Here is a 54,571-nt window from a genome sequence, read left to right on the forward strand (position 1 = left end):
GGCGTTCAAGGCCGCGGGCTATGGCGATGTGCATGTGTTGGAGATCATTCTGGCGATGGCCGTCAAGACGATCAGCAACTATTCCAACCACGTCAATCACACCGATGTGGACGAAGTCTTCGCGCCCTTCACGGTTGACAAGTCGGTCGAACCCGCCTGAGATCCGGTGTCTGCGCCCTCAAGGATTGGGGGCGCAGAACAATTCGTAGACCACTTCGAGCACCTTGCGCGGGCGATCATCCGCGAGGCTGTAATAGATGGCCTTGCCGTCACGCCGCGCCGTCACCAGCCCTTCGAGACGCAGGCGGGACAATTGCTGGGATACTGCGGCCTGCCGCGCCGAGAGCAGCGTTTCCAGTTCGGTCACCGACCGCTCGCTGGACACCAGATGACAGAGAATCATCAACCGCCCCTCGTGGCTGATCGCCTTGAGGAAATTGGCGGCCTTGGTCGCGTTGTCGACCATGCGGTCCATTTCGGCGGCGTCGAGCGTGTCATCGAGAACGGGAAGCGGCATTTTCCGTGAATCCTGATAATGATTTATGTGTACTTAGGGCGTTTTTGCGGAATGTGCAAAAGCTGGCCGTGCCTGCGCGCGAAAAAGTGAGTCGATGTGGCGCAGAAATCGCCATCGCCCGTGCCCCCCTGCTACAAAATCGAGCGATGCCCTTGCAGCCCCTTGGGCGCAACACTAAGACTCCTTTAGGAACTGACCGGCTATGGTCGGAGTGATTGACAAAGCCTGACGGCAACGGTCGGGCGCAGGACAGGCGGGCTGTAATGAAAGACCCTATGGACATCTACATGAACACCCTTGTTCCGATGGTGGTCGAACAGACCAGCCGGGGCGAGCGGGCCTATGATATTTTCTCGCGCCTTCTCAAGGAGCGGATCATTTTCCTGAGCGGCCCGGTGCATGACGGCATGTCGAGCCTGATTGTGGCACAACTCTTGCATCTCGAGGCTGAGAATCCGTCCAAGGAAATCAGCATGTATATCAACAGCCCCGGCGGGGTCGTGACCTCGGGACTGTCGATCTATGACACGATGCAATATATCAAGCCCAAGGTCAGCACGCTGGTCGTGGGCCAGGCGGCGAGCATGGGAAGTCTGCTCTTGACCGCGGGCGAGCCGGGGATGCGGTTTTCCCTGCCCAACAGCCGCGTCATGGTTCACCAGCCCTCGGGCGGGTATCAGGGGCAGGCAACCGATATCATGATCCATGCGCGCGAGACGCAAAAGCTCAAGGATCGGCTGAACGAGATTTATGTCAAGCACACCGGCCAGACCCTGAAAAAGGTCGAAGAGGCACTGGAGCGGGACAATTTCATGTCCCCCGAAGAGGCCAAGGCCTGGGGTTTGATCGACGAGATCGTGGCCAATCGTGACAAGGGTGACGAGGCGGCGAAGTAAACGTGATCCGGCCCGAGGGCGGGCCGGATATTTTCAGATTGTGGTGCCATACGGCCTGACTTAAGCTGAAGGGTAGCACAGATCACAGACGAGGCCCCGCGCGGGGCGCGCGGACGGCAGACGGCGCAGGGCCCGAAAGGTACGGAATGGCGAATAACTCAGGCGGCGACAGCAAGAACACGCTCTATTGCAGCTTTTGCGGCAAAAGCCAGCATGAGGTGCGCAAACTGATCGCCGGACCGACCGTGTTCATCTGCGATGAATGCGTCGAGCTTTGCATGGACATCATCCGCGAAGAGACCAAGAGCGCCGGTATCAAGTCGAGCGAGGGGATTCCCGCGCCGCGCGATATCTGCAAGGTGCTGGATGATTACGTGATCGGTCAGGCCCGCGCCAAGAAAGTTCTCTCGGTGGCGGTGCACAACCACTACAAGCGGCTGAACAATTCCGGCAAGAGCGATATAGAGCTCAGCAAATCCAACATTCTGCTGATCGGCCCCACGGGCTGTGGCAAGACCCTGCTGGCGCAGACGCTGGCGCGAATCCTCGATGTGCCCTTCACAATGGCCGATGCCACCACGCTGACCGAGGCGGGCTATGTGGGCGAGGATGTGGAGAATATCATCCTCAAGCTGTTGCAGGCCTCTGAGTATAACGTGGAGCGGGCGCAGCGCGGCATCGTCTATATCGACGAGGTCGACAAGATCACGCGCAAGTCCGAGAATCCCTCGATCACCCGCGACGTGTCGGGCGAGGGCGTGCAGCAGGCGCTCTTGAAGCTGATGGAGGGCACGGTCGCCGCCGTGCCGCCGCAGGGCGGACGCAAGCATCCGCAGCAGGAATTCCTGCAAGTGGACACGACCAATATTCTCTTCATCTGCGGCGGGGCCTTTGCCGGTCTCGACAAGATCATCGCGCAGCGCGGCAAGGGCAGCGCCATGGGCTTTGGGGCCGATGTGCGTGACAATGATGCGCGTGGCGTGGGCGAAATCTTTACGGATCTGGAGCCGGAGGACCTGCTCAAGTTTGGCCTGATCCCGGAATTCGTGGGTCGTCTGCCGGTCATCGCCACGCTCGAGGACCTCGATGAAGATGCGCTTGTGACGATCCTGACCCAGCCCAAGAACGCGCTGGTCAAGCAGTACCAGCGCCTGTTCGAGCTTGAAGGCGCGCAACTGAGCTTTACCGAGGATGCGCTCAAGGCTGTGGCCAAGCGCGCCATCGCCCGCAAGACCGGTGCGCGCGGCCTGCGCTCGATTCTCGAGGATATTCTGCTCGACACGATGTTCGAGTTGCCGAGCATGTCCCATGTCGAGGAAGTGCTGGTCAATGAGGAGGCGGTCAATTCCGATGCCGCGCCTTTGATCATCTACGCAGAGAGCAAGGGCAAGAAGGAAGGCGCCAGCGCAGGCTGACCGCGATACCCCGTCCAGTCCTGTCTAAAGAAACGGCCCGCAACATCAGGTTGCGGGCTCTTTCATTTCGGCTGCATCACGGCCTGCGGTGTTGCGGGCACTGGACCTTCGCTGTCAAATCCGCCATATCGGAAACGAATGATGTCGGAGGGTCGAATGGGCATTCTCAACACCTTGCTGCGCGCCGTTACCTGGTGGAACGGTCAGACGCTCAACACCCAGATCTATACCTGGCGCAATGGCGTCAAGGTGGGAGAGGATGCGCAGGGCAATGCGTTCTATCGCACCCGTGACGACAAGCGCCGTTGGGTGATCTTTAATGGCGAGGCCGAGGCGAGCCGGGTTGACCCCGATTGGCACGGCTGGCTGCATCACACCTACAAGGAGCCGCCGACCGACAAGCCGCTTGCGCACAAGCCTTGGGAAAAGCCGCATACAGAGAACCTGACCGGCACACCGCTGGCCTATGCGCCTGCCGGGTCCATCCGCCGCGTAGCCCCCGCAGAGCGACGCGATTACGAGGCGTGGTCGCCGGAATAGGGACGGAAATATGTCTGAGAGTAAAACCGAGGTTCTGGTCGGCGGTGTCGTATTGGCTGTTGCGATCGGATTTCTGGTCTATGCGGGCAAGACCACCGGCATGACCACGGGCAGCGCGCGTGAGTATCAGTTGAGCGCGAGCTTTCGCAGCGCCGATGGCGTGAGCGTGGGCACCGATGTGCGTTTGGCCGGAGTCAAGGTTGGCCGGGTCACGCAGATCGCGCTCGACCCCGAGACCTATCGCGCCAAGACGATCTTTACCGTGCAAGAGGGCATAAACGTGCCTGATGACAGCGCTGTTGCGGTCTCTTCCGAGGGGTTGTTGGGTGGCAATTACGTCGAGATCCTGCCGGGCGGGTCGCCATTCCCGGTCGAGCCGGGCTCGGAGATCGAATTCACCCAAGGGTCGGTCAGCCTTGTGTCTCTGCTGATGAAATTCGTCTCGGGCAGCGACGGAGAGACAGCGCAATGAAGGCGCTCTGGCTCGGTCTTGTGCTCTGCCTCGGGGCGGGGGCGGGAACCGCGCAAGAGGCGGCAACGGTTGCGCAGGGCGCGATTCTGCGCGGTCTGGACAAGATCAATGGCAGCGCGCAGGATCTTGACCTCGACAATGGGCAATCGGGCGTGTTCGGCTCGCTTTACGTGGTCTTGGGCGAATGCCGCTATCCGGAGGGCGATCCTGCGGGGGATGCCTTTGCCTATCTCACGATTTCCGAACAGGGCGGCGGTGCGGTGATCTTTTCCGGCTGGATGCTGGCCTCGTCCCCGGCGCTGAACGCGCTGGAGCATCCGCGCTATGACATCTGGGTCCTGCGCTGCAAGACCTGACGCGGGTCGGGATCAAACGGTATCCGGGTGATGTCGGCCTCATCCTCCATCGCATCCTCCAAAAGCGCGCGATATTGCGTGCGCGGAATTTCCACCGCGCCAAGACGCCCCAGATGCGGCGTGATGAACTGTGTATCGAAAAGGCGAAATCCGCAGCGGGCGAGATGGTCGGTCAAATGGGCGAGGGCCAGTTTCGATGCATCCGTGCTCCGTGAAAACATGCTTTCGCCAAAAAAGGCCGCGCCAAGCGCCACGCCATAGACGCCACCCACCAATTGCCCCTCTTGCCAGATTTCGAGCGAATGCCCATGGCCCTGCCGATGCAGGGCCAGATAGGCGCGATGAATCGGGGGGCTGATCCAGGTATCATCGCGGTCGGCGCAACCGCGCAGCACCGCCTCGAAATCGCTGTCGAGTGTCGCGGTGTAGCGTCCCTGCCGCATCCGGCGCGCCAGCGAGCGCGAGATATGGAACCCATCAAGCGGAAGAATGCCCCGCCGGTGCGGATCGACCCAGAACACCTCTGGGTCGTCGCGCCGTTCCGACATGGGGAACACGCCAGAGGCATAGGCCTGTAGCAGCAAAGCGGGGGTCAGGGGTGTCGTCATGGGTCTGCGTATTGAGCCGAGAGCGCTTAAGGGTTTGCTATCTTTTGTCATGTTACAAGACCAAAGGCGATAGAGGCTGATGGATGTGTGATGACGATCATGGGGTATGGGTTCAAACGTCAGGCGGGCGGTGACGCCACTGGCGGCTTTAACCGGGCGCAGGCGCGACATGCGCTGTTGGTGGATGCTTATCGTCATGCGATCGCTGATTCGACGGTGATGCTGGTCGGGGCCGGGGATGGCGCATGGTGCTATGCGCTGGCGGCGGCGGGGGCCTTGCAGGTCGTGGGGATCGAAGCGGAGGCCGCTCTGGTCGAGAGGTTTGGCCGATTGCCCGATGTGGGATTGCGCGAGCGGATCGACCTGCGTTGCGCCGATCCGGTCGAGGAAATCCGATCCGAGGTGCGGGCCGGGCGGCAGTATGATGTGGTCATCCTGCTTGATTTGCTCGAACTGGTGGCCGACCTGCACGATCTCTTTGGTCTGATTCGGGAACTGGATCCGCGCCTCGTGGTGGTGGATGGCCGCTTTGTCGATACTGAGGAGCCGATTCTCTGGATCGACCGCACGCGCGAGGCGGTGGCGGGTCGCGCGCGCCCGGCGCTTGTGCCGGGGCGTGGGGCGGTTGCGATGGTGGCCTATGACACCGGCTTTGATCTCGACTGGATCGACTGGTCCCAGCTTGATCCCGAGGTGCGGCAGGGGCTGGAGGATTACTATATCGCAGGCCCCGGAATGCGCGCGAGTTTCACCCTCACACCGGAACACATAGCATGACTGCGCGCCTCGGCGGATGAGCCGCGTTCAGACCGGGATCATCGAGCCGGTGAGCAGCGCGATATGCGTCTCGACCCCCTCTTTCAGCGCAAAGACATCAGCCTGCACGATCACCAGGCGACGGCCCGGCTTGATCACCCGGCCACGGGCAATCAGGCGCTCGCCCTGCGCCGGGGCCAGAAGATTGATCTTCATCTCGGTGGTCAGCACCTCGGCCTCGTCGGGCATCAGGCTGAGCGCGGCATAGCCGGCGGCACTGTCGCCAATGGCAAAGGTCAGACCCGCATGGCCAAATCCATGTTGTTGGCGGCTGCCGGGCAGAATAGGCGCCTCGATCTCTGTGCTCCCGTCGGACAGCGCCACCAGACGCGCCCCCAATGTGGTCATCATCGCCTGCGCAGCAAAGCTGCGGCGGATTTTCTGTTCAATGTCAGGGGACATTTTCCAAGGCTTTCCCATTGTTTGTGATGTCAGGTCGCGTTGACAGTAAAGTGAACGGCTCTGGCGACGTTAGGTTGGACTGGAGCAATCATGCTGATACATGCATGTATAACGGGAACGGGCAAGGGTGGTAAGTTGAACTGGACTGATCTGCGCCAGCATTTTGTGGACACGTTTTCACTGCTGTTCACGTCTGTCACCTTCTATGTCTGGGCGGCCACTCTGGTTTTTGCGGTCGTGGCAGGACCTTTCGGCAGCTACGATACCATGAGCTGGCCGGTCCGCACCGTTTATTGGGCGATGGTGATCACGGCGGCGATTGTGGTCGGCTTTGCTGCGCGGGCGGCCATGCGGGCGCTGCTGGCGGGACGGTATCCGGCCCTCTTTGATCTGGGGGCCAGTTTTCTTGTCGGGCTGGTCCTCGGTCCGGTGATCTGGCTCTTGCGCGGCTGGATGGATCCGGTGCTGGGCCCCGAGGATTTGAGCGTGCTCAGGATCGAGCTCAACTGCTTTCTCATTGCCTGCGGCGTTTTCGTGGTCCGGCGGCAAATCGGGGCCGAGGCCCCCACCAGCTATTGGGCAGAACCAGAGCCAGAGGCACCGGCGCAAACACGGCTGCATCGGCGGCTGTCCTGCCCCCCCGATGCAGAGATCCATCGCCTCTCGGCCAATAATCACTACGTCGAAGTGGCGACCAGCGCGGGGGTTGAGACACTGCGCCTGCGTCTTGCGGATGCGATTGAGGAAATGGAGCCGGTGGCGGGCATCTGCACCCATCGGTCGCATTGGGTCGCATTCTCGGCCATCAGCGGCACCGAGCGCGAGAGTGGCAGCAAGCTCTTTGTCGTGCTCAAGAATGGCGATCGCGTGCCGGTGAGCCGGAAATACCGCCCCAATCTGGAAGATGCGGGTCTGATCGACAGTCTGGACGCGGTGTTTCAGGGGCGCTGAACGCCGCGCGGCATCGGGACGGCATGGGCCATGGCCCCGGTCAGCACCGCCAGGGCATCGCGCCGCATCAGCCCTGTGAACACCGCATCATCGGACCAGAGCCCGCCGGTATAGGTGCCAAAGGCGGGCAGGATCACCCGGTCGCTGTCGATCAGAAAGGCGGGGCGGCTGAGGCTTCGCCCCTTGAGCGCGAGGCGCACCTTGGGGTGATAATGCCCCGAGATCTCGCCGCTTTGCCCGGCGCGCGCGATATGGCGAAACGTGAGCGGGGGTGCTGGCAATTCGGCCATATGCGCGCCGCCAAGGTCGACGGGACCCGGATCATGATTGCCCTCGATCCAGACCCAGCGTCGCCCGGCCTGCAATTTGGCGATCCACAGCTTTTCCGCGTCGGGCAGGTGACCGGCGGCGGCGCTGTCGTCGAAACTGTCGCCTAGGCAGATCACCGTCGCCGCCCCGGTGCGGCGCAGGTCGCTCTCCAACCGGGTGAGCGTGTCGCGCGTCTCGTAGGGGGGCAGGGGCGGCTCTCCCATCCGCGCCCGGCGCAGCGCCTTGCCAAGATGCAGGTCGGAGACGCACAAGAGATTGCGCGCCTCCCAATAGAGCGCGCCCGAGGGAAGCGCCGTCAGCTGCGTTCCGGCGAGGGTGAATTGGTATCCGTCCATGCGGCATTGGTGGCGCTTTGCTGGTGAAATGGCAAGGCCACCTCAGGGGGCGAGACCGGCCGCCGCAAGGAGCCGCGCGCTTTCTTCGGCCAAAAGCCGCTCTTGCGCCGCCCCTTCGACCGGCATCCGCCCCGCTTCGAGAAAGAGGGGCGCGGCCAGGGGGCTGACGCGCGCCAGTCGCCGCAGGGTCACGCGCCCTGCAACGCGCGTCAGCATTTCCTCGATCCGGCCGAAATCCACCAGCCCGCGCATCGCCTCTTGCCGGGTGATGTCGAGGAGAAGGTGCGCTGGGTCATATTTCACCAGCGTGTCATAGAGAATATCCGACGACATGGTCGCTTGTCGCCCGTTCTTGCGCGCGCCGGGGGTGTTGCGCTGAATGAGACCGGCAATCATGGCCGAGGCGCGAAAGGTGCGTTTCATCACCGCGTTAGACATGAGCCAGCTGTCCAACCCCGCGCGCAGGGCATCGGGGGCCAGAAGCGGGGCGGCATCCGTCACCGGCTCCAGCCCCCAGATCAGCGTGGCATAATCGGTGGCGACAAACCCCAGCGGGGCAAGGCCCGTTTCTTCCATCCGCTTGGTCACCAGGAGGCCCAGCGTCTGCATCGCGTTGCGCCCCGCAAAGCCATAGATGCACAGATGTTCGCGCCCGTCATGGCCAAAGCTCTCTATCAGCAGGCTGTCGGGCTCTGGCATTTGCGACACATGCCGTTGCAGGTGCAGCCAGTCGCGTACAGGCTCGGGCAGATCAGGCCAGTCGGGGGCTGCCAGTATCTGCAGGATACGCGCCGAGAGTTGCGTTGAGGTCGCGAATTTGGTGCCCATATAGGTGGCAATCTTGGGCTTGCGCCCGGGATCGCGACTGACCTCCACCACCATCTCGCGCAGGGATTCAAAGCGCACGATCTGCCCGCCGATGAGAAACGTATCGCCGGGGGTGAGGGTGGCGGCAAAGCCTTCTTCGATCTCGCCCAAGGGCTTGCCGCCGCGTGCCCGCCGCATCCGGACCTTGAGCGTGTCGGTATCCTGAATGGTGCCGATGTTCATGCGGATGAGGCGGGCAGAGCGCGGATCGCGCAATTGCCAGTCTCCATCGGCGCGCTGTTGCAGGCGCTGCCATTGGTCATAGGCCCGCAGCGCATAGCCACCCGTGGCGCAGAAATCGAGGCAGGCGTCGAATTCGGCGCGGCTGAGGGTGGCATAGGCCCCGGCGCCCGTCACCTCTGCAAAGAGGGCATCGGCGTTGAACGGCCCCGCACAGGCGCGGATCAGGATATGCTGGCAGAGCACGTCGCGCGGCCCCGGCCCGCGCGCCTCGCCATCCAGATCGCGGGCGCGCACGGCGTCCAGTGCGGCGCGACATTCCACCACTTCGAAGCGGTTGGCGGGCACGAGGAGCGCCTTGGAGGGCGCGTTGTAGCGGTGATTGGCTCGTCCGATCCGCTGGACAAGGCGTTTGACGTTCTTGGGCGCGCCCACCTGAATCACCAGATCGACATCGCCCCAATCCAGCCCCAGATCGAGGCTGCCGGTGCAGACCACGGCGCGCAACTCGCCGCGCACCATCGCCGCCTCGACCCGTTCACGCTGCACCCGGTCAAGGCTGCCGTGATGGATGCCGATGGGCAGAGCGTCGTCATTGGCGAGCCAGAGGTTGTGAAAGAAGATCTCGGCCTGCGCGCGGGTGTTGTGGAAAATCAGCGTCGTCTTGTGGCGGCGGACCTGATCCAGCACGGCAGGGATGGCATAGGCGGCCCCGCCCCCGGCCCAGGGGGGCGGCTCTGCGGTCGCGAGCATGGCGATGTCTGGCTCCGGCCCCGGATCGGCCGAGAGGATCTCGCAAGGGCTGTTGCCATGGGCCATGTACCGCGCAAGGGCAGGCGGGTCTTCGACGGTGGCCGACAGGCCCACGCGGCGCAGGCCGGGGCAGAGCGCCTGAAGTCGGCTGAGCGCCAGCATGAGCTGATCGCCGCGCTTGCTCTCGGCGAGGGCATGCACCTCGTCGATCACGACCCGTTTCAGCCCCGCGAAAATGCGCGGCGCATCCTCGTAAGAGGTGAGCAGTGCCAGACTTTCGGGCGTGGTCAACAGGATATGGGGGGGATCGGCGCGTTGGCGGCGCTTGGTGTGAGAGGAGGTATCGCCGGTGCGATCCTCGATCCGGATGGGCAGGCCCATTTCCGTGACCGGCGTGGTCAGGTTGCGCCGGATGTCAGCCGCGAGCGCCTTGAGCGGTGAGATATAGAGCGTGTGCAGCCCGGCGTGATCGCCCGTGGCGAGATCCGCCAGCGTCGGCAGGAACCCTGCCAGCGTCTTGCCCCCGCCAGTGGGGGCGATGAGCAGCGTGGCAGGATCGTCCGCCCGCGCCAGCATCTCCGCCTGATGCGGGTGAAGCTGCCAGTTGCGGGCAGAAAACCACGTGGCAAGAGGGGCGGGCAGGGCGCACATGCCCCCTATCTAGCGGTGGGTCGTGGCAAAGCAAAGCGCCCGCTAGAGCGCTGTTCGGGCCGCCAGGCGCATGTCGATCAACCCCATGATCCGCGCAACGCCCGCCTCGGAACAGTGCCCCGTCAACCCCGCCGCGGCCTCGGCCAAAACCGCATCTTCGGCGGCGCGGGCCACACTGGCCAGAAACTGCGCGGCATAGCGCAGGATGTCCGGGGTGCGATCATGGCTGAGAAGGCTGTGCACATGATCGAGATCGTCGCGATAGGCCAGCGGATCGGGATGGATCGTCTCGGCCTGCACCGCGTAGGGGCCAAGAGGCCGCCGGTCGGTGGGCATGTGGCGCAACACCTCTTGCTGAAAGATGCCAAGGCTCGCCACGGGTTTGAGCAAGAACCCATCGGCCCCGGCGCGCCGCGCGCGCGCCTCTGCCCCGGCATCCCCGCTTGTGGCGAGGATCACGCCCACGCGCGGCACGGCGCGGGCGAGGTCGGCAATCAGATCCTCGCCCGGACCGTCGGGCAGGCCCAGATCGACGATCACCACCGACGGGCGATAGACCTGCAAATGGCGGCGCGCCGAACTCAGGCAATCCGCGCGCCGGACGCGCGCGCCGCTGCGGAGGCACATCAGGCGCAGCGCCTCTGACGCGTAGCGGCTGTCCTCGACCGCCAGAACGGTCATGCCCATCAGGGGGCGTTGGGCGTTTGGCACGCGCGGGCGCGCAAGGCTGTCAAGATCGGTCATCGGGCGCATCCTTCTGTCACGATATTTCCGCAGCATGGCCCGGGTGTGGTGAACGCAAGGTTAATGCGTGGGTTGCGTCCCCCTGTCGCTTGTCAGTTCGCGCGTTCATCCCCATAACGGGGGAAATTCATGCAAAAGGATTGCCCCATGATCGGACGCCTCAATCATGTCGCCATCGCGGTGCCGGATCTCTCCGCCGCTGCTGACCAATACCGCCATGCGCTCGGCGCCAAGGTTGGCGCGCCGCAGGACGAGCCGGATCACGGCGTGACCGTGGTTTTCATCGAATTGCCCAATACCAAGATCGAACTGCTCTATCCCTTGGGCGAAAACAGCCCGATCCAGGGCTTTCTTGACAAGAATCCCTCGGGCGGGATTCACCATGTCTGTTATGAGGTCGATGACATCATTGCCGCGCGCGATCACCTGAAATCCACCGGCGCGCGGGTGCTGGGCACGGGCGAGCCCAAGATCGGCGCGCATGGCAAGCCGGTGCTGTTCCTGCATCCCAAGGATTTCAACGGCTGCCTCGTGGAACTGGAGCAGGTCTGATGGGCGTTACCTCGGCCATCGTGCTCTTTGCGGTGATCTGGTTCATGACGTTCTTTGTCGTGTTGCCGATCCGCATCCAGACCCAAGGCGACCTGGGCGAGGTGGTGCCCGGCACCCATGCCGGTTCGCCCGAACATCACCATCTCAAGAAAAAGGCGTGGATCACCACCGGCATTGCCATCGTGCTCTGGATCATCATCGGCGGCACGATCATTTCGGGCGTCATCACCGTGCGCGATCTCGACATGTTCAACCGGATGGGCCCGCCCGCCGCGTCTGAGTAGCGTGGAAGATATGGGTAAAGGTGGCGGCGCCGAGAATCGGGATCAAGAGGTTCACCAGCGGCACTGAGAGCGGCATCGCCATGAGCACGCCTGCCCCCCATATGGTCAGGCGGTGTTTCTTGCGCAGGGTCCTGGCCCCCGCCCGCCCGACCCGGCGCATGGCGACCAGTTGGAAATATTCCATCCCCAGAAGATAGCCGTTCAATCCCCAGAAGATGAAGAGCGCGAAGGGCGTGAAAAGCGCATAGAGAAAGAGCGCCACAACATTGGCGCCTATGATCACGCCCAAGAAGTTGACCGTATCGCGCAGCGCCTCGCCAAAGGGAACGGATTGCGCGGGGGGTAATCCGGGATAGTGGCGATCCTCCACCGCATCGGCCACCGTGTCGAGAAACATCGAGGTGATGGCAGAGGCGACCGGCACCATCAGAAACACGGACAGCACGATCATGAGGAGGAACGACGCCCCGCTCAGGAGGTCGCCGACCCATGTCACCTCGCCCAGAAGCGGCAGGGTGGTGGTGTCGCCCACCGTCGCCTGAATGAGCCAGAGCACGCCGGCGTAGGCCGCAATCAAAAGCGCAAGCGTCAGACCGACGCCGAGAAACAGCACCTTGCGGAATCGCGGATCGCCGATCTGGCCCAGGGCCTTGAAGAAGCTGGCGAAGATCATTCCGAAACCCAAGTCGTGATGCTGTCGATCTCGGGGCGCGGACGCTCGGGCGGGGCGGCGCCTTCGGTGCCGATGTGGATGAAACCGGCGATACGCTCGTGATCCGCCAGCCCAAGGGCGGCGGCGGCGAAGCCCCGGTCATGGCTGGGCCAACCGCTCAGCCAATTGGCCCCCCAACCGGCGGCCAGCGCGGCGTTCAGGAGGCCAAGACAGACACAGGCCGCTGAATAGGTCTGTTCGATGGCCGGGATCTTCTCCGAGGGTTTCGGGCTCTCGATCACTGCCACGGCCAGATGGGCATCGGCGAATTGCGTTTCGGCCTTGGCGATGTCCTCGGGCGATTTGCCCAGCCGCTTGCCGGCCGGTGCCACCAGCCCCGCCAGCCGCACAAGCGCCGCACGCTCCAGCACGATGAGGCGCCAGGGCTCCAGCTTGCCATGATCGGGGACGCGGGTGGCGGCGGTCAGAAGCGGACGCAGCGCGTCGCGGTCCGGGACCGGCAGCCCCAGCGTCTTGGCCGGGCGCGAACGGCGTGAGAGCATGAAATCGAGAGCGGCGGGATTGGGCGTTGGCATCGGTGTCTTTCTCTTGCAAGGCCCCCCACATGTCGGCAAGCGTGCGTCCGTGGTCAAGCCCCGAAGCGGCGATTCCTGTTGGATGGGCGCGCGCCAGCCGGTATGGCACTGTCATGGACATCCCCGATCTCAGCGCGCTGGCCCAGCCCGGCACCACCATCGCCCTGCGCGTCACCCCAAAGGCCGCGCGCAACCGGATCGTCGCGGAAGAGGGCGGGCTGCGCGTCTATGTCACCACCGTGCCCGAGGACGGCAAGGCCAATGCCGCCGTTGTCAAATTGCTGGCCAAGGCGCTCGGCGTGCCGAAATCGCGCCTGACCCTGCTGCGCGGTCACACCAGCCGGGACAAGGTGTTTCAGGTCGACTGATGCTTGCCCGCCATGCCCGCGACCTGCACCCGGGTTCCCCAGCCCACGCAGCTTTCGGCCAAGGATGCGGGCAAGGGCCGGTCGGTAAAGACCTGATCGACATCGCGAATGGACCCGATCCGCACCGGCGCGCTGCGCTGGAACTTGGAATGATCCGCCACCAGAAATACCTCGCGCGAGCGGTTGAGCAGGGTCTGGCCCACCACCACCTCCTGAATGTCGAAATCGAGCATGTCGCCATCCTCGTCCAGCGCGGAACAGCCCAGAATGGCGTAATCGAACTTGAAATTCTCGATGGTGCGCGCGGTCAGGTTGCCCACCAGCCCATTGTCGGACCGGCGCAGCGCGCCGCCCGCCACGACAATCTCGCAATCCTTGTTGGCGAGCAGGATTTGCGCCACGTTCATGTTGTTGGTGACGACCATCAGATTGCGGTGATCCATCAATTCGCGGGCTACCGCCTCGGTCGTGGTGCCGATGTCGAGAAAGACCGAGGCATCATGCGGAATGGCCGCCGCACAGGCGCGGCCAATCGCGGCCTTGGCAGGCTCGTTCAGGCGGCGTCGTTCCTCGTAGAGGATGTTCGATACGCCCGACGGCAGGATCGCGCCGCCATGGACGCGCTCCAGCTTGCCCGCGTTGGCCAGTTCGGTGAGGTCGCGGCGGATGGTCTGAACGGTAACGTCAAAGCGTTCGGCCAGATCCTCGACCGTGACCTTGCCTTCGGCGCGGGCGATTTCCAGAATGTCGGGTTGGCGAAAGCTCTGGGACATGGGCGGCCTTGATTGGTTGCAGGTTCGATTATGTTCGTTTTGTCGCGCGCTGCAAGCAAAGCCTCCGCTGCGTTGCGGCGTAATGGCCGAATCGCGGCTGTCAGGGCATGAGTGACGCAACTTCAGGGCGGGAAATGCGTTCGTTCGCGCCCGAGATCGGGCGTGGTCCTGAAAATTGATGAATGAAATCAAAGGATGAATTAATAAAAGAAACAAAACGAACATTCATTCTTGACCCATGCGGTCAAAAAGTGGTTCGTTTGCGCTCATCTTACGGTGGGAGGGGCGCGTGTCGCAGGACCGCGAGGGCACAGTGATCGACCTGTTCGTCATCGGCGGCGGCATCAACGGCTGTGGCATCGCCCGTGATGCGGCGGGCCGGGGGCTGCGGGTGGAACTGGCCGAGATGAACGATCTCGCCTGGGCCACATCGAGCGCCTCGACCAAGCTTTTCCACGGGGGTCTGCGCTATCTCGAATATTTCGAGATCCGGCTGGTGCGCGAGGCGCTGATCGAGCGGGAAACCCTGCTGCGCGCCATGCCGCATATCAGCTGGCCCATGCGTTTTGTGCTGCCCTATCACCGCGATATGCGGTTCGAGGGCGAAACGCCCACCTCGCGTATTCTCAATCTCGTCATGCCCTGGATGAAAGGGCGGCGGCCTGCCTGGCTGATCCGCCTGGGACTGTTCCTGTATGACCATCTCGGGGGTCGTAAAATCCTGCCCGCGACCTCGACGCTTGATCTGCGCAATGGGCCGGAGGGGGCACCGCTCAAGGACAAGTTCACCCGCGCCTATGAATATTCCGACTGCTGGATCGAGGACAGCCGCCTTGTCGTGCTGAACGCCCGCGATGCCGAGGCGCGCGGCGCGCGCATCCGCACCCGCACCCGCGTGCAATCGGCCGAGCGTGTGGGGGATCTGTGGCAGGTGACGCTCAAGGATCAGGAAACCGGCGCGGTCGAGGTGGTGCAGGCGCGCGCCCTCGTCAATGCCGCCGGACCTTGGGTCAAGGATGTGATCTCGGGCACGCTGCGCCTCAACTCTGCCGAGGGCGTGCGGCTGGTGCGCGGTAGCCATATCGTGACGCGCCGCCTGTTCGATCACGACAAATGCTATTTCTTCCAAGGCACCGATGGGCGGATCATCTTTGCCATCCCCTATGAGGGGGAGTTCACGCTGATCGGCACCACCGATGCCGAACACGGGCAGGCGGATACGCGCCCCGAATGCACGCCGGAAGAGGCCGAGTATCTTTGCCGCTTTGCGTCGGAATATTTCAAGACGCCCGTGACACGCGCCGATATCGTCTGGACCTACTCGGGGGTGCGCCCGCTCTATGACGATGGCGCGAAATCCGCCACCGCTGCCACCCGCGACTATGTGCTCACGCTGGCCGAGGGGCCGGGTGCGCCGCTTCTGAACATCTTTGGTGGCAAGATCACGACGTACCGCAAACTGGCCGAGGCGGCGCTGGCCAAGCTGTGCCAGTTCTTTCCGGATGCCGGCGCGGATTGGACCGCAGGCGTCGCCCTGCCGGGGGGAGATTTCCCCGTTGACGGGTTCGACCGGCTGACCGAGAATCTGCACCGGGCCTATCCGTTTCTCACGGAGGCATGGGCGCGGCGGCTGGTGCGCGCCTATGGCACCGAGGCGGTGGATATTCTGGGCGAGGCGCGCGAGGCCGCCGATCTTGGTCCCGATTTCGGCGCCACCCTGACCGGGGCCGAGGTGCGCTGGCAGATGGATCATGAATACGCCCGCACGGCGGCGGATGTGGTCTGGCGGCGCACCCGTCTGGGCCTCAAGATGACCGAGGCGCAGATTGCGGCGCTCGACGACTGGATGCAGCAGGAGCGCGGGCTTGACCGGGCCGCCCCCGTGGCTGCCAAGGGATGATGGAGGAAAAGACCGCATGGCGCTGACACTCAAGGGGGTATCGAAACGCGTGAACGGGCAGGTGCATATTCACCCGACCGACCTCACGCTCGAGGCCGGCACGATGAACGTGCTTCTGGGGCCGACCCTCTCGGGGAAAACCTCGCTCATGCGGCTTATGGCGGGGCTCGATGCGCCCGCAACGGGCCGTATCCTGTGGAACGGTGCGGATGTCACCGGAATGCGCGTGCAGGATCGCCGCGTTGCGATGGTCTATCAGCAGTTCATCAACTATCCCTCGATGACCGTCTATGACAACATCGCCTCGCCCCTGCGCCTGATGGGCAAATCCAGCGCCGAGATTGACGCGGCAGTCCGGAAAACCGCCGATCTCATGCAGCTTTCGCCGATGCTGAATCGCAAGCCGCTGGAGCTTTCGGGGGGTCAGCAACAGCGCTGCGCGCTGGCCCGCGCGCTGGTCAAGGAGGCCGGTCTGGTTCTGCTCGATGAGCCGCTGGCCAATCTCGATTACAAGCTGCGCGAGGAATTGCGCGCGGAAATCCCGCGGATTTTCGAGGCGGCGGGCAGCATCTTTGTCTATGCCACGACCGAGCCGGAAGAGGCGCTGCTTCTTGGGGGCAATACCGCGACCCTCTGGGAAGGGCGGGTGACGCAATTCGGCCCGACACCGCAGGTCTACCGCCAGCCGCGCGACGCCACGACCGCGCGCGTCTTCAGCGATCCGCCGATGAATTTCCTGACCGTGCAGAAATCCGGCGCGCGCATTCTCTTCGGCGATGGGCAATCGGCGGCGGCGCTGGGCAGCATGGCGGGGCTTGCCGATGGCACCTATACAGCCGGGTTTCGGCCCAACCATCTGGAACTGGACCGGCATACACCTGATGCGCTGACTTTCGACGCGCGCCTCAACGTGACCGAGATCACCGGCTCCGAAACCTTTGTGCATCTGGATCACCATGGCGAGCGGTGGGTGGGGCTTATCCACGGGGTGCGCGATCTGAAACTGGGGGCCGCACTCCGGGTCTATCTTGATCCGGCGCATGTCTATGTGTTCGGGGCGGATGGCGCGCTGGTGGCGCCCGCGCCCTATGCAGAGGCGGCGTGAGGGGGAATCATGGCCAAGATCACGCTGGATAATCTCGCACATAGTTACCTTGCCCGCCCGGCGTCCGAGGCGGATTTCGCGCTCAAGGAACTCAATCACGTCTGGGCCGATGGCGAGGCCTATGCGCTCCTGGGCGCGTCGGGCTGTGGCAAGTCCACGCTGCTCAACATCATTTCGGGCCTCTTGCGCCCAAGTCAGGGCCGTATCCTGTTCAACGATCAGGATGTCACCGATCAGGCAACGGCGGCGCGCAATATCGCGCAGGTGTTCCAGTTTCCGGTGGTCTATGACACCATGACGGTGCGCGACAATCTGGCCTTTCCGCTGCGCAATCGCGGGGCCGCGCCGGCCTATATCGCCGAGCGGGTCCAGACCATCGCCCGCATGATCGGGATGGAGGCGGAACTGGGGCGCAAGGCGCGCGGTCTCACGGCAGATGCCAAGCAGAAGATCAGCCTTGGCCGCGGGATGGTGCGCGAGGATGTCAACGCGCTCCTCTTCGATGAACCGCTGACGGTGATCGACCCACATATGAAATGGGAACTCAGGACACAGCTCAAGGCGCTGCATCACGAGTTTGGCCATACGATGATCTATGTCACCCATGACCAGACCGAGGCGCTGACCTTTGCCGACAAGGTGGTCGTCATGCACGATGGCCGCGTCGTGCAGGTGGGCACGCCTCAGGAACTCTTTGAGCGGCCAGAGCATACATTCGTGGGCTATTTCATCGGCTCGCCGGGGATGAACCTGCTTGATGCCCAAGTGACCGGCACCAAGGCCGTAGTGCAAGGCGTCGAAATCCCGCTGGGGGCCGACTATGCCCGCCCCACGGGCCGGGTGCAGATTGGCGTGCGGCCTGAATTTGTGCGCCTGACGGCAGGGGCCGAGGGGCTGCCCGTGACGGTGCGGCGGATCGAGGATGTGGGCCGCCACAAGATCATCCGCTGCGAGTTTGCAGGCACGCAGATCAACGCCATCGCCGCCGAGGGCGCGCTGATTTCGCCCGACATGACGCGCGTCACCTTCGATCCGGCCGCGATCAATGTCTATGCCGATGACTGGCGCGTGACACCGAAATCTCAGGCGCAGGAGGCCGCGTGATGGACAAGACCGTCAATCAAAAGGCATGGTTCCTTGTTCTGCCCGTGCTTGTTCTCGTGGCTTTTTCCGCCGTGATCCCGCTGATGACCGTGGTCAACTATTCGGTGCAGGACACATTCGGCAACAACCAGTTCTTCTGGGCGGGGCTGGAATGGTTCGAGGATATGCTCGCCTCTGAACGGATGTGGGACGCGCTCCAGCGTCAGGCGATCTTTTCGGCGATCATCCTCGCCATCGAGGTGCCGCTGGGCGTGCTGGTGGCGCTGCACATGCCCAAGCGCGGCATCTGGGTGTCGGTCTGTCTCGTGCTCATGTCCCTGCCGCTCTTGATCCCGTGGAATGTGGTGGGCACCATCTGGCAAATCTTTGGCCGGGTCGATATCGGCCTTCTGGGGCATACTCTGGCGGCGCTGGGCATCGACTATAACTACACGCAGAATGCGGGTGATGCCTGGGTCACGCTCATCGTGATGGATGTCTGGCACTGGACCTCGCTGGTGGCGCTCTTGGCCTATGCCGGGCTGCAATCCATCCCAGACGCCTATTATCAGGCGGCCAAGATCGATCAGGCCAGCCGCTGGGCCGTGTTCCGCTATATCGAACTGCCCAAGATGACGGGGGTGCTGATGATCGCCATCCTCCTGCGGTTCATGGACAGTTTCATGATCTATACCGAGCCTTTCGTGGTCACGGGGGGCGGTCCGGGCAATGCGACGACCTTCCTCTCCATCGACCTCGTGAAAATGGCGCTGGGACAGTTCGACCTCGGCCCTGCCGCCGCCTTCTCGATCATGTATTTCCTCGTGATCCTGCTGATTTCATGGGTGTTTTACACAGTCATGGTCAATCTCGACAAACGGGAGGGCAAGTGATGGCCGATTTGACCGCCGCACGCGGCACCACCCGCAGCTTTGCCCTGCCGCGTATCAACGTGGTGATGGTGCTTTACCTCGTGTTCCTGCTCTTGCCGATCTATTGGCTCGTGAACATGAGCTTCAAGACCAATGACGAGATACTTGGCGCATTCTCGCTCTGGCCGCAGACCCCGACGCTCGCCAATTATGCCACCATCCTCACCGATGCCAGTTGGTATATGGGCTATGTCAACTCGCTGATCTATGTGGTGATGAACACGGTCCTGTCGATTGCCGTGGCCCTGCCCGCCGCCTATGCGTTCTCGCGCTACAGCTTTCTTGGTGACAAGCATCTGTTCTTCTGGCTCTTGACCAACCGCATGGCCCCGCCTGCGGTCTTTGCCCTGCCGTTCTTTCAGCTTTATTCAAGCGTGGGCCTGTTTGACACGCATATCGCCGTGGCGCTGGCGCATTGCCTCTTCAACGTGCCGCTGGCGGTGTGGATTCTGGAAGGGTTCATGCGCGGTGTCCCCAAAGAGATTGACGAGACCGCCTATATCGACGGCTATTCCTTCGGGCGCTTCTTCGTGAAGATCTTCATGCCGCTGATCGCAAGCGGCGTGGGTGTGGCCGCGTTCTTCTGCTTCATGTTCTCATGGGTGGAACTGCTCTTGTCGCGCACGCTGACCAGCGTCGATGCCAAGCCGATTGCGGCCACGATGACGCGGACGGTGTCGGCGAGCGGTCTGGATTGGGGCGTGCTGGCAGCGGCGGGGGTGCTCACCATCGTGCCGGGGGCGCTCGTGATCTATTTCGTGCGCAATTACATCGCCAAGGGCTTTGCCCTGGGGAGGGTGTGATGGCTGTTCTGCTTGGGATGGTTTTGCTTGGCATCCTCGTTTTCGCGCGCGGGTCGCTATGGGCCGCTGGAATGGTGGGAAAGACGCTTTACGTGGTGGTCGCGGTTTTCGCGGTCTCGCTGGCGCTGTTGCTGGTGATCGAGCGGATCGAAGGAATGGGGGAATACTGACGATGGATCTGTCTTGGATGGCTTGGACACTTCCGACTGCGATCTTTTTCGGGGTCATCGCCTCTTTGCTCATCACCTTTACGGTGCTGGCCATAAAATTCCCCGAAACCCCGCGCATGGGCATCCTGCGGATCGAGACCACGCGCGGCGATCGGCTTTTCATCACGCTTCTCGGCTCGGCCTTCATCAATTTGGCCTGGCTCGGAATTGTCGGCGCAAACCAGCCTTATGCGCTGATCCTCTGCCTGATCTATGCCGCGGCGGTGTTTCGCTGGGTCTAGACCGGGACCAATCACACTCAAAGTTCTCATAGGGAGGGAAACCATGAACTTGCGAATGAAAACAACCACCGCGCTGGTGTCGCTGGGCCTGATGGCCTCGCCCGCCTTCGCCGATATGGAGGCGGCAAAGGCGTTTCTCGATGCGGAAATCGGCGATCTGTCCACGCTCAGCCGCGCCGAGCAAGAGGCGGAGATGCAGTGGTTCATCGACGCGGCCCAGCCTTTTGCGGGCATGGAAATCAAGGTCGTGTCGGAAACCATCGACACCCACAGCTACGAATCCAAGGTGCTGGCCCCGGCCTTTACCGCCATCACCGGCATCAAGGTCACGCATGACCTGATCGGCGAGGGAGATGTGGTCGAGAAACTGCAAACCCAGATGCAGTCGGGCGAGAACATCTATGACGGCTACGTCAACGACTCGGACCTCATCGGCACCCATTGGCGCTATCAGCAGGTGCGCAACCTGACCGACTGGATGGCAGGCGAGGGCGCGGATGTGACCAGCCCGACGCTCGACATCGACGATTTCGTGGGCCTCTCGTTCACCACGGGCCCCGATGGCAAGGTCTATCAGCTCCCGACCCAGCAATTCGCCAACCTCTACTGGTTCCGCTACGACTGGTTCAACGACGACAAGAACAAGGCCGATTTCAAAGAGAAATACGGCTATGATCTGGGCGTTCCGGTCAACTGGTCGGCCTATGAGGACATCGCCGAATTCTTCACCGGGCGTGACCTCAGCCATCTCGGTGTCGAAGGCGAAGTCTTTGGCAACATGGATTACGGCAAGAAAGACCCCAGCCTTGGCTGGCGCTATACCGACGCCTGGATGTCCATGGCCGGGATGGGCGACAAGGGCGAGCCGAACGGCCTGCCGGTCGATGAATGGGGCATCCGCGTGAATGAAAATTCGCAGCCTGTCGGCTCCTGCGTCGCGCGTGGCGGGGCAACCAACAGCCCGGCTGCGGTCTATGCCGTGACCAAGGCGATCGAATGGCTTCAGAAATACTCGCCCCCCGCTGCCGCTGGCATGACCTTCTCCGAGGCAGGCCCGATCCCGGCGCAGGGCAATGTGGCGCAGCAGATGTTCTGGTACACCGCCTTTACCGCCGCCTCCGTCAAACCCGACCTGCCGGTGATGAACGAGGACGGTACGCCCAAGTGGCGCATGGCCCCCTCGCCGCACGGCGTCTATTGGGAAGACGGCATGAAAGTGGGTTACCAGGATGCCGGGTCGTGGACCCTGATGCAATCCACCCCCGTGGACCGCGCCAAGGCCGCCTGGCTCTATGCGCAGTTCGTGACCTCGAAAACCGTGGACGTGAAGAAGGCGCATACCGGCCTCACCTTCATCCGCGAGTCGACCATTCAGCACGAGAGCTTTACCGAGCGCGCGCCGAAACTGGGCGGTCTCGTGGAATTCTACCGCTCGCCAGCGCGCGTCCAGTGGTCGCCCACCGGCACCAACGTGCCGGATTATCCGAAGCTGGCCCAGCTCTGGTGGCAGAACATCGGCGACGCGATGTCGGGTGCCAAGACCCCGCAAGAGGCGCTGGACGCCCTCTGCGCGGATCAGGAGCGTGTGCTCGAGCGGCTTGAGCGCGCTGGCATCCAGGGCGACATCGGCCCCAAACTCAACGAGGAAATGGACCCCGAGCATTGGCTGAGCCAGCCCGGCGCGCCCAAGGCCAAGCTTGAGAACGAGGACGAAGAGCCGATCACCATCGCCTATGACGAGCTGATCAAGTCCTGGCAGTAAGCTAAGGGATCCGGGCCGCCTTGCGTGCGGCCCGGCGCGAACCCATACTGCGGTCGCCGCCCAACGGTGGCGGCCGCTTTTTCTATCTTTGCCGTGTTCAGGATCAGAACCATGTCCCAAATCCTAGCCATTGACCAAGGCACCACCTCGAGCCGCGCGATCCTGTTTGACGAGGGCATGCGGATCACGGCCACGGCCCAAGAGGAATTCGCGCAGCATTTCCCGCAATCAGGCTGGGTAGAGCATGACGCCAATGACCTGTGGTCGACCACCGCAGGCACCTGCCGCGCGGTGATCGAAAAGGCCGGCCTGACGGGCGCGGACATCGCCGCCATCGGCATCACCAACCAGCGCGAGACCACGGTGGTCTGGGATCGCCATACCGGGCAGGCGATCTACCGCGCGATTGTCTGGCAGGATCGGCGCACGGCGGATTATTGCGCCGCGTTGCGCGCCGCCGGACACGAGCCGATGGTGGCAGAGCGCACGGGCCTCTTGCTCGATCCCTATTTCTCCGGCACGAAACTGCGCTGGATTCTCGACAATGTAGAGGGTGCGCGGGACCGCGCCCAAGCGGGCGATCTGCTCTTTGGCACCGTCGACAGCTATCTTATCTGGAAACTCACCGGCGGGCGGGTGCATGCCACCGACGCCACCAATGCCGCGCGCACCCTGCTCTATGACATCCGCAAAGGACGCTGGAGCGCCACCATCTGCGACCTTCTGGGCATCCCCATGCAGATGCTGCCGCAGGTGCGTGACAGCGCCGATGACTATGGCCACACGCGCGCAGATCTCTTCGGTCGCGAAATCCCCATTCGCGGCGTGGCGGGTGACCAACAGGCCGCGACCGTCGGGCAGGCGTGTTTCAAGCCGGGGATGCTCAAATCCACCTATGGCACCGGCTGTTTTGCCCTACTGAACACCGGCGACACGCCGGTTGTCTCGCAAAACCGGCTGCTCACCACCATCGCCTATCAGCTGGACGGCAAACCCACCTATGCGCTCGAAGGCTCGATATTTGTCGCAGGCGCCGTGGTGCAGTGGCTGCGCGACGGGCTCAAGATGATCCGCCACGCCAGCGAAACGCAGCCCTTGGCCGAACAGGCCGACCCCAATCAGACGGTCGTGCTGGTGCCTGCCTTTACCGGGCTTGGCGCGCCCTATTGGCGGCCTGACTGTCGCGGAGCAATTTTTGGCCTCACGCGCAGCACCGGCCCTGCCGAGCTTGCCCGCGCGGCGCTCGAAAGCGTGGGCTTCCAGACCCGCGATCTCTTGCGCGCGATGCGCGATGATTGGGCCGGGCACGGGGCCGAGGCGGTGCTGCGCGTCGATGGCGGTATGAGCGCCTCTGACTGGGCGATGCAGTTCCTCTCAGACATTATCGACGCGCCTGTGGACCGGCCAGAGGTGCTGGAAACAACGGCCCTCGGGGCGGCATGGCTGGCGGGGATGCGCATCGGGCTTTATCCCGACCAGGCCGGATTTGCCGCGACATGGGCGCTGGAGCGGCAGTTTCTGCCCCAGATGTCGGCCGACCTGCGCAGCGCCAAGGTTGCGGGCTGGGCGCGTGCCGTCGAGGCGACACTCGCGTTCTAGGCCTGGGCGGGCAGGGTGATAGTTACAACGTCTCACAAGAGATTTTACTCTCGTGAGAGGTCTTATGTTGTGATCAAGGCCGTGCGGGCTTAGGTTATATGCAAAGTGATGTATTCACCCGCCGCCAAAGGAGCCGCCATGACCACACCGGTCAGCGTCATTGTCCCAGCCCGCAACGAGGGGCAGACCATCGCCCGCGTGGTGTCGGTTCTGGCGGATATGCCAGATGTGGGCGAGGTTGTGGTGATCGACAACGGCTCGACCGATGCGACGGCGGACTTGGCGCGCGAGGCGGGTGCGACCGTCATATCCGAGGCGCAGACCGGCATGGGCCATGCTGTGCGCGCAGGCATCGCCGCTGCGCGCCATGACTGGGTGATGAAGGTCGATGCCGACCTCGACCGTTTCGATACCGATCTCTTTGCCCGTATGCCCGCCGCCCGCGCCCCCGGTGTGGGGCTGATCAAGGGAGCATGGCACGACCCTGCCGACAATATGCCGATGACGCGCCTTCTGGTGCGCCCGGCGCTGCATCAGATGTTTCCGGGCCTCACGCATCTGCGTGCGCCCAACTCGGGGCTCTATGTGTTTGATCGGTCCCTGATCGCCTATGACGAACTTGCGACTGATTACGCGGTCGATCTCGACATCATGCTGCGCGTGCATGCGGCGGGGCATACCGTGGCCGAGGTGGATATCGGCCGCATCGTCCACGACACCCGCGATGTCACGCATTACAATGGCATGGCGGAACAGATATTCGCGTTTTTCCTCAGCCGTCAGCCCCGGATGCTGACCCGCGAGATGGTCGTGCTGGCCCAGGACGGCGCACAGGTGATCCATCATGCGCTCGGGGCGATCGGTCACCGTCTTGCCGCAGGGGTGCGCGTGACGGTCTATCTTGAGGATATGGATGGGCGTGGGTCGCGCGTGCTGCAAGATGTGTTGGGGGGCTATCCCACCGCCCGGGTCTTGCCGTTGGATGCAACCTCGGCCTTCAAGGCCCATGCCAATGCCTCTGGGCTTTATGTGTTGGCCCCCTACCCGCGCGCGGGCGGGGGTGCGGCGCTGGCCGAGGCGGTGGCACTCTTTGAGGCCAATCAAGACCAACTGCCGGGCGCGCTCTGGCTCATGCCGGTCCATGATGCCGGGCGCGAGATTACCGGCTTTGCGCCCGACTTGCTGCCCGAGGTGGCGGATGGTCTGTCGCTCAAGCGCGCGGCGCTTGAGGCGCTGGGTGCTGACGTCCCGCCGCCTGCCGGTCTTGGCCGGGAACTCTTTCAGAGCTACGCCTCGCTGCCGGACGCGCTGCGTCCGGGGTTCGGGCCGATCACCCGTCGTCGGCAACCCTCCGTCGGCAATCTCTGATTCTGACAGGTGCGTCCCGATAGCCCAAACGCCCCGGCATTCACGGGGCGTTTTTCGTCGGTCGCAGGCGCTCATGCGCCCTTGAAGTTCACTTCACCTTCATGTTCCAGCGCGCGCTCCTGTGCCTGCTTGCGCATGGCGGACTCTTCGGTGTGGCGGCGGCGCAGCCGGCCATACTGGCCGATGGCCACCGCCAAGAGGATGATCGCCCCGCCGGGGATCAGCCCAGGTCCGGGGTCTTCACCCAGCATCACCATCGCGATCAGGATCGCCGCCAGTGGCGAAAATGACGTGGCCAGCGACACATCACCCGAGCGCGCGTATTTCAACCCGAGCGCCCAGGCAAACTGCCCGCCAATCACCACGATCACCGCATAGATCCAGACCCATTTCCAGACCACAGGGTGCAACACATCCATGAAATGGTTCGGGCCAAAGAGATAAAGCGCAACAAAGAAATAGAATGTCGTGCCGACGGCGGTGCGGTAGATGGCCAAGATCCCCATCGGGATGCCGCGCAGCCCGGTGCGCGCGATGAGCGTCGAGGCGATATAGGACAGCGTGGCCAAGAGTGCGCCAATCTCACCCTTGCCAAGGTCGAGCATCGTGCCCGCATTGTTCATCAGGATCATCACCGCCGCGCCGCAGAGCGCCACCAGACCGGCGACAAAGGCCCAAGGTTCGAACTCTTCGCGCAAGAACAGCCATGTTGCCAGCACAAAGAGAGGCGGCTCGATCCGACCCATCAGCACGACATTGGTCACGGTCGTATGTTCCAGCGCGTAAAAGAACAGCCCCGGCGTGAGCGCCGAGGAAAAGAAGGCCGATAGCGTCAGGATGGCCCAGTGTTTCCTGGTCAGGGCGCGCAGGTTATCCCACGTCCAGTCCCGCCAGAACATGATGACCATCGGCACCATCGACATGAGCGAGCCGACGAACAGCAGGTTGCAATAGGTGATGACATTGCGCCCCATGACGCGGTTCTGCGACCCGATATCCGCGAGCAGCGAGACGAGGGAGTTCGACGAGGCATAGATCAGAACCGCCACCCAGGCGAGTGTGGCGCCAAACATGACCTTGGAGGCATCTGGAACGATCTGCGTGCTGGCGTGACTCATGGCGTGCTCCTGAACCGAGATACTGAACCTTTCCTCTACATTGCGCCGCAACCGCGAAAAGGGCAATGAACGCCCGCGCACAGGCGGTCACGTTCCACTGATGGTTGCGAAATATTGTTTCAAAGGCGCTTTGCGCGTCACGCTTGCGTGCGAAACTGTGAAATTCCGCGTGATTTCTGTTGTAAATCGCGGCGCAGGGGGCAAGTTTGCGCGGCATCGGGCCCCCGTGCCCCCTGATCCCCAAGGGACTTTTTGATGACTGCCCATTCTGACACGCCCCATTCCGGTTTTGTCACCATCTTCGATGACACCTATGATCAACCCGATTGTCGGGCGTATTTTCGCATGATGGACCGGCTGGGCTATCGAAATCAGCATCACGCGGTCGCGGCCTTTCGGGCCGGACTGGCCGAGATGATGCGCCTGCGTGGCCTTGATCGTGCGCGGATCGTCGATTTCGCCAGCAGCTATGGCATCGTCACCGCACTTCTGGCGCATGATCTGAGCCTGGCAGAGGTTTTTGCCCGCTATCGGCAGCCCGAATTCGACACCGCCAGTGCCGACGAGGTGATCGGCTGGGATCGTGACTGGCTGGCGGGGCTGCGTCGTCCCGCGCCCGTGCTGCATGTAACCGGCCTTGATGTGATGCCCAATGCGGTCGCCTACGGGCGCGCGGTTGGTCTCTTTCAATCCGGCCATGTCGAGGATCTGGAACAGGCGCCACCGTCCCCGGCGCTTGCATCCGACCTCGCCCGCTGTGACATGATCGTCGAATGTGGCTCTGTGGCCCAACTCATGCCGCGCGCGCTCGACCGGATGTTGGCGGCCTGTGGCCCGGTCAAACCCTGGGTGATGACCTCGCCTATCCGGGGCAATGAACGCCCCGAAGCGGCCGAGGTGTTGCGCGCTCACGGCCTCGTGGTCGAGCGTCTGCCAATCCCCCCCTTCATCCACCGCCGGTTCGAAAGCCCCGAGGAACAGGCCCGCGCCATCGCCAATGCGCAGGCCGCGGGGCATGACACCGAGGGTGTGGAAACCAACGGTCATTTTCATGCGCAGATCCTTCTGGCCCGCCCCGAGGCGGAATGCACCAACTCCGCCGACTGGCCGCTGCCCCTTGGCGCACAGCCCATGGCGGACAGCGATCCTGCATAAACCGTTGTCGGGCCATGCGCCCGCGGCTATCATCACCCTGTTGAATACAACCCTTTTCCTGATCCGCCCGGACCGATTGCAGGATTTACCCAGAATGCCCGCTTGTCCCACCCCTGCCAGATCCCATGCGCGCAACCCGTCGCGCAGGAGCTGAGGCCGTGCGTGGACTGGGGTTTCTCACACTCGCCGCCTCGATCTTCTGCGGCTTCGGCGCTGGCCAGATCGGTTTGACGCTGCTGACGCGCGGGGACGCACCGCCCCAGCCCGTCCAGATCACCGCTGCCCTGGCCGCTGTCGAGAATGCCGCAGAAGCGCCCTTGCCAGAGAGCTGGCCCCCTGTCTTCGACCCCTATGTGCCCGATCCGCCCAAGGCGCCGACCGTCGCCAAGAAGGTCGAGAAATATCGCCTTGTCGGGTTGGTCGCGGGCGGCGAGAGTGGCTGGGCCATTCTCACCGCGTCGGATGGTGACCGGCTGGTGCGCGCGGGCGACCGCTTGATCGGCGGCGAGACCGTGCTTGAAATCGTCCCGGATGGTGTCTGGATCGAGCGCGCCGCAGAGCGTGTTCTGATCGCCTTTGAAGAGACGCCCGACGAGATGATGGCCCGGATGATGGTCAATGGCTCGGTGCAGGAAGATGAGGCCGAAATTCCGGCCAGCGCCTTTTCCGGCAGCGATCTGCGCCGTGTTCTGGGGCGCGCGGGCAGCGTGCGGATGGTCACGGTCGGCAGCAACGCAAACGAGGTCTTTCCCGAAATTCTATGGGTGCGCGAAGGGCAGGTTTACGATCTGATCGGCCTGCGGCGTGGCGATCTCGTGCTGCGCGTTAACGGCTACTCTGTTTCCGATCCGGAAACGCTGGTGAACGCCAGACAGCTTTTGGCAGAAACCGATGAATTCGCTGTCGAAATCATGCGCGGCGGTCAACGGCGCACCATTTCCGTGCGGATCACCGGGCGCAGCTAGGTGCGGTTTTTTGCGTCACCCCCTTTTAATCGCAAATTCATCAACTATTTACCACTACAGGGCACGTTTGTTTCAAATTCCGGCTCTCCAAGAGAAATAAAAAATCATTTGTTATCAGTAATTTGAAACATCGCTTCTTGCAAATCCGGCAAATGAAGTAACATTACGGCCCGATCACGAAAATGTTATCGTTGTTCCACACAAGATTTTGTGTTGAGGTAATGATGTCGGGCGCGTCATTTTGGCGCTCTTGATCTACTACCAATGTCAATAAAGTGCAGTTTCGTGCGCTGAACGGGGAGCAATTGCTCTAAGCTATTTAACAAAATCTGCGGATCACGGATCCGCGCGGGCCACACATTACTCACCTCTACCGGCCTGTCATCCCAAGCAAATCGAGTTCGCTCGAAACGTACATAAAGCGACCTGATCGGTCGTTTGCACTAGGGGCTAGGGCCCTCCTTGCTCGCGGCATGTCTGGCGCGGGGTTGATGGTGTCATGTCTGGAGCGTGGCGCTGGTAATTTTTCGCAAGCTTTTTCTGCTGGAGGACAAAGCATGAAACGAAGAGACGCATTAAAGCTCGGCCTAGGGGCTGCGGGCGCCACGGTGGCGGCATCGCAGGCTGGAGCGGTCGAGATCGAGCAATGGCCAGATAGTGCCGCGGAAGGGTTGCCACAAAGCGGCCTCGTATTCCCCGACACCTTTCAGCCGAGCATCGTCACACAGTCGAGCCCCGCAGTCGAGCCGTTCACGGCCCCGCTGAACATCATGCCGATCGCACAGCCGGTCGATCCCAACACCTTCGATCCGCCGATCGAGCCCGAGCGCCATCAGCGCTTTGACGATTTCCCGCCGCAAAAGCATTACGAAGAAGTGATGACCGAATTCCGGTGGAAGTATCACTGGCAGCCCCCTTACGGCGACGGCACTCCGGGCGTTGTCGGTCGGGATGGCGATCCGGACGTCGGATCCTGGCACTGGGGCTTCAACGGCATCACGCCGGGCGAGACCTATCACGCCTATTACGGCGAACCGGTGTTCCTGCGCCGCAACAACCTGCTGCCCACCGTGGGGGCCGGCAATGTGACCTTCGCGTTGCCCTCGCCGACCATCCACCTGCACAACGGCCATACCGCATCCGAGTCGGACGGTATCCCGCAGGACTTCTTCAATCCCGGCGAATTCTGGGATCACCACTACGCCAACATTCCGGCGGGTACGCCGTTCAACTGGGATTTCGACAACACCGAGATCATGAATACCCTGTGGTATCACGATCACCGGCTCGATTTCACGGCGACCAACGTCTATGCGGGCTTCTCGGGCTTCTACCTCATCTTTGATGAGCGCGACTCGAACAACGAGCGCGATCGTAACCCGAATGCGTTCCGTCTGCCCTCGGGCAAATATGACATTCCGCTGATCCTGCACGATGTCATGTTCCAGCCCAACGGTCAGGTGATCTGGGACTTCTTCTCGCCCGATGGCACCACGCCGCATCCCGAACCGCGCCCCGAGCCGGTCGAGGTCGGCAACTCGCAGGGCACGCCGGATACGTTCGACTCGAACCGCCTGCAATACACCACGCAGGGCATGACGGGCGACAAGATCACGGTCAACCGGATCATCCAGCCCTATCTCGATGTGGACCGTCGCAAGTATCGCTTCCGTTTCCTCAACGGCGGCCCGTCGCGTCTCTATCGTCTGGTGCTCAAGGTCGTGCCCAAGCCCGGTCGCGGCGAACCTTACTTTGACGACTTCATCGTGCTGTCGAACGATGGCAACCTGCTCGAGGCCCCGCTGGTCGAACCCAAGATCGACCTCTGGATCGCCAACCGCTTTGACGTCATCATTGACTTCTCCAAGTACAAGGATGGCGACAAGGTTCAGGTCTGGAACGATCTGGAAATCCGCGGCGATGGGGCTGGCCCGACCGGCTACACCCTCGAGGGCGAAAACATGATGCCTGTCATGGAATTCCGTTGCAAAGGCCGCAAGAAGCCCGATCCGTCGCGCGTTCCTGCAACCATGCGCAAACTTCCGGAAATCCGCATGTCCGAAGTCCGCCGCAAGCGCCTGTTCGTCTTTGACTACGACAACGGCCTGTGGACGGTGAACGGCCGCCTGATGGATCCCAACCGTGTGGATGCCAAGATCGAGCAGGGTTCTGCCGAAATCTGGACCTTCCGCAACGAGGGCAACGCCTGGGCGCACCCGGTTCATACCCACTTCGAAGAGTTCCAGATCCTCGAGGTCAACGGTCGTCCGCCCAGTGCGGTAGAGCGTGCCCGCAAGGACGTGGTCTCGCTCGGGCCGGGTGACGAGGTGACATTCTTCAGCCGCTGGCGCGACTTCTTTGGCAAGCACGTGATGCACTGCCACAACGTCGTGCACGAAGACCACGCAATGATGATGCGTTGGGACATCGTGGAGCCGGGTCAGGGTGACTGAGCGGAAATCCTTACAGGAATTCTCTGAAAGATGAGAGGAAAAGACATGACAAACAGACGTCAATTCTTGGCCGGTCTTCCGGTCGCGGCGGCTGCTGGGATGACCGCCGGGTTTTACACCACGCCGGGTAATTCCAAAGAGCGCGCCGATGAGGCCCGCAAGGCCGCACTCGCGAAACTGCGCGAAACCAAGACAACCCTGCACCCCAACGACATGCCGGCGCTCTGCAATCCGGTCAACAGCGGTGGGGTCATCAACTCGGCGGTGAACGACTCGTTCCCCAATGTGATGATGGTCAATCAGGACGGTCTCGGGATGTCCTTCTACGAGGGCTTCATCGAGAACAAGGTCGTGATGATGCACTTCATGAGTCTGCGCGACGAAGCGCATTTTCCGATCACCCGTCGCATGGCCGACGTGGTGGCAGAACTGGGCGACAAGGTCGGGCGCGATGTGTTCGTGTATTCGATCAGCCGTGATCCCGAGCATGATACGCCTGCACGCATGCAGGCCTATGCTCAGGAACTCGGGGCGCCCAAGGGCTGGCATTTCCTGACCGGCACGCCGCAGCATTGCGCCGACCTCGCCTTCCGGATGTATCGCATGAGTCATTCGACCCTGCCCGGCAAGCGCAAGGTGGACGTGGTGTTCTACGGCAATGGCAGCGCCGGTCTCTGGGGATCGTTCCCCTGGGATATCCGGGCCGACGATGCCGCCAGCCGTGTCACCTGGGTCATGCCGCAGCCCGCGCCGAAAGTGGGCGAGAAGCTGCGCCGGGCCGGTCCGCGTGTGTTCGATCTCAAGGATCCGCGCAACCACAACCGCGAAGTCTGATCCCGGACCCCGGGAAACCGGGGCCAGAACAGTATTTTGAATCGGAGACAATGAAAATGTTTCGTAAATCCATAAGACTGGCTGCGGTGATGGCATTGCCCGCCTCGGCCTTGGTTGGGGGGGCGCCCGCTTGGGCCCAGACACCCTTTGACCTCAACATGATGTGCAACGTCTCGGGACATGCCAACGGTGGTCAGCAACCGCGCGTGCCATTCGAGACCCGCACCACGAACGCGGTGGTCGACGGCGACGGCACCGTGATCACTCCGGCCACCCGCACCTATCTCAAGACCGCGGATGGCTATTCGGTCTTCCCGGAGGGGGACAGCTTTGGGACGAACCCGCCCAACCTGCTGCCCACCATCTACGAGAATGCCAAGACGTGCCGGGGCAATGAAATCCCGAACACTCTGCCGTCCACACCGGACAATCCCTACAACCTGCATGACGACCCGGTGACACGGCCGATCGACAAGACCTCGCCCACGGATGATCTTGACTTCATCATGGACAAACTCGAGGCGCTGTCGGAACCGCACGAGATCTGCCGCAATTTCCGCGGCAACAGTCACTGCTACCAGTATCCGCGCCGGGTCAATCCGGGTGAAATGCGGACGCTGGCGCGCCACGCGGTCGATATCATCGAGGGCAATCAGCTGAGCGGTCCGTTCGCGGGCCGGGAATACGAAGGCTTCCCCTTGCTGCACTATCTCGGCGGACTCAAGACCAAGTCTGTCGATCCGGCGACCAAGTCGGTCACGATCAATCAGATCTGGTATGACAACCACATCGAGTCCGATACGAACTACATCGACCCCGAGTCCGTCACCAACGAGGAATGGTCGATCCACTACGTGATCAAGATCCTCAACCGCGGCCACGAAGACTTTGCGCCCTACGCCATGTTCTTCGATGACTGGACCGAGTTCGATTTCACCGACATGGGTGGGCCGGACATGACCGCTGGTGGCACCGCGTTCCCGCGCGTTCCCAACATCGGCATGGACCAGACCTTCTTCCCGATGGAAGAGGGATTGGAATATACGCTCAACATGAAGATGCCCCCGGCACGCTTCTGGAACCTGACCTACCACTGGGGCTGGCGTCAGCACCCGCCGCGGGTTCAGGTGGTCGAGAACATGCGCGTGCCGCTGCGGAATGGCGCACCGCGCAACGCTGCAGAGATTGGCGTATTCGGTGAAAACCCGCGCGCCAGCGAAGAGGCCAAACTTGCCGCTATCGGCATGATCGGTGACACCGCTCCGGCCAAGCGCATGTGGCAGATGTTCCGCGAATTGGGTGGGATGACCGTCAACCGCAAGAACAAGCACTTTGGCGGTGGTCTCAACGGCTCGATCATCCAGGCGCAAATGCACCTGATCCGTCAGGCGTTCGACGACTGGAGACATCGTGGTCGCCTGCCCACCGGCTATGAAATGGCCGAGGATGCCGATGTCACGGTGCTGTTCCTCAACAACACCATGTACGGGCAGCTCAAGGGTCATAACGGCCGGGCCGAAAGCCGGATGGATCCGGGCGTCTGGGACAAGCGCGGCGACAAGGTCAATATTCAGCTTCTGAATGGCGACTACTACGTGCACGCCTACGTTCTGGTGGACTTTGGCGGTCTGCGGGGCTGGGAGAATACCTTCCATAACACGCTGCCGATCGGTGGGGCTGGCCCGATGTTCACCTTCGGTCGGAACTACTTCTGGATCCACGTTGCAGGGGGTGGACCGATCCCGATCCCGCCGGCAGCGCGTCCGGATGGTGCACCGCGGACTCCGGCTAATGACTCGATCTGGCAGGTCGCCAATGGCAATGGCATCGGCCGCGGCAACTCCGAGTTCGCCTGGGGCGGTATGCAGCAGGCCATGAGCGACTATGTGAACGTCGACGGTATCGGCGAACACCACCTCGAAGTCGAGTTCAGCTATGAGCCGTCACGCCGCCTGCGGATGTATCAGTTCGATGCTCTGCACCATGATGTCGCCGTGTGGTCTGTCCACTAAGCGACCCGTGTAACAAGGGTTCCGGCGGAGATTTCCGCCGGAACCCCTTTCAATTTGAGACATTACTCTCTCGATGGAGACTCGATATGGCCGAATTCAAGACGGTTCTGCGCTTGGTATCCGCCTCCGCACTTGGTTGCGCGCTCCTCGCCTTCGCGGCCCCCGCCGTCGCCGATCATTCCGGACATGGGAACACCGACACCCACACAGAGGGGCATGACCACAGTGCCCCCAAGGCGATGGATCATTCTTCTCATTCGGCGGGCCACGATGCGCATGCCCAAGGACACGATGCGCATGCCCAAGGACACGATGCGCATGCCCAAGGACACGAGGACCACGCCGCCGAACATCGCATGCCAGAGCATCTTGGCATGGATGAAGCCAACGGCAGCGAACTGGCCATGCGGCCCGACGGCTTTCAGTACAAAACCAGTGCCCAACACTACGAGATGCCGGATGTCACCCTGCGCAACCAGCTGGGCAAAAAGATCAATTTCCCGGAACTGATGGCCTATGACGGCCCGGTCCTGCTCAATTTCATCTTTACAAGCTGCGCCACCATCTGCCCGGTGATGAGCGCCACCTTTGGCCAAACCCAAGAGGACCTCGTGGCCATTGACGATTCCTACCTCATGGTCTCGATTTCGATCGACCCGGAATATGACACGCCCACGCGCCTGCGCGAATACGCAGAGCTGCACGCCGCGCGCGACAACTGGGTCATGCTGACCGGCCAGTTTGACGACATCTTTACCGTCGTGCGCGCCTTTGATGCGGTTTATAAGGGTGACAACAAGATGTATCACCGCCCGCTCACCTTCTTGCGCGCGAACAAGGACGCCCCATGGCTGCGTCTGGAGGGCCTGCTCGGTTCCGAAGAACTCGCTGAGGAATACAAGAAACTGCTGCATCCCGAGGTGAATTGATGCACTTTCCAGCTTTTCGCGCCACGGTTCGGCGTCTTGGATTGGCCCTCGCCTTCGCTGCTGTCCCGCTATGGGCCGGGGCAGGGCAGGCGGGCGACGCCGAACTTGGCCGCAAACTCTATTGGGAGGGGATCGGTGCCGATGGCCAACCGATCACCGGCGTGACCCAGGGCGACGTCAAGGTCTCGGGCGCGCAATTCTCCTGCGTCAACTGCCACCGCCCCAGTGGCTTTGGCACATCCGAGGGCGGCAACTACGTGCCCCCCATCATCGGCTCGGTGCTGTTCGAAAAAAAGACCCCGAACCGCAACCGCATGTTCAAGGACCTCTATCAAGAGGTGCAGCCGCCCGGTTTCTGGGCGCGGGTGCGCGCGCCACGTATGCGCCCGGCCTATGATGACGAACTGCTCGCGCGGGCGCTCAAGGATGGTGTGGATGCAGGAGGGCATGTGTTCGACCCGATCATGCCGCGCTATGACCTGAGCCCACAGGATGTGGCCAATCTCTCGGCCTTCATCAAGACGCTGTCGGTCGAGATCGACCCCGGCGTGACCGACCGCGAGATCCACCTCGCCACCATCATAGATCCCGGTGCCGACCCTGAGGCGGCAGATGCGATGATCCGCACGCTCGAACTGTTTTTCGAGTGGATGAACAAGGACACCGAAGGCGACACCCGCAATCCGACCTTCTCGCCAAACTATCGCTCCAATTTCATCTCGGCCTATCGTTACTGGAACCTGCATGTCTGGCGGCTCGAAGGGGCGCCCGAGACATTGCGCGCCCAGCTCGAGGCGAAATACGCCGAACAGCCCGTGTTCGCCACCGTGAGCGGGCTGGTCGAAGGGCCATGGGATGAAATCGGCGCCTTCTGCGATGACAAGCGCCTGCCTTGCGTCTTTCCGAACACCGAATTGCCCACGCCCGGCGAAGGGCGTTACGGCTATTCGATTTTCTTCAACCGTGGCCTCTCGCTTGAGGCCGAAGCGCTCGCGCTTTACCTCGGAGATCAGGAAACCGCGCCCACCCGCGTCGTTCAATTGCACGGCGCAGGGCCGCAGGGCACCCGCCCGGCCGAAGCCTTCACAAACACGATGGCCATGGCCCTGCCCGACACGCCTGTGGAAACCCGGCTCTATGAAGGGGCCGACGATCTGCGCTCGGCTCTTGCCGCCGCAAAGCCCGACACGACCCTCGTGATCTGGCCGCAGGACGTGGACGAAGCGGTTGCCGTTCTGGCTGCCAATCCGCCCGCCGCGTCGCGTTTCTATCTGCCGTCTGCGGCCAAGGAACCGGCGCTCGCGGCCTTCTCTCCGGCTCTGGTGGAACAGGCCCGGCTTGTCTGGCCCTATGACGAGCCAGGCTCCTACCATCCGAACAAATACCGCATCCGCGGCTGGATGCACACGCGGCGGCTCGAGGTCACGCATCCGCGCATCCAGTTGCAAACCTACTATGCACTGACCATGATTCAGTTCGGTCTCATGCACGCGATTAATGATTTCTACCGTGATTATGTGCTAGAAATCATCGAACATGAGGCAGAGAATGAGCTTAACCCTGGCACGCATCCGGAGCTCGCTCTCGGACCGGGACAGCGATTTGCCTCCAAGGGGGCCTTTATCGCGCAACTCGTTCCAGAAGAGCGTGTCGGCTATCGGGTCGTCAGTGAGTGGATCGTACCCTAGGTTTTGAGTAATGGGCCTATGGGTGCGTAGCGGGCGGTGGGGCAACCTGCCGCCCGCGCCTTTTCAGGGCGGGGTGCGTCTGACAAGGTTCACATCGCCGCGGCCCCCAGGCCGGGGCCTCTGCGCTGCCTCTGCGGGGGCCCGGATCATGTCCGGGACGGGTGTGGCTTCGATGGTGCGCGACACATCCTAGACCAAAGGCCAGAGCCAGACCAGACCCGCCGCCGCGGCGAGATAGGCACCAAAGGCAATCGCCAGATCGCCCTCGGGCCGCGCGCCACGCCAGAGCGCCATGACCCCGGCGGTCGCCATCGCCAGAAACGCGGCGGTCAAGGTCACACTCGGCAGCGCCATCACCCCGAGGCCCGCGCCAATCCCCGCCATCAGCTTGACATCGCCCAGCCCCAGCCCTTCGCGCCCGCGCAGCATCCGATAGCCGATCCGCAGTGCCAGAAACGCCCCCGCGCCGATTGCCGCTCCGACAAGCGCACCCCAAAGATCGCGGACCGGATCTTCCCAAGCCATCACCATCCCGGTCAGAAAAAGCGGTGCAGTGAGCCCGTCCGGCAGTCGAAACGCGGCCAGATCACACAGAACCAACCCCATCAAGAGCCAGAGCCAGAGCGCCCCCAAAACCATGTGCAGCGGCGATTGCGCGACCCAGACCGCCAGCACCGCCAGCGCCATGCCGGCCACTTCGGTGTAAAACAGCCGCTTGGGGATACGCACGCCACAGGACCGGCACTTTCCTCCCAGCCACAGCCAGGACAGAACCGGCACCATGTCGCCTGCCCCGATCCGCTCGCCGCATGACCGGCACCGAGACCGCGGTCCGACAATGCTCTCGTCGCGTGGCAACCGATCTGCCCAGGCCGCCAGAAACGATCCCATCGCCGCCCCTGTCAAGATCAGGAAAAAGGCGAGTGGGGCGGTGGCAGGCATAGGACCTCCAATGCGGGAAAAACGGGGCAGGGGCCACAGCGGCGATTGTCAGGGCGTTGCGCTTACTCTATGATTCATCACGTAGTCTATACGCATTTACGGACAGATTTTACCATGCAAATCAATGTGTCACGCCGCTCGTCCCGCGCGTCTGCCGATGCTGGCTTTTCACTACTCGAACTGATGGTCGTGGTGGTCATCATGTCCATTCTTGCACTGGTCGTCATGCCGCGCATCATCGACCGGCCCGATCAGGCCCGCGCCGCGCGGGTGCAGTCGGATCTTGCGGTGCTGGCGGGCGCGGTCAAGCTCTACAAGCTCGACAATTTCCGCTATCCCACCACCGAACAGGGGCTGCGCGCGCTGGTCGAGGCGCCCACCGCCTCGCCGGTGCCACCCAATTATGCCGCCAACGGCTATATCGACCGCTTGCCGCAGGATCCTTGGGGCAATGAATACCAATACCTGCAACCGGGCGTGCATGACGAGTTTGACATCTTCACGCTCGGGGCGGATGGGGTCGCAGGGGGCACCGGCCCCGACGCGGACATAGGGTCATGGGGCGAATAACCACCGATCCCGAGGCTGGCTTTACCCTTCTGGAAATGGTCGTGGTCGTGGCCGTAATCGCCGTGCTCTCGGTCACGGCGACCTTTTCCATCACCGACCGCAGCCGGGGCGAAGGCGACGTGATCCGCTTTGCCGCCGCCTACGACCGCCTGCGCGACGCGGCCATTCTCGGGGCCACGCCGCAGGGTATCATCCTTGTGCCCGGTGGCTGGCAGGTGCTCGTGCCGCCTGCCCCTGGTGCAACAGAGGACGGATGGCAACCGCTTGGCCGAGAACAGAAATTTCGGGGCGAAGCGCGGTTCGAGGGGCCCGATGGCGCGCTCCTGCCGCGCGAATTGCCGCGTGCCCCGCACCCTGACATCACCTTTCTGCCGGACGGTCAGGTCAGCCCCTTCGAGGTCACATTCATCGGCAAAGACAGCCTCAATCGCTGCCGGTCTGCCGGGCTTCTCGGTCTCGACTGCGAGGCGACATGACGGATCGCGGCGTCACGCTACTGGAACTGGTGATCGCGGTCTTCGTGCTCTCTCTTGGCACCATCGCGGCGCTGCGCAGCGCCGATCAGGCTGGCCGCGCTTTGGGCGGCGAGGCGGCGCGCGTCATGGCGCTTGAGGTGGCGCTGAACCGGGCCGAGGAATACCGCCTCCTCGGCGCGCGACAGGCCTCGACCCTGCCGCGCAGCGTCACTTTCGGCCCCCATCAATGGCAGCTCGAGATCACCGAGGCCACGACCCGCGCCGGTTTCACCGAGGCCACGATCATCGCGCGCGCCCCCGATCAGCCCGGCGCGCGGTTGGTCGTCATCGCTCAGACCGAGGTGGTGCGATGACCCGCTCCGCCATGGCAGACCGGGGTCTGACGCTGCTTGAACTGGTGGCGGTGCTGGCGATCTTTTCCCTTGTCGCGGTCATGGGGCTTCAGGCGCTCAGCGGCATGATGCGCGCCCGCGACCGTCTGACCGATGCCGATGAACAGGCGGCGGCGCTTGCGCGCGGTCTCACGCTTCTGCGTGAGGATCTCAAATCCGCCGCTGCCCTGCCTTTCTGGCCGCCGGGGGCGCTCGATCCGGAACCGGCCTTTCTCGACCTCACCGGGCCTGCCGGATGGTTCGCCCTCTCGACCGCCGGGCGCGCCGTACTGCCCGAGGTTCAGTCGGCAGGACAGGCGCGCGTGATCTGGCGCCATGACCGCGACGCCGACCGCCTCACACGCCAGATCTGGCCGGTGCTGCGCCCCGCTTCCGATCTGGCACGCGGCCCGGAAACCACCGTGTTTGAACGGGTCGCGGGCCTGCGCCTGCGTGCCTATGCCGGACCGGAAGAGGGCTGGGTCACGGATTGGGGCGTGCCCGATCTCGTCCCACGCCCCGCCCTGCCCAAAGCCATCGAAGTGGAAATCGAGTCGCTGGCCTATGGCCCGCTGCGCATCGTGGTGGCCTATCCATGACCCGGCCCGGCGCACAGGATCGCGGTGTCGCACTGCTCAATGCGCTGCTTCTGGTCGCTGCGATTTCGGCCGTGGCCGCCGGTCTTATGCTGCGCGCCGAAACCAGCCGCACGCGCGTCGAGCATCTGCAAGTCAGCCAGCAGGCGGCCCTGCATCTCGACGCCGCCGAATGGCTGATCGACCCGGTGCTGCGCAGCGATTGGGAACGCGACCAGAACCTTGACCATCTGCTCGAAGGCTGGTCGCTGGCCGGATTCGAGGCCGATATCGACCGCGCCCAGATGACCGGCACCATCACCGATCTGCAAGGGCGCTACAATATCAACAGCCTGAGCGACCCGTCGGATCTCAACGCGGTGCAATCCTTTGACCGGCTCTTGGCCAGCCTTGGCCTGCCGCTGACGCTTGGCCGCGACATCGCCGGGTTCATTCAGGCACGCGGCCCGGCCCAGACGGCCGAATATGCCAGCCGCCCCTTGCCCATCCTGCCTGCGGGCGCGCCGCTTGACCGGATCGAAGAGTTGCGCCTCGTCAACGGCATGACCGCCGAGGCCTATGCCCGGCTCTTGCCCTATGTGGCGGCTCTGCCCCCCGGTGGCGGTCTCAACGTCAACACCACCTCGCCCGAGGTTCTGGGTGCGATGCTGCCCGGCACCAATCCCGCTGGAATAGCCCTGCTGATCGCGGAACGCGGCCGCGTGCCCTTTGCCGACCGCGAGGATTTCACGACCCGCGCCGAGACCTTGCTGCACCCGCGCGTGATCACTCAATCCCTGGCCCCCGATGGCGGCTTTGTCACGGCCTCGGATTGGTTCGAGGCGCGCTTCGATGTAAGGCTTGACGGGCGCATCCAAAGCCGCATCCTGACGGTCGAACGCTCCACGCTGACCGGGGCCGTCACCCTCAGACACCGCCGGACCGTCACCCCATGACCCTGACCCTCACCCGAAAATCGCGCGGCACGACAGCGCCCTTGCCGGTCCATGACCTGACCGGCGATGTGCCGCCGCCGCGCGGGCCTTTCGTGGCCTCGGTGCCGGGGATGGCCACGCCGCTGGTGCCGCTCGATCTGCCGACCGCGCTCAAGGGGCAGGCCCGTGACCGCGTGGCCCGCCGCCAGTTGCGCGATGCCTATGGCGGCACCGAGACGGGGCTCGATATTCGCCCCGCACGGCTTGGGGCCGCCCCCGACCAATGGACGCGGCTCTTGCTGACCGATGCGGGCGACCGGCGCGACTGGCTGCATGCGCTCGGGGCCTTTGCCCCGCTGTGCCGCGCGGTGCTGCCGGATTACCTCTGCCTGCCGGCGGCCCCCGATCTCTGGGTGATCCAGACGACGGCGACAGCCGTCATCGCCCGCCTTGGCCCCGAGGATGGCTTTGCCGCCGAACCGGATCTGGCGCTGGCCCTGCTGCAAGAGGCCGCGCGCAATGGTGGCCCCCGCGCCATCCTGCGCCAAGGCCCGGCGCAGCCTGTGATTGATGCGTTTCTTACGGGGCTAAACCTGCCGATCTGCGCCGATCCCGGCGATCTCGCGGCGCATGGCGTGGCCGCGCCCACCCGCTTTGCCCATAACGAACTCGCCCTCGACCTTGCCCGCGATCCCGGTGCCGAGCGCGCCGAAATGCGCCGCACCCTCAGCCGCCTGCGCCTGCCCTTGGCACTGGCGGTGCTTGGCCTCATCGGCTGGATCACAGCCACGATGATCGAAACCCGCGCCCTTGATGCACAAGGATTGGCCTATCGCCAGAACGCCGAACGCATCCTGCGTCAGGTGATGATCCCCACCGGCCCTATTCTCGACATCCGCAGTCAGGTCGCACAGGTCATGGACCGCGCCCGCAACGCCAGCTCTGATGTAGAGGCCGAGGCGCGCCCGCTCGATGTGCTGCGCCGCGCCGGTGCGGTGATGGCCAATCACGAAACCACCATCACGCGGGTCAGCTATCAGCCCGGCGCGGGGCTGGTGATCGACCTGCAGATCAGCGATTTCGCGGCGCTCGATGCGCTCGTCAGTGACCTGCGCAATGCCGGCACGGAGGCGCGCGTCGCCCAATCCGTCACCCGCGAGAATACCGGCGTCGAGGCGGTGCTCGCCATGGCCGTCACCGAAGGCGGACCCAAGCGATGAGCGCCCTGATGGACAGATTGACCGGCTTTCTGCTGGGGCTCAGCCGCCGCGAACGCTGGCTCGTCGCGGTATTGGCGCTCATCGCGCTGCCGGTTGGCGCGGTCTATGGCATTGCCCTGCCTCTGGCCCAATCGCGCGACGCCGCCCGCGCCGCCGTGGCCGAGGCGCGCGCGACCGAACTTTGGGTGGCCGATCAGGCGGTGCAGTTTGCCACGCTCGCGCGGGACGCCGGTCAGCGGCCCCAGGTGACGCGCGCCACCACCCCCATCGGCATCAGCGGGATCGAGGCCAGCCTGCGCGATGCCGGCCTGCGCGAAGCGGCCGCCGAACTGGCCAACGCGGCAGACGGCGGTATCACCCTGCGGTTCGACGCGGTGCGCTTTACGCAGTTGGCCGAATGGCTGACCGCGCAGAACGATACATGGGGCTATGATCTGGCGGGCTTTACCTTTGAACGCGGCGCGCGCACCGATGTTGTGGCCGCCGACCTGCGTCTGGTGCCGCTGCAATGAAACGTCTGGTTTTGATCCTTCTGGGCCTCGTTCTTGGCCTTGCGCTGGCGGCACTCAGCGAGGGGCGCTTGACCCACCTGCGCAGCGCGGCACCGGGGCTGGTGCCCGGCTGGCTCGCCGGGGCCGAGGATCACTCGTCGCTCTGGCGTGGCCAGCGGCGGGGCCTGCAAATGCGGCCGTGGCCGGTCGCGGGCGATGTGACCTGGCGTTTTGACCAGATCGAGGGTCTGGGCGGGCGCTGGTCTGTCACGCTGTCCGGGCCGGGGCTGTCGGGGCAGGGGGCGCTTACGCTCCCCCTTGCGCTCGATCAGGCAGAGCTGCGCGGCGGGCGATTGGACATCCTGCTCGGCGATTGGCCCGCGCTCATCGACGGCTGGCCCCTTGGCGGACGGGTTCTGGCAGAGGGGCTAAGCGCGGATATGACCCTGCCGGGCCGGCGCTTGACACGGCTCGGCGCCGTCATCGACTGGTCCGGCGCGCGGATCAATGGCGTAGAGATCGGCACGGCCGAGGCGGTTCTGACTTCGGACGCCGGCACATGGCGCGCGCCCTTTTCGCTCACCGGCGACGTGATCAACGCGCGCGGCACGCTCTCTGGGCGGTTTGGCGATCCCATGGCACAGCTTGACCTGCGCATCGACCCCGTGGGCGAGCTGCCAGAGGGCTGGCTGCGCGCCTTGGATCAGTCCGGCGAGGCAGCGGACAGCGGTTGGCAGATCACCCGCGATGTCGACCTTGGCGCAGGCTGGCCGCTCTTCTGATAGGCCTTTATCTTCGTCACATCGCCCCGGGCCTGACCCGGGACGGGTGCGGTTGCGAGTAAGGGCAACACGCCCTAACCGCCCGCCCCCAAACGCTTGAGGTCCCGGGCAATATCCGCCCGACGACTGGCCATGGCCCCCAGCGGATCAAGGCTGTCGTCAATTGCCAGCATCTCCTTGAGCGCGGCATCGGCCGCGCGCAGCTTGGCAACGGTCGCAGCCCCCGTGCGCCCCGCGCCCAGATCTGCCAATGCGCTTTCATGCTGCGCCGTGCCGCTCACCGCCAGCGCCGCCGCGCGGTCGCTGCCCTTGCTGCCTGCCGCGAGCGCGCCGGCCACTTGTGCGGCCTCGTCATAGCGGCTCGCCCGCAAGAGAGCGTGGGCGTATTCAAGTCTGAGACGCGGCTCAAGCGGCCCCGCTGTCTGGATCAACGCCGCATAACTGCGAATGGCACTGTCATAATTGCCCTGCTCCAGCGCCTTGCGCGCAGAGCTGTACTTGCGCTGAAAATCCGCGCCTTCGCTGATCGCGCCCGGCTCACAGCCTGCGAGCGCCATGAGAACAGCCAGACATAGCAAAGGCTTGTTTGAAATCGGCATTGGTGAACTGCTCCTGCCCTTTTGGTCAGGAACCTACCATGCCCCATGCGGTGCGAGCCATGAAAAATCCGTGACTTGCCTAAAAAAACACGCTTTGGGACATTCCTGCGTCAGCCCGTCTTTCCAATGGAAACGACACAGCAAATCGGGTAGTCTGATGGCAGAGGCCCAAACCGCCGGTCAGAGCAGTGGTGGCCTGAGGCAGTCATGAAAAGGCAGGAGATATCACCAATGATGTTCCTGAATTATAAATATGCAATTTTTTAAACGTCTGGCCCTGGTGGCGATGCTCTGCTGCACATGGCCCAGCCTGTCGACGGCTCAGGTCTCGCTTGATCTGCGCGATGCCAGCCTGCGCGATTTCGTCCAGATCGTTGCGCAATCCACAGGGCGCAATTTCATTCTTGACGAACGGGTGCAGGGCACCGTGACCGTGGTTGCGCCCAATCAGGTGACGCCCTCCGCCATATACGAGATTTTTCTCAACGTCCTCGAACTCAACCGTCTGACGATTGTCGAGGGTGCTGAAACCGACCGGATCGTGCCCATCGACCTTGCCCGCGAATTGGCGCCGGGGGACTCGCGCGCGCGCTTGGGCGGCGATTTCGAGACCCGGGTGATCCCCGTGCGCAACAGCGCCGTCGATGAGGTCGCAGAGGTGATCCGTCCCCTCTTGCCCGCCGAGGCGGTGCTGTCGACCGTGCCGGATTCGGGCCTGATGATCCTGTCGGACCGGCGCGAGAATTTCCAACGCATCGTGCAGCTTGTCGACCGGCTCGACACGCCCAGCCGCAACGCGATTGAAACCATCCCCCTGCGCAATGGCAAAGCCGCGGAAATGCTCAGTGTGATCACTGCCCTCGCGATCACGCCGCAAGGCTCCAGCCTGTCGGCCGATCCGCGCTCCAACGCGCTCATCGTGTCGGGTACGCCGGAATTCCGCGACCGCGTGCGCGATGTGGTGGCCGAACTCGACAAACCGCAGCGCAGCATTTCCACCGAGGTGGTGCATCTCAACTATGCCAATGCCGCCGATCTGGCCAATGTGATCCGCCAGAGTTTCGGCGCCCCCGAGGCACCTGCAGACGGAAGCGCGCCCGCCGCGTCAGCCCCCGGCGGGATCACCATTGTCGCAGAAGAGCAGCAGAACGCGCTCATCATCACCGCACCGACGGACCGGATCGACTCGATCACCAGTGCGGTGCGAGGCCTCGATCAACGTCCCGATCAGGTGCTGATCGAGGCCGTGATTTTCGAGCTTTCGGTCGAAAGCTTTTCCGACCTCTCGTTTCAGTTCGGCGGCGTGATCGACGGGGCCACCGTGGGCGGTGTCGAATTTGCCATTCAAGGCCGTCCCACCCTGACCAGCCTTGTCAGCACGGTGCTTGCGGGCAATCCCCCGCAGGGCGGCGGCACCGGCGGCAGCATCGCGGCCTTTGACAAGAGTGGTATCGGCGGCTTTCTCGCGGCGCTTGCCTCCAAAAGCTCGACCAAACTGCTCTCGACCCCCTCCATTCTCACGCTCAATAATCGTGAGGCGGAAATCATCGTTGCCCAGAATGTGCCTTTCGTGACCGGGAGTTTCTCCACCGTGGGCGATAGCGCCGTGCCGCAACAGCCCTTTCAGACCATCCAGCGGCAGGACGTGGGCCTGACCCTGACCGTCACGCCGCAGATCACCCGCGACGACACCGTGCGCCTTGAGATCAACCAGGAGGTATCGAACCTCACCAATGCCGCCTCGGCGGCAGGGGGCGAAATCACCTCCAAGCGCGAACTCTCCACCAATGTGCTGGTGCGCGACGGGCATGTCATCATGCTGGGCGGTCTCTTGGAAAATGGTTCGGGCTCGGTCAATCAGCGCGTGCCGGGGCTCAGCGAACTGCCGCTTCTGGGGCGGCTCTTCAAGGGGCGCTCGACCAATCAGAACCAGCGCATCCTTCTGGTGATGCTGCGCCCGCGTATCCTGTCCAGTGATGAAGAGGCGCGCGAACTGACTAGGCGTCTGGCCCGCGAGGCCAAGCGCGCCGCCGAGTATATCGCTCCCGCGGATGACGGCACCTATCCGCGCGTCCCGGACTCGAGCTTTCCGTTTGACGGGGCCGATCTCAACCAGCCGTTTGATGCCAAGTTCATCGACGGGGCGGCGCGCAGTCGCCGCTTTCCCCCGTTGCCCTCGGCGCTCAAATTCGCGGACAGATAGACCATGAGCGCGCCGCTTCTGCCCTTTACGCTCGCGCGCGATCAACAGGTTCTGATCGAAGGGGCGCGGCTTTTGATCGGTCCCGGTGCCACGGCCCTCGGTCTGCGCGAGGCGCGCAGGCGGGCCGGCCAGCCGCTTGAAACAGAGCAGCTTTCGTCCGAGGCGTTCCAGGCGCGACTTGCCGTGCTCTATCAGGACGGCACCAGCGCCGAGACCGGCACAGACGATCTGGCCTTTGATCTCGAAGAGGGGGCAGGCGGCGGTCGTGGCCCGCGCGACTTGCTTGAAGACGGCGAAGAAGCGCCGGTGATCCAGTTGGTCAATCAGCTCTTGCGCCGCGCCGTGCGCGCCGGGGCCTCTGACCTGCATGTCGAGCCGCATGAGAATGGCCTGCGCGCGCGTATGCGCGTGGATGGCATGCTGCAATCGGTCCTCGACCGTCAGGACCTACCGGTGCGCCGCGTGGTGTCGCGGCTCAAGGTGATGGCGGGCCTCGATATTTCCGAAACCCGGCTGCCGCAGGATGGGCATATCTCGCTGCGCTTGGGCGGGCGCGCCATCGACGTGCGTGTCTCGACCCTGCCCGGAAACTATGGCGAACGGGTGGTGATGCGGGTGCTTGACCGCTCTGCCGGTCTTATGCCGCTGGATCAACTTGGCCTGCGCGCCGATCAGATCGAGGTGCTGGAGCGTATGGCGGCGCGGCCCAATGGCATCATCCTCGCCACCGGCCCCACCGGCTCGGGCAAGACGACGACGCTCTATTCGCTCCTGCAACTCGCCAATGACGAGATTCGCAATATCCTCACTGCCGAGGACCCGATCGAATACGATCTGCCCGGCATCAGCCAGAGCCAGATCAACGCCGAAATCGGCATGACCTTTGCCGCTGGCCTGCGCGCGGCGCTGCGTCAGGACCCCGACATCATCCTCGTGGGCGAAATACGCGATCAGGAAACCGCCAGTGTCGCGGCTCAGGCCTCGCTGACCGGGCACCTGGTGTTTTCCTCGCTCCACGCCAACGGCTCTGTCGGCGCGGTGGTGCGCCTGCGCGATCTGGGGCTGGATGACTTTCTCATCGCCGCCACCCTGCGGGGCGTCATCGCCCAACGCCTCTTGCGTCAGCTCTGCACCACCTGCCGCCGCGCCGCGCCCCCCACCGCCGATGAGGCCGCGCATTTCCGCGCCGCTGGCATGGCGATCCCCGATACGATCCATCACCCTGTCGGCTGTTCCTCCTGCAATGGCACCGGCTATGCGGGCCGCGTTGGCGTGTTCGAAATCCTCGAAGTGTCCGAAGCCCTGCGCGCCGCCATCGACAAGGGCCAGTCGGAAATGGAGATGAAGCGCGTGGCGCTCGCCCCCGATCAGACCCTCTTTGGTCAATCGTTGCATCAGGTGGCGGCGGGCAAAACCAGCCTTGCCGAGGCGCTGCGCGTGGTGGGCGACGCGCTGTGAGGGCCTTTGCCTACACCGCCTTCAATGCCGAAGGTCAGCGCAAACGCGGCACCCTCGTGGCCGAGAGCGAGGCACAGGCCGCCGACATCCTGCGCGGTCAGGGCCTCTTTGCCGAGGACATTACCGCCAAGCGTCAGGGGGGCGGTCTTACGCTCGCGCGCAGCCGCCGCACCCGCCTCAACGCCGATATGCGCGCGGTTTTCACCCGGCAAATGGCGGTGCTCCTGTCTTCGGACCTGTCTGCCGAAATGGCGCTCGAGACCATCCGTTCCTCCGGCACCTCGCCGGTGATCGAGGCCGCCGCAGCCGAGGCCAAGGCGGCGCTCATGGATGGCCAGCCGCTTTCGGTCTCGCTCGACAAGGCCAACGCGGGCTTTCCCCGCTTTTACATCGCGGCGGTGCGCGCGGGCGAAACCTCGGGCGATGTGGCCGCGGTGTTCGAGGGACTGGCCGAGTATCTAGAAACCGTCGGTGCCGACCGCGCGCAACTGGCCACCGCCCTGATCTACCCGGCCTTCGTGGCTGCCGTGTCGCTCCTGGTCTGCGGTATCCTGATGGTCAACGTGGCCCCCGAGATTGCCGCGATGTTCGCGGTCTCTGGCCGCGAATTGCCCCCGCTCACCCAAGTCGTCATGGCGATCAGCGACTGGATTCAGGCGCATTGGATCGCCCTCGCCATCGGCATTGTCGCCAGCATCATCGGCCTTGTCCTTGCCCTGCGCGTGCCGTCCGTGCGCGACCGCTGGCATGGCATTGCCCTCTCGCTGCCGGTCATCGGCCGGCTTCTGCGGCTCTCTGCGGCGGCGCAGTATTTGCGCACGCTGGCGCTGGTGATTTCCAGCCGCCAGACCGTCGTCGATGCCGTGACCTCTGCCAGCGACGTTCTGGTGATCCGCCGCTTCCGCGCCGAAGCGCTCGATCTCGCCGAGGCGGTGCGCTCGGGCGAGAGCCTCAGTCAGGGGCTCACCCGCATGAGCCTCATTCCCCCCGTCTGCCGCCAACTCATTGACGCCGGAGAGAAATCCGCACGCCTTGGCCGCATGACCGAACGCGCGGCGGTGCTGGTCGAAACCTGGCTCACCAACGAGCGCAAGCGTGTTTCGGCCCTGATCGACCCGCTTCTCATGATGATCGTGGGGGCGCTCGTGCTGGTGATCGTGCTGGCGATCCTGTTGCCGATCTTCGATCTTCAGGCCTCTGTCGGCTGATGTGACCGTGGCCGATATGTCTTGCGCGACCGAACGCGCCTTGGCATAACCCGGCAATGACCCATCCCATCGCCCCCAGCCTCCGGATTCGCATCGTCTTTGGCGAAGACGCGATGCTGGGTCCCGGCAAGGCGGACCTCCTGGAACGTATCCGTGATACCGGCTCCATCGCTGCCGCCGGGCGCAGCATGTCCATGAGCTACAAACGCGCGTGGATGTTGGTGGAATCGATGAACGCCGCCTTTCGCGAACCTTTGGTGGAATCCAGCCGGGGCGGGGCCAAGGGGGGCGGGGCCTACCTGACCGATACCGGCATCGAGGTGCTGGCCCATTACCGTAAACTCGAAGACATCATGGCCGAGGCAGGGGCGGCGCGGATCAGCGCCCTGCAATCGCTGCTCAGGGATATTCCCGGCGGAAAATAACGCTTGCCTCTGATCCCCCCTCTTGCGATATGTTTTCTGAACCATATCAGAATCCGGAATTTGGCGTGTCCCATTCGCATCCTCTGCACATCGCCACCGCTTGCGCCCTTGGTCTTGCCGTTCTGATACCCGGCGCGGCACACGCCGAAACCATCACCGTTTTCGCCGCCGCCAGCCTCACCACCGCATTGGCCGAGATCGAGACAGGCTTTGAGGCGGCCAGCGGCCATGACCTCGTGATTGCCCTCGCGGGCTCCTCCGCACTCGCCCGCCAGATTCAGCAGGGCGCGCCTGCCGATGTTTTCCTCTCTGCCAGCCCCGACTGGATGGACGTTCTCCAAGCGGATGGTCTGATCGAACCGGACGCGCGCTTTGACCTCTTGGGCAATCGCCTTGTTCTGGTGGCCCATGGCGATGCCGCGCCCGTGGAAATCGGCCCCGATCTCGATCTGATGGCACGTCTGGGCGACGGGCGGCTGGCCATGGCGCTGGTCGAGAGCGTGCCCGCAGGCGTCTATGGCAAGGCCGCGCTGCAATCCCTCGGGCTATGGGAGGCGGTCGCGCCACAGGTCGCGCAGGCCGACAATGTGCGCGCGGCCCTCGCCTTTGTCGCCACCGGCGAGGCACCGCTTGGCATCGTCTACGCCACCGATGCAACCGCCGACGCGCGCGTGACCATCGTCGGCACCTTCCCCGAGAACAGCCACCCTCCCATCGTTTATCCCGTCGCTGACCTTGCCAACCGCGACACGGCCGCCGAGGCAGAGTTTCTCGCCTATCTGCGCGGACCACAGGCACGCGCCGCCTTCGAACGGCAGGGCTTTGCCGTGCTGGCCCACTAGCGCATGACGGACTGGCTCAGCCCTGCGGAATGGGATGCGGTGCGGCTGTCCTTGCGGGTGGCCCTCTGGGCGACGCTCATCAATCTGCCGGTTGGCATCGCTCTGGCCTATGCGCTTGCACGCGGGCGCTTTCCGGGCCGGGGGCTCTTGAACGTGGCGGTGCATCTGCCGCTCATCATGCCGCCGGTGGTCACGGGATACCTGCTCTTGCTGGGCTTTGGCGCGCGCGGTCCCATCGGCGGCTTTTTCGAGAGCAGCCTTGGCCTCAGCTTTGCCTTCCGATGGACCGGCGCGGCACTGGCCGCCGGGGTCATGGCGCTGCCCTTCATGGTGCGCGCCGTGCGCCTGTCGATCGAGGCGGTCGATCCAAGGCTGGAACAGGCGGCGGCCACGCTGGGCGCCTCACGCCTCTGGGTGTTCCTGACCGTGACCTTTCCCTTGATCATTCCGGGCATTCTCGCGGGCACCGTTCTGACCTTTGCCAAGGGCATGGGCGAATTCGGCGCGACCATCACCTTTGTCTCGAATATTCCGGGCCAGACCCAGACGATCCCGCTGGCGATCGACCTGCTGCTGGAAACGCCGGGGGGCGAAGGGCGCGCGGCCCGGCTGGCGGCGCTGTCGATTGCGCTGGCGGCATCGGCGCTGGCCCTTTCCGAATGGCTCTCGCGGCGGGTTGCGGCCCGTGTCGGGGGGCAATGATGCTCGATGTCTCCCTGCGGCACAGGCTCGGGGCCTTCACGCTCGATGTGCAGTTTCGTGCGCCGTCCGGTGTTACCGTGCTCTTTGGCCGCTCCGGCTCGGGCAAGACCAGCATCGTCAACGCCGTTGCGGGGCTTCTGATACCCGACGAGGGGCGGATCGTCTCGGACGAGCGGGTGTTGCTCGATACCGCCGCAGGGGTCCGCGTCAAACCGCATCGCAGGCGTTTGGGCTATATCTTTCAGGAGGGCCGGCTTTTCCCGCATCTCACCGTGCGCCAGAATCTCGGCTATGGCGCGTGGTTCGCCCCCAAGGGGGCCGCACGCGCCGATCTGGCGCAGGTCGTCGATCTCTTGGGCCTTGGCGCGCTGCTGGAGCGTCGGCCCGCTGCCCTCTCAGGCGGTGAAAAACAGCGCGTTGCCATCGGTCGCGCGCTCCTTGCCGCGCCGCAACTGATCCTGGCCGATGAACCGCTGGCCGCGCTCGACGAGGCGCGCAAGGCCGAGATCCTGCCCTATTTCGAGCGTTTGCGCGATTCGGTCAGCGTGCCGATCCTCTACGTCAGCCATTCCGCCTCCGAGGTGGCGCGTCTGGCGACCACGGTCGTGGCGATCGAGGCTGGCCGCGTCATGGCACAGGGGCCAGCCGCCGAGGTGCTGGGCAATCCCGCCGTTCTGCCCACCGGCGCGCGCGAGGCGGGCGCCGTGCTCCTTGCGCGGGTCGTGGCCCATCACGCCGATGGGCTGTCAGAGCTGTCGGCGGGTGGCATCCCCCTCTTGTTGCCGCGCGTCGCGGCCCATCCCGGCGCCAGCCTGCGCATCCGCGTCGCCGCCCATGACGTGATCCTGGCGCGCACCCGTCCCGAAGGTCTCTCGGCGCTCAATATCCTGTCCGGCATCATCCACGAAATACGCCCCGGTGGCGGGCCCGGTGCCATCGTGGCAATTGATACCGCCGCTGGCCGGGTGCTGTCCCGTGTCACGCGCCGTTCGGCTGCGGCCTTGGGCCTTGCCGTGGGTCAAGAGGTGCATGCCGTGGTCAAGGCCGTCGCCGTCGCCACAACCGATATCGGCGCGGCCTGACTGCCGTCACCCGGTGGTGCGATCCGGGGACAGGATCATCGAGAGCGGCCCGACGCGCGGCGCCTCTTCCCCGAATGCGATCTCACCCTCGATATGGCGCAGGTGGTGATCCACCATCTCTTGCGCGCGCGTCTCATCCCGGTCTGCGATGCTCTGCACAATCCGCGCGTGCTCGTCATCCGAGCACAGGCTGGCCGCATTCGACCCATAGAGGCCGATGATCAGCGAGGTGCGCATGGTCAGTTCCGCCAGATAATGCTCCAGCACCGAATTGCGCCCGATCTTCGCCAGCAGCATGTGAAACGCGCGTGAGGCGCGAATCGCCTTGGGGCGGTCATTCTGGCTTCGGATCGAATCCTCGGTCGCCAGATGCGTGCGCAGACTGGCAATATCGGCCTCATCGGCGCGGCGCACCACGTTGCGGATGATCGTGGCCTCGATGGCGCGACGGGCCTGAAACACATCGCGCGCCTCGTCCTCGGAGGGGGTGGATACAAACGCCCCCCGGTTGGGGATCAGATCGACCACCTGATAGGCCGCCAGCGTCGCAAGCGCGCGGCGTACATGCGCGCGATTGCAGGAGAAAAGATCGCTCAGCGCCTGTTCGCCCAGCTTGGTCCCCGCCCGCAAACGCTGATCCGAGATGGCATCCAGCACATGCTCGACCAGCACGGTTTCCGGGGTGTCAGACATAGGGCGCTCCATTCCATTGCTGCGGGAAAACTTACATTTTCAGGCTACAAAATCGACCGGAAAAATTGTCTGTTTAAATTGTTAACAATTTATGTTACTAAAGTGTCAATTCAAGTGGAGGAGCCCATGAAAATCTTTGTCATCAACCCCAACTCGACCACGAGCATGACCGACAAGATCGCGGCGTCGGCGCGGGCGGTGACCGCCGCCGGTGTCGTGATCGAGGCGCGCTCGGGTGTGGGGGCCCCCGCCAGCATCGAGGGCCATTACGACGAGGTCATGGCGGCCCCGCGCCTGCTCGATCAGGTCCGCGAGGCCGAGGCGCAAAAGGCCGACGCCATCGTCGTGGCCTGTTTCGACGACCCCGCCATCGGCGCCTGCCGCGAGATCGCCAGCGGGCCGGTGATCGGTATCTGCGAGGCGGCGGTCAAGGCGGCCAGCATGGTCGCCACCTCTTTCAGCGTGGTCACGACCCTGCCGCGCTCGGTTCCGATCATCGAGGAATTGGTCCGCCGCTACGGGCTTGACCACCAGTGCCGCCGCGTGCGCGCCGCCGCGATCCCGGTGCTGGCGCTGGAAGAACCTGGATCGAACGCCCGCCAGCTGGTGCGTGCCGAAATCCTCAAGGCGATCGAGGAGGATCGTTGCGAGGCCGTGGTTCTGGGCTGTGCCGGCATGGCCGACCTTGCCGCTTGGCTGACAGAAGAAACCGGAATCCCCGTCATCGACGGCGTGACCGTCGCCACGAAATTCGCCGAAGCCCTCGTGGGTGCGGGCATCAAGACCAGCAAGATCGGTGCCTACGCGCCACCAAACCCGAAATAATGCATCTCAGGGAGGAGAGTCATGACAATTTCAGATACAAACCGGGGTGTTTTGCCGCATGACGGGCATATGCCCGAGGTGATCGAACACAAGGGTCTGGGCGAGGAATCGCTGGCCCCCCAGAAAACGCGGATCATGGACCCGTGGTCCTATCTCTTCGCCTGGCTTGGCGGCTGCGTCTCCATCGGGACCTTTACCATCGGCTCGGGCCTCGTGGGCACGCTGAACCTGCTGCAGGTGTTTCTGGCCATCGCCATCGGCTGCACCGTCATCGGCGTTGCGCTGATGATCAACGGGGCGGCGGGGCATAAATACGGCATCCCGATGATGGTGCAATTGCGCTCGGCCTTCGGCTTTTCCGGCGCGCGTATCCCGGCGCTGGTGCGCTCTGTCCCCGCCCTCGTCTGGTTCGGTTTCCAAAGCTGGATCGGTGCCGGCGCGCTCAACCTGGTGAGCGAGACGCTGTTTGGCTATTCCAATATCGTGGTCTTTTTCGTGGGCTTCCAGGCGCTGCAGATCCTGCTCTCGGTGCTGGGCTTTCACGGCATCAAGTGGCTTGAGAATATCGGCTCGGTGTTCATCATCGGCGCGCTGATCTACATGTTCACCTCTGTCATCGGCAAATACGGCGACGAAATCAGCACCAATCTGATCAATGTCGAGGGCACCTGGGGTGCGCCGTTCTGGGGGGCGACCATGCTCTTTCTGGGCATCTATGCCACGATGATGCTGAATGTCTCGGACTATAGCCGCGAATTGCGGCAGGATGTCGGGCGGGTGCGTCAGGTGGTGATCTATGCCAATTCGATCCTGCCCGCGACGCTCTTCATGGGCCTGATCGGCCTCATGGTGTCGAGCGCGACCGGAGAAGTTGACCCGATCCGCGTCTTCTCGAATGCGGTGGATAACAAGCTCCTGCTCGTCGTCACCCTGCTCTTCATTGCCTTTGCGCAGGTCACGACCAATATTCTCAACAATGTCGTGCCGCCCGCCTATGCGCTGATGGATGTGTTCAAGCTCAGCTACAAGAGTTCTGCGGTTCTCGTCGGTCTTCTGGCCTTTGCCACCTTCCCCTGGGAACTGGTCAAGAACGAATCCGCCGCCGGCCTCAACCTCTTCATCCAGACCTATAGCGCCTTCTTGGGTCCGATCTTTGCGATCCTCGTGGTGGATTACTACCTGCTGCGCCGCCAGACGCTCGACCTCGACAAACTCTATGACGAGAGCGGCGATTACGCGGGCTACAATCCGGCGGCCATCATCGCCATGGCGGTGGGTGTGGTTGCGGCGCTGACCTTTTCGGCGGTGTCGTGGTATGCCAGCTTGATCCCGGCGGGTGTCACCTATTACGTGCTGATGCGGCACCTGCCCGCCGCACAGCGGTTTCTTGACCGCTGACCCGCAGTCAGACCGGGGCAGGGGGCGCCAACCGCCCCCTGTCCGCACTTTTTCTTACAAACCAGGATCCCCGGAGGTGATGACATGATCCGCTATCCCCGAGATTTGCGCGGCTACGGCCCCCAGATGCCAGACCCACAATGGCCCGGCGGCGCAAGGATCGCGGTGCAGTTCGTGCTCAACTACGAGGAAGGCGGCGAAAACTGCCTGCTGCATGGCGATGCCGCGTCAGAGGCGTTCCTGTCGGATATTCCGGGGGCTACGCCTTGGCCCGGTCAGCGCCACTGGAACATGGAATCGATCTATGACTACGGCGCGCGCGCCGGGTTCTGGCGTCTGCATCGCCTCTTTACCGGCATGGGCATCCCGCTCACCATCTATGGCGTGGCGTCCGCCCTTGCCCGCAGCCCCGAACAGGTGGCCGCCATGCAGGCCGCAGACTGGGAAATCGCCAGCCATGGCCTCAAATGGATCGAGCACAAGGACATGCCCGAGGCCGAAGAACGCGCCGCCATCGCCGAGGCGGTGCGCCTGCATACCGAGGTCACGGGCACCCGTC

58 protein-coding genes and 1 pseudogene (2 of these 59 only partly in view) are annotated in these 54,571 nt (G+C 63.6%); 46 read left to right on the forward strand and 13 right to left on the reverse strand.

What is annotated here, in order from left to right; all coding sequences use genetic code 11:
* Window positions 1-160, forward strand: partial view of a carboxymuconolactone decarboxylase family protein gene (locus MVC20_RS09010; RefSeq protein WP_297540530.1) — the 3' end only. Its footprint begins 425 nt before the window's first position; the window shows 160 of its 585 coding nt (coding positions 426-585); its start codon lies beyond the left edge, outside the window; it ends in the stop codon at window positions 158-160.
* Window positions 161-178: 18 nt separating this feature from the next.
* Here MVC20_RS09010 and MVC20_RS09015 read toward each other — a convergent pair whose 3' ends face one another.
* Window positions 179-517, reverse strand: a complete 339-nt coding sequence (locus MVC20_RS09015) for a metalloregulator ArsR/SmtB family transcription factor (protein ID WP_297540532.1) — start codon at window positions 515-517, stop codon at window positions 179-181.
* A gap of 263 nt (window positions 518-780) precedes the next feature.
* On the opposite strand from MVC20_RS09015, the gene MVC20_RS09020 reads away from it, so the two are divergent.
* The 5 genes from MVC20_RS09020 to MVC20_RS09040 all read left to right on the forward strand — a co-directional run bounded on the left by MVC20_RS09020 (window position 781) and on the right by MVC20_RS09040 (window position 4,196).
* Window positions 781-1,413 (forward strand): ATP-dependent Clp protease proteolytic subunit, encoded by a 633-nt coding sequence (locus MVC20_RS09020; protein ID WP_008279297.1) that lies wholly within the window; start codon window positions 781-783, stop codon window positions 1,411-1,413.
* A gap of 146 nt (window positions 1,414-1,559) precedes the next feature.
* The gene (gene clpX / locus MVC20_RS09025; protein ID WP_297540535.1) at window positions 1,560-2,828 is read left to right on the forward strand and encodes an ATP-dependent Clp protease ATP-binding subunit ClpX; all 1,269 of its coding nucleotides are present in this window, start codon (window positions 1,560-1,562) and stop codon (window positions 2,826-2,828) included.
* Window positions 2,829-2,984: 156 nt separating this feature from the next.
* The gene (locus MVC20_RS09030; RefSeq protein ID WP_297540537.1) at window positions 2,985-3,368 is read left to right on the forward strand and encodes an NADH:ubiquinone oxidoreductase subunit NDUFA12; all 384 of its coding nucleotides are present in this window, start codon (window positions 2,985-2,987) and stop codon (window positions 3,366-3,368) included.
* A gap of 10 nt (window positions 3,369-3,378) precedes the next feature.
* Window positions 3,379-3,840, forward strand: a complete 462-nt coding sequence (mlaD, locus tag MVC20_RS09035; protein ID WP_297540539.1) for an outer membrane lipid asymmetry maintenance protein MlaD — start codon at window positions 3,379-3,381, stop codon at window positions 3,838-3,840.
* Window positions 3,837-4,196 (forward strand): DUF2155 domain-containing protein, encoded by a 360-nt coding sequence (locus MVC20_RS09040; protein ID WP_297540541.1) that lies wholly within the window; start codon window positions 3,837-3,839, stop codon window positions 4,194-4,196. Before mlaD ends, MVC20_RS09040 begins: the two co-directional genes overlap by 4 nt.
* Here the strand turns inward: MVC20_RS09040 and aat are convergent.
* A complete protein-coding gene (gene aat / locus MVC20_RS09045) occupies window positions 4,163-4,804 on the reverse strand; it encodes a leucyl/phenylalanyl-tRNA--protein transferase (RefSeq protein ID WP_297540543.1) in 642 nt (213 codons plus the stop codon). The two genes, MVC20_RS09040 and aat, sit on opposite strands and share 34 nt — an antisense overlap.
* 90 nt (window positions 4,805-4,894) lie before the next feature.
* Between aat and MVC20_RS09050 the strand changes: the two genes are divergently transcribed.
* Window positions 4,895-5,581 (forward strand): class I SAM-dependent methyltransferase, encoded by a 687-nt coding sequence (locus tag MVC20_RS09050; protein ID WP_297540544.1) that lies wholly within the window; start codon window positions 4,895-4,897, stop codon window positions 5,579-5,581.
* A gap of 27 nt (window positions 5,582-5,608) precedes the next feature.
* On the opposite strand, the gene MVC20_RS09055 is transcribed toward MVC20_RS09050, so the two are convergent.
* A complete protein-coding gene (locus tag MVC20_RS09055) occupies window positions 5,609-6,022 on the reverse strand; it encodes a PaaI family thioesterase (RefSeq protein WP_297540546.1) in 414 nt (137 codons plus the stop codon).
* A 135-nt stretch (window positions 6,023-6,157) separates the two neighbouring features.
* On the opposite strand from MVC20_RS09055, the gene MVC20_RS09060 reads away from it, so the two are divergent.
* Window positions 6,158-6,973 (forward strand): LytTR family DNA-binding domain-containing protein, encoded by an 816-nt coding sequence (locus tag MVC20_RS09060; RefSeq protein WP_297540549.1) that lies wholly within the window; start codon window positions 6,158-6,160, stop codon window positions 6,971-6,973.
* On the opposite strand, the gene pdeM is transcribed toward MVC20_RS09060, so the two are convergent.
* From pdeM to MVC20_RS09075, 3 genes are read right to left on the reverse strand one after another with little or no spacing between them, the layout of a single operon-like run.
* Window positions 6,961-7,638 (reverse strand): ligase-associated DNA damage response endonuclease PdeM, encoded by a 678-nt coding sequence (gene pdeM / locus MVC20_RS09065; RefSeq protein ID WP_297540551.1) that lies wholly within the window; start codon window positions 7,636-7,638, stop codon window positions 6,961-6,963. The genes MVC20_RS09060 and pdeM overlap by 13 nt on opposite strands.
* Before the next feature lie 42 nt (window positions 7,639-7,680).
* Complete coding sequence (locus tag MVC20_RS09070; RefSeq protein WP_297540553.1) at window positions 7,681-10,089, reverse strand: ligase-associated DNA damage response DEXH box helicase; 2,409 nt, start codon at window positions 10,087-10,089, stop codon at window positions 7,681-7,683.
* A 42-nt stretch (window positions 10,090-10,131) separates the two neighbouring features.
* Complete coding sequence (locus tag MVC20_RS09075) at window positions 10,132-10,842, reverse strand: response regulator (protein WP_297540555.1); 711 nt, start codon at window positions 10,840-10,842, stop codon at window positions 10,132-10,134.
* 138 nt (window positions 10,843-10,980) lie between these two features.
* On the opposite strand from MVC20_RS09075, the gene mce reads away from it, so the two are divergent.
* Both mce and MVC20_RS09085 read left to right on the forward strand, forming a co-directional pair.
* Window positions 10,981-11,385, forward strand: coding sequence for a methylmalonyl-CoA epimerase (gene mce / locus MVC20_RS09080; protein WP_297540557.1), 405 nt, complete (start codon window positions 10,981-10,983; stop codon window positions 11,383-11,385).
* Window positions 11,385-11,669 (forward strand): DUF1467 family protein, encoded by a 285-nt coding sequence (locus MVC20_RS09085; RefSeq protein ID WP_297540559.1) that lies wholly within the window; start codon window positions 11,385-11,387, stop codon window positions 11,667-11,669. Before mce ends, MVC20_RS09085 begins: the two co-directional genes overlap by 1 nt.
* Here MVC20_RS09085 and MVC20_RS09090 read toward each other — a convergent pair.
* Both MVC20_RS09090 and MVC20_RS09095 read right to left on the reverse strand, forming a co-directional pair.
* Window positions 11,635-12,342 carry an EI24 domain-containing protein gene (locus MVC20_RS09090; protein ID WP_297540561.1) on the reverse strand — a complete coding sequence of 236 codons (708 nt, stop codon included), beginning with the start codon at window positions 12,340-12,342 and terminating at the stop codon, window positions 11,635-11,637. The genes MVC20_RS09085 and MVC20_RS09090 overlap by 35 nt on opposite strands.
* Window positions 12,339-12,917, reverse strand: coding sequence for a nitroreductase family protein (locus MVC20_RS09095; RefSeq protein WP_297540563.1), 579 nt, complete (start codon window positions 12,915-12,917; stop codon window positions 12,339-12,341). The genes MVC20_RS09090 and MVC20_RS09095 overlap by 4 nt, the downstream gene beginning before the upstream one ends.
* 113 nt (window positions 12,918-13,030) lie before the next feature.
* Here MVC20_RS09095 and MVC20_RS09100 point away from each other — a divergent pair, with 113 nt between their 5' ends.
* Complete coding sequence (locus MVC20_RS09100; protein WP_037275223.1) at window positions 13,031-13,285, forward strand: DUF167 domain-containing protein; 255 nt, start codon at window positions 13,031-13,033, stop codon at window positions 13,283-13,285.
* Here MVC20_RS09100 and MVC20_RS09105 read toward each other — a convergent pair.
* A complete protein-coding gene (locus MVC20_RS09105) occupies window positions 13,273-14,058 on the reverse strand; it encodes a DeoR/GlpR family DNA-binding transcription regulator (protein WP_297540565.1) in 786 nt (261 codons plus the stop codon). The two genes, MVC20_RS09100 and MVC20_RS09105, sit on opposite strands and share 13 nt — an antisense overlap.
* A 238-nt stretch (window positions 14,059-14,296) precedes the next feature.
* Here MVC20_RS09105 and glpD point away from each other — a divergent pair, with 238 nt between their 5' ends.
* The 10 genes from glpD to MVC20_RS09155 all read left to right on the forward strand — a co-directional run bounded on the left by glpD (window position 14,297) and on the right by MVC20_RS09155 (window position 25,061).
* Window positions 14,297-15,958 carry a glycerol-3-phosphate dehydrogenase gene (gene glpD / locus MVC20_RS09110; protein WP_297540567.1) on the forward strand — a complete coding sequence of 554 codons (1,662 nt, stop codon included), beginning with the start codon at window positions 14,297-14,299 and terminating at the stop codon, window positions 15,956-15,958.
* A 16-nt stretch (window positions 15,959-15,974) separates the two neighbouring features.
* Window positions 15,975-17,063, forward strand: coding sequence for an ABC transporter ATP-binding protein (locus tag MVC20_RS09115; protein ID WP_297540569.1), 1,089 nt, complete (start codon window positions 15,975-15,977; stop codon window positions 17,061-17,063).
* 9 nt (window positions 17,064-17,072) lie between these two features.
* Window positions 17,073-18,167, forward strand: a complete 1,095-nt coding sequence (locus MVC20_RS09120; protein WP_297540571.1) for an ABC transporter ATP-binding protein — start codon at window positions 17,073-17,075, stop codon at window positions 18,165-18,167.
* Window positions 18,167-19,039, forward strand: a complete 873-nt coding sequence (locus tag MVC20_RS09125; protein ID WP_297540573.1) for a sugar ABC transporter permease — start codon at window positions 18,167-18,169, stop codon at window positions 19,037-19,039. The genes MVC20_RS09120 and MVC20_RS09125 overlap by 1 nt, the downstream gene beginning before the upstream one ends.
* A complete protein-coding gene (locus MVC20_RS09130) occupies window positions 19,039-19,881 on the forward strand; it encodes a carbohydrate ABC transporter permease (protein ID WP_297540575.1) in 843 nt (280 codons plus the stop codon). The genes MVC20_RS09125 and MVC20_RS09130 overlap by 1 nt, the downstream gene beginning before the upstream one ends.
* Window positions 19,881-20,051: a hypothetical protein gene (locus tag MVC20_RS09135; RefSeq protein WP_297540577.1), complete on the forward strand. Its 171-nt coding sequence runs from the start codon at window positions 19,881-19,883 to the stop codon at window positions 20,049-20,051. Before MVC20_RS09130 ends, MVC20_RS09135 begins: the two co-directional genes overlap by 1 nt.
* An 8-nt stretch (window positions 20,052-20,059) precedes the next feature.
* The gene (locus MVC20_RS09140) at window positions 20,060-20,332 is read left to right on the forward strand and encodes a DUF2160 domain-containing protein (RefSeq protein WP_297541431.1); all 273 of its coding nucleotides are present in this window, start codon (window positions 20,060-20,062) and stop codon (window positions 20,330-20,332) included.
* Window positions 20,333-20,375: 43 nt separating this feature from the next.
* Window positions 20,376-22,094 (forward strand): ABC transporter substrate-binding protein, encoded by a 1,719-nt coding sequence (locus MVC20_RS09145; protein ID WP_297540579.1) that lies wholly within the window; start codon window positions 20,376-20,378, stop codon window positions 22,092-22,094.
* A gap of 111 nt (window positions 22,095-22,205) precedes the next feature.
* Window positions 22,206-23,693 (forward strand): glycerol kinase GlpK, encoded by a 1,488-nt coding sequence (gene glpK / locus MVC20_RS09150; protein ID WP_297540581.1) that lies wholly within the window; start codon window positions 22,206-22,208, stop codon window positions 23,691-23,693.
* 138 nt (window positions 23,694-23,831) lie between these two features.
* Window positions 23,832-25,061 carry a glycosyltransferase gene (locus tag MVC20_RS09155; RefSeq protein WP_297540583.1) on the forward strand — a complete coding sequence of 410 codons (1,230 nt, stop codon included), beginning with the start codon at window positions 23,832-23,834 and terminating at the stop codon, window positions 25,059-25,061.
* A 71-nt stretch (window positions 25,062-25,132) separates the two neighbouring features.
* Here MVC20_RS09155 and MVC20_RS09160 read toward each other — a convergent pair whose 3' ends face one another.
* Window positions 25,133-26,179, reverse strand: coding sequence for a DMT family transporter (locus MVC20_RS09160; RefSeq protein WP_297540586.1), 1,047 nt, complete (start codon window positions 26,177-26,179; stop codon window positions 25,133-25,135).
* A gap of 255 nt (window positions 26,180-26,434) precedes the next feature.
* Here MVC20_RS09160 and MVC20_RS09165 point away from each other — a divergent pair, with 255 nt between their 5' ends.
* The 7 genes from MVC20_RS09165 to MVC20_RS09195 all read left to right on the forward strand — a co-directional run bounded on the left by MVC20_RS09165 (window position 26,435) and on the right by MVC20_RS09195 (window position 36,215).
* Entirely contained in the window at window positions 26,435-27,334 is a 900-nt protein-coding gene (locus tag MVC20_RS09165) for a hypothetical protein (protein WP_297540588.1), read from the forward strand.
* A 158-nt stretch (window positions 27,335-27,492) separates the two neighbouring features.
* Window positions 27,493-28,299 (forward strand): hypothetical protein, encoded by an 807-nt coding sequence (locus MVC20_RS09170; RefSeq protein ID WP_297540590.1) that lies wholly within the window; start codon window positions 27,493-27,495, stop codon window positions 28,297-28,299.
* 557 nt (window positions 28,300-28,856) lie between these two features.
* On the forward strand, window positions 28,857-30,752 hold the full coding sequence (locus MVC20_RS09175; RefSeq protein ID WP_297540592.1) for a multicopper oxidase domain-containing protein: 1,896 nt from the start codon (window positions 28,857-28,859) through the stop codon (window positions 30,750-30,752).
* A 45-nt stretch (window positions 30,753-30,797) separates the two neighbouring features.
* Window positions 30,798-31,586, forward strand: a complete 789-nt coding sequence (locus tag MVC20_RS09180) for an SCO family protein (RefSeq protein WP_297540594.1) — start codon at window positions 30,798-30,800, stop codon at window positions 31,584-31,586.
* Between the two features lie 50 nt (window positions 31,587-31,636).
* Window positions 31,637-33,598, forward strand: a complete 1,962-nt coding sequence (locus tag MVC20_RS09185) for a hypothetical protein (protein ID WP_297540596.1) — start codon at window positions 31,637-31,639, stop codon at window positions 33,596-33,598.
* An 86-nt stretch (window positions 33,599-33,684) separates the two neighbouring features.
* Complete coding sequence (locus MVC20_RS09190; protein ID WP_297540598.1) at window positions 33,685-34,527, forward strand: SCO family protein; 843 nt, start codon at window positions 33,685-33,687, stop codon at window positions 34,525-34,527.
* Entirely contained in the window at window positions 34,527-36,215 is a 1,689-nt protein-coding gene (locus tag MVC20_RS09195) for a cytochrome c (protein ID WP_297540600.1), read from the forward strand. Before MVC20_RS09190 ends, MVC20_RS09195 begins: the two co-directional genes overlap by 1 nt.
* Before the next feature lie 189 nt (window positions 36,216-36,404).
* Here MVC20_RS09195 and MVC20_RS09200 read toward each other — a convergent pair whose 3' ends face one another.
* Window positions 36,405-37,157: an A24 family peptidase gene (locus tag MVC20_RS09200; RefSeq protein WP_297540602.1), complete on the reverse strand. Its 753-nt coding sequence runs from the start codon at window positions 37,155-37,157 to the stop codon at window positions 36,405-36,407.
* 114 nt (window positions 37,158-37,271) lie between these two features.
* On the opposite strand from MVC20_RS09200, the gene gspG reads away from it, so the two are divergent.
* The 8 genes from gspG to MVC20_RS09240 are packed head-to-tail and all read left to right on the forward strand — an operon-like array spanning window position 37,272 to window position 42,577.
* Window positions 37,272-37,727, forward strand: coding sequence for a type II secretion system major pseudopilin GspG (gspG, locus tag MVC20_RS09205; protein ID WP_297540604.1), 456 nt, complete (start codon window positions 37,272-37,274; stop codon window positions 37,725-37,727).
* Complete coding sequence (locus tag MVC20_RS09210) at window positions 37,715-38,203, forward strand: GspH/FimT family pseudopilin (RefSeq protein ID WP_297540606.1); 489 nt, start codon at window positions 37,715-37,717, stop codon at window positions 38,201-38,203. Before gspG ends, MVC20_RS09210 begins: the two co-directional genes overlap by 13 nt.
* On the forward strand, window positions 38,200-38,556 hold the full coding sequence (locus MVC20_RS09215) for a prepilin-type N-terminal cleavage/methylation domain-containing protein (RefSeq protein WP_297540608.1): 357 nt from the start codon (window positions 38,200-38,202) through the stop codon (window positions 38,554-38,556). Before MVC20_RS09210 ends, MVC20_RS09215 begins: the two co-directional genes overlap by 4 nt.
* Window positions 38,553-39,173, forward strand: a complete 621-nt coding sequence (locus MVC20_RS09220; protein WP_297540610.1) for a type II secretion system protein GspJ — start codon at window positions 38,553-38,555, stop codon at window positions 39,171-39,173. The genes MVC20_RS09215 and MVC20_RS09220 overlap by 4 nt, the downstream gene beginning before the upstream one ends.
* The gene (gene gspK, locus MVC20_RS09225; RefSeq protein WP_297540612.1) at window positions 39,170-40,105 is read left to right on the forward strand and encodes a type II secretion system minor pseudopilin GspK; all 936 of its coding nucleotides are present in this window, start codon (window positions 39,170-39,172) and stop codon (window positions 40,103-40,105) included. Before MVC20_RS09220 ends, gspK begins: the two co-directional genes overlap by 4 nt.
* Window positions 40,102-41,304: a type II secretion system protein GspL gene (gene gspL / locus MVC20_RS09230; RefSeq protein WP_297540614.1), complete on the forward strand. Its 1,203-nt coding sequence runs from the start codon at window positions 40,102-40,104 to the stop codon at window positions 41,302-41,304. The genes gspK and gspL overlap by 4 nt, the downstream gene beginning before the upstream one ends.
* Window positions 41,305-41,312: 8 nt before the next feature.
* Complete coding sequence (gene gspM, locus MVC20_RS09235; RefSeq protein WP_297540616.1) at window positions 41,313-41,816, forward strand: type II secretion system protein GspM; 504 nt, start codon at window positions 41,313-41,315, stop codon at window positions 41,814-41,816.
* Entirely contained in the window at window positions 41,813-42,577 is a 765-nt protein-coding gene (locus tag MVC20_RS09240; protein ID WP_297540619.1) for a hypothetical protein, read from the forward strand. Before gspM ends, MVC20_RS09240 begins: the two co-directional genes overlap by 4 nt.
* A gap of 74 nt (window positions 42,578-42,651) precedes the next feature.
* Here MVC20_RS09240 and MVC20_RS09245 read toward each other — a convergent pair whose 3' ends face one another.
* Window positions 42,652-43,134 carry a tetratricopeptide repeat protein gene (locus MVC20_RS09245; RefSeq protein WP_297540621.1) on the reverse strand — a complete coding sequence of 161 codons (483 nt, stop codon included), beginning with the start codon at window positions 43,132-43,134 and terminating at the stop codon, window positions 42,652-42,654.
* A 295-nt stretch (window positions 43,135-43,429) separates the two neighbouring features.
* Here MVC20_RS09245 and gspD point away from each other — a divergent pair, with 295 nt between their 5' ends.
* Genes gspD through modC form a run of 7 tightly spaced genes read left to right on the forward strand, consistent with a single transcriptional unit; the run spans window position 43,430 to window position 51,096 of the window.
* Window positions 43,430-45,379 (forward strand): type II secretion system secretin GspD, encoded by a 1,950-nt coding sequence (gspD, locus tag MVC20_RS09250; RefSeq protein WP_297540623.1) that lies wholly within the window; start codon window positions 43,430-43,432, stop codon window positions 45,377-45,379.
* Window positions 45,380-45,382: 3 nt separating this feature from the next.
* Entirely contained in the window at window positions 45,383-46,837 is a 1,455-nt protein-coding gene (locus MVC20_RS09255; protein WP_297540624.1) for a GspE/PulE family protein, read from the forward strand.
* Window positions 46,834-48,045 carry a type II secretion system F family protein gene (locus MVC20_RS09260; protein WP_297540626.1) on the forward strand — a complete coding sequence of 404 codons (1,212 nt, stop codon included), beginning with the start codon at window positions 46,834-46,836 and terminating at the stop codon, window positions 48,043-48,045. Before MVC20_RS09255 ends, MVC20_RS09260 begins: the two co-directional genes overlap by 4 nt.
* 56 nt (window positions 48,046-48,101) lie before the next feature.
* Window positions 48,102-48,470 carry a winged helix-turn-helix domain-containing protein gene (locus tag MVC20_RS09265; protein ID WP_297540628.1) on the forward strand — a complete coding sequence of 123 codons (369 nt, stop codon included), beginning with the start codon at window positions 48,102-48,104 and terminating at the stop codon, window positions 48,468-48,470.
* 29 nt (window positions 48,471-48,499) lie between these two features.
* Complete coding sequence (modA, locus tag MVC20_RS09270; protein ID WP_297540630.1) at window positions 48,500-49,312, forward strand: molybdate ABC transporter substrate-binding protein; 813 nt, start codon at window positions 48,500-48,502, stop codon at window positions 49,310-49,312.
* Window positions 49,313-49,315: 3 nt separating this feature from the next.
* On the forward strand, window positions 49,316-50,014 hold the full coding sequence (modB, locus tag MVC20_RS09275) for a molybdate ABC transporter permease subunit (RefSeq protein ID WP_297540632.1): 699 nt from the start codon (window positions 49,316-49,318) through the stop codon (window positions 50,012-50,014).
* Entirely contained in the window at window positions 50,014-51,096 is a 1,083-nt protein-coding gene (gene modC, locus MVC20_RS09280; protein WP_297540634.1) for a molybdenum ABC transporter ATP-binding protein, read from the forward strand. The genes modB and modC overlap by 1 nt, the downstream gene beginning before the upstream one ends.
* Before the next feature lie 6 nt (window positions 51,097-51,102).
* Here modC and MVC20_RS09285 read toward each other — a convergent pair whose 3' ends face one another.
* Complete coding sequence (locus MVC20_RS09285) at window positions 51,103-51,789, reverse strand: GntR family transcriptional regulator (protein WP_297540636.1); 687 nt, start codon at window positions 51,787-51,789, stop codon at window positions 51,103-51,105.
* Window positions 51,790-51,915: 126 nt separating this feature from the next.
* Here MVC20_RS09285 and MVC20_RS09290 point away from each other — a divergent pair, with 126 nt between their 5' ends.
* The 3 genes and pseudogenes from MVC20_RS09290 to puuE all read left to right on the forward strand — a co-directional run.
* A complete protein-coding gene (locus tag MVC20_RS09290; RefSeq protein ID WP_297540638.1) occupies window positions 51,916-52,614 on the forward strand; it encodes an aspartate/glutamate racemase family protein in 699 nt (232 codons plus the stop codon).
* A gap of 21 nt (window positions 52,615-52,635) precedes the next feature.
* A complete protein-coding gene (locus tag MVC20_RS09295) occupies window positions 52,636-54,012 on the forward strand; it encodes an NCS1 family transporter (protein ID WP_297540640.1) in 1,377 nt (458 codons plus the stop codon).
* An 84-nt stretch (window positions 54,013-54,096) separates the two neighbouring features.
* A pseudogene (puuE, locus tag MVC20_RS09300) lies at window positions 54,097-54,571 on the forward strand (allantoinase PuuE); its annotated part runs 614 nt beyond the window's last position; the annotation flags it as partial.

Origin of the sequence: Roseovarius sp. (assembly GCF_027019125.1) — a bacterium.
Classification (GTDB): domain Bacteria; phylum Pseudomonadota; class Alphaproteobacteria; order Rhodobacterales; family Rhodobacteraceae; genus Roseovarius.

What these genes read in the sequence shown, in the direction of transcription:
- MVC20_RS09015 (WP_297540532.1), bottom strand. Translation starts at nt 517, where the DNA reads ATGCCGCTTCCCGTTCTCGATGACACGCTCGACGCCGCCGAAATGGAC.
- MVC20_RS09020 (WP_008279297.1), top strand. Translation starts at nt 781, where the DNA reads ATGAAAGACCCTATGGACATCTACATGAACACCCTTGTTCCGATGGTG.
- clpX (WP_297540535.1), top strand. Translation starts at nt 1,560, where the DNA reads ATGGCGAATAACTCAGGCGGCGACAGCAAGAACACGCTCTATTGCAGC.
- MVC20_RS09030 (WP_297540537.1), top strand. Translation starts at nt 2,985, where the DNA reads ATGGGCATTCTCAACACCTTGCTGCGCGCCGTTACCTGGTGGAACGGT.
- mlaD (WP_297540539.1), top strand. Translation starts at nt 3,379, where the DNA reads ATGTCTGAGAGTAAAACCGAGGTTCTGGTCGGCGGTGTCGTATTGGCT.
- MVC20_RS09040 (WP_297540541.1), top strand. Translation starts at nt 3,837, where the DNA reads ATGAAGGCGCTCTGGCTCGGTCTTGTGCTCTGCCTCGGGGCGGGGGCG.
- aat (WP_297540543.1), bottom strand. Translation starts at nt 4,804, where the DNA reads ATGACGACACCCCTGACCCCCGCTTTGCTGCTACAGGCCTATGCCTCT.
- MVC20_RS09050 (WP_297540544.1), top strand. Translation starts at nt 4,895, where the DNA reads ATGACGATCATGGGGTATGGGTTCAAACGTCAGGCGGGCGGTGACGCC.
- MVC20_RS09055 (WP_297540546.1), bottom strand. Translation starts at nt 6,022, where the DNA reads ATGTCCCCTGACATTGAACAGAAAATCCGCCGCAGCTTTGCTGCGCAG.
- pdeM (WP_297540551.1), bottom strand. Translation starts at nt 7,638, where the DNA reads ATGGACGGATACCAATTCACCCTCGCCGGAACGCAGCTGACGGCGCTT.
- MVC20_RS09070 (WP_297540553.1), bottom strand. Translation starts at nt 10,089, where the DNA reads ATGTGCGCCCTGCCCGCCCCTCTTGCCACGTGGTTTTCTGCCCGCAAC.
- MVC20_RS09075 (WP_297540555.1), bottom strand. Translation starts at nt 10,842, where the DNA reads ATGCGCCCGATGACCGATCTTGACAGCCTTGCGCGCCCGCGCGTGCCA.
- mce (WP_297540557.1), top strand. Translation starts at nt 10,981, where the DNA reads ATGATCGGACGCCTCAATCATGTCGCCATCGCGGTGCCGGATCTCTCC.
- MVC20_RS09085 (WP_297540559.1), top strand. Translation starts at nt 11,385, where the DNA reads ATGGGCGTTACCTCGGCCATCGTGCTCTTTGCGGTGATCTGGTTCATG.
- MVC20_RS09090 (WP_297540561.1), bottom strand. Translation starts at nt 12,342, where the DNA reads ATGATCTTCGCCAGCTTCTTCAAGGCCCTGGGCCAGATCGGCGATCCG.
- MVC20_RS09095 (WP_297540563.1), bottom strand. Translation starts at nt 12,917, where the DNA reads ATGCCAACGCCCAATCCCGCCGCTCTCGATTTCATGCTCTCACGCCGT.
- MVC20_RS09100 (WP_037275223.1), top strand. Translation starts at nt 13,031, where the DNA reads ATGGACATCCCCGATCTCAGCGCGCTGGCCCAGCCCGGCACCACCATC.
- MVC20_RS09105 (WP_297540565.1), bottom strand. Translation starts at nt 14,058, where the DNA reads ATGTCCCAGAGCTTTCGCCAACCCGACATTCTGGAAATCGCCCGCGCC.
- glpD (WP_297540567.1), top strand. Translation starts at nt 14,297, where the DNA reads ATGCGGTCAAAAAGTGGTTCGTTTGCGCTCATCTTACGGTGGGAGGGG.
- MVC20_RS09115 (WP_297540569.1), top strand. Translation starts at nt 15,975, where the DNA reads ATGGCGCTGACACTCAAGGGGGTATCGAAACGCGTGAACGGGCAGGTG.
- MVC20_RS09120 (WP_297540571.1), top strand. Translation starts at nt 17,073, where the DNA reads ATGGCCAAGATCACGCTGGATAATCTCGCACATAGTTACCTTGCCCGC.
- MVC20_RS09125 (WP_297540573.1), top strand. Translation starts at nt 18,167, where the DNA reads ATGGACAAGACCGTCAATCAAAAGGCATGGTTCCTTGTTCTGCCCGTG.
- MVC20_RS09130 (WP_297540575.1), top strand. Translation starts at nt 19,039, where the DNA reads ATGGCCGATTTGACCGCCGCACGCGGCACCACCCGCAGCTTTGCCCTG.
- MVC20_RS09135 (WP_297540577.1), top strand. Translation starts at nt 19,881, where the DNA reads ATGGCTGTTCTGCTTGGGATGGTTTTGCTTGGCATCCTCGTTTTCGCG.
- MVC20_RS09145 (WP_297540579.1), top strand. Translation starts at nt 20,376, where the DNA reads ATGAACTTGCGAATGAAAACAACCACCGCGCTGGTGTCGCTGGGCCTG.
- glpK (WP_297540581.1), top strand. Translation starts at nt 22,206, where the DNA reads ATGTCCCAAATCCTAGCCATTGACCAAGGCACCACCTCGAGCCGCGCG.
- MVC20_RS09155 (WP_297540583.1), top strand. Translation starts at nt 23,832, where the DNA reads ATGACCACACCGGTCAGCGTCATTGTCCCAGCCCGCAACGAGGGGCAG.
- MVC20_RS09160 (WP_297540586.1), bottom strand. Translation starts at nt 26,179, where the DNA reads ATGAGTCACGCCAGCACGCAGATCGTTCCAGATGCCTCCAAGGTCATG.
- MVC20_RS09165 (WP_297540588.1), top strand. Translation starts at nt 26,435, where the DNA reads ATGACTGCCCATTCTGACACGCCCCATTCCGGTTTTGTCACCATCTTC.
- MVC20_RS09175 (WP_297540592.1), top strand. Translation starts at nt 28,857, where the DNA reads ATGAAACGAAGAGACGCATTAAAGCTCGGCCTAGGGGCTGCGGGCGCC.
- MVC20_RS09180 (WP_297540594.1), top strand. Translation starts at nt 30,798, where the DNA reads ATGACAAACAGACGTCAATTCTTGGCCGGTCTTCCGGTCGCGGCGGCT.
- MVC20_RS09185 (WP_297540596.1), top strand. Translation starts at nt 31,637, where the DNA reads ATGAAAATGTTTCGTAAATCCATAAGACTGGCTGCGGTGATGGCATTG.
- MVC20_RS09190 (WP_297540598.1), top strand. Translation starts at nt 33,685, where the DNA reads ATGGCCGAATTCAAGACGGTTCTGCGCTTGGTATCCGCCTCCGCACTT.
- MVC20_RS09195 (WP_297540600.1), top strand. Translation starts at nt 34,527, where the DNA reads ATGCACTTTCCAGCTTTTCGCGCCACGGTTCGGCGTCTTGGATTGGCC.
- MVC20_RS09200 (WP_297540602.1), bottom strand. Translation starts at nt 37,157, where the DNA reads ATGCCTGCCACCGCCCCACTCGCCTTTTTCCTGATCTTGACAGGGGCG.
- gspG (WP_297540604.1), top strand. Translation starts at nt 37,272, where the DNA reads ATGCAAATCAATGTGTCACGCCGCTCGTCCCGCGCGTCTGCCGATGCT.
- MVC20_RS09210 (WP_297540606.1), top strand. Translation starts at nt 37,715, where the DNA reads ATGGGGCGAATAACCACCGATCCCGAGGCTGGCTTTACCCTTCTGGAA.
- MVC20_RS09215 (WP_297540608.1), top strand. Translation starts at nt 38,200, where the DNA reads ATGACGGATCGCGGCGTCACGCTACTGGAACTGGTGATCGCGGTCTTC.
- MVC20_RS09220 (WP_297540610.1), top strand. Translation starts at nt 38,553, where the DNA reads ATGACCCGCTCCGCCATGGCAGACCGGGGTCTGACGCTGCTTGAACTG.
- gspK (WP_297540612.1), top strand. Translation starts at nt 39,170, where the DNA reads ATGACCCGGCCCGGCGCACAGGATCGCGGTGTCGCACTGCTCAATGCG.
- gspL (WP_297540614.1), top strand. Translation starts at nt 40,102, where the DNA reads ATGACCCTGACCCTCACCCGAAAATCGCGCGGCACGACAGCGCCCTTG.
- gspM (WP_297540616.1), top strand. Translation starts at nt 41,313, where the DNA reads ATGGACAGATTGACCGGCTTTCTGCTGGGGCTCAGCCGCCGCGAACGC.
- MVC20_RS09240 (WP_297540619.1), top strand. Translation starts at nt 41,813, where the DNA reads ATGAAACGTCTGGTTTTGATCCTTCTGGGCCTCGTTCTTGGCCTTGCG.
- MVC20_RS09245 (WP_297540621.1), bottom strand. Translation starts at nt 43,134, where the DNA reads ATGGCGCTCGCAGGCTGTGAGCCGGGCGCGATCAGCGAAGGCGCGGAT.
- gspD (WP_297540623.1), top strand. Translation starts at nt 43,430, where the DNA reads ATGCAATTTTTTAAACGTCTGGCCCTGGTGGCGATGCTCTGCTGCACA.
- MVC20_RS09255 (WP_297540624.1), top strand. Translation starts at nt 45,383, where the DNA reads ATGAGCGCGCCGCTTCTGCCCTTTACGCTCGCGCGCGATCAACAGGTT.
- MVC20_RS09265 (WP_297540628.1), top strand. Translation starts at nt 48,102, where the DNA reads ATGACCCATCCCATCGCCCCCAGCCTCCGGATTCGCATCGTCTTTGGC.
- modA (WP_297540630.1), top strand. Translation starts at nt 48,500, where the DNA reads ATGTTTTCTGAACCATATCAGAATCCGGAATTTGGCGTGTCCCATTCG.
- modB (WP_297540632.1), top strand. Translation starts at nt 49,316, where the DNA reads ATGACGGACTGGCTCAGCCCTGCGGAATGGGATGCGGTGCGGCTGTCC.
- modC (WP_297540634.1), top strand. Translation starts at nt 50,014, where the DNA reads ATGCTCGATGTCTCCCTGCGGCACAGGCTCGGGGCCTTCACGCTCGAT.
- MVC20_RS09285 (WP_297540636.1), bottom strand. Translation starts at nt 51,789, where the DNA reads ATGTCTGACACCCCGGAAACCGTGCTGGTCGAGCATGTGCTGGATGCC.
- MVC20_RS09290 (WP_297540638.1), top strand. Translation starts at nt 51,916, where the DNA reads ATGAAAATCTTTGTCATCAACCCCAACTCGACCACGAGCATGACCGAC.
- MVC20_RS09295 (WP_297540640.1), top strand. Translation starts at nt 52,636, where the DNA reads ATGACAATTTCAGATACAAACCGGGGTGTTTTGCCGCATGACGGGCAT.